Below are 52,626 nucleotides of genomic sequence, written 5' to 3'. Positions count from 1 at the left end.
GCTCCACGGTTTTCGCCGACTTCGTGTCCGCTGGGAACGACGCGACGACATCCATGAAGCCTTCCTCGGCCTCGCCACCTGTCTCATCACCCACCGACACGTCCAACGCCTTTGTTAGGGCCTCTTAGCGCGGACGTGGGCGGAGTCCAGAACGACGCGGGAGACATCGGTGAGGCCGGCATCGTCGAGCCGGTGCACGATCTCCTCGTGCAGCCGGCCCCACACGCCGGCACGCGACCAGATCACGAACCTGCGGTGAGCCGTCGACTTCGATATCCCGAAGCAGGGCGGCAACGCGCGCCAGGCGCATCCACTGACCAGCACGTAGATGATCGCCGCGAACACCGTCTCATCAGGCGTGTCCTGCGTCCCGCCGCCCTGCGGCCGCACCTTCGACGGCGGGATCAACGGCTCCGCGATCTCCCACAGCCCGTCCGGAACAATCCAACTCCACGTACCCCGCCCCATGACCAGCCCAACGTCCGCTCACCACGTAGGACACGGTCTAAGTGGGTCGGCGCACCGCACGGAGTGGCGAAGTACGGACCCATGTAATGGGCGACGAGCGCGTCGAAAACGGCAGTGGGACTGCGGTACCGTCGCTCATGTGTCGGCTCCTCCGGCGCCGCCGTCCGTCGTCTGGAGCGCTGTCGTGGTCGTGCCGATGGCCTCAACGACTGCAGGCACCACCTGATGGGCACGGTCGTGGAGGTAGAAGTGGCCGCCTTCAAACACCCGGCGGTCAAAGCTACGGCTCGTCAGTTCACGCCAGCCATCGGCCTCTTCGAGCGGAAACCAGTCGTCCGCACGGCCGCGGAAGACCGTGATGGGGGTGTCGATCCGGGGCGGTGCGTCGCGCTGGTAGCGCTCGATGAGCCGGTAGTCGGCCCGGATCATCGGAAATAGCAGGGCCATGAGTTCGGGGTCGCCGAGTACGGCCTGGTCGGTGGCGGACATGCTGCGCAGTTCGGCCACGAGCGCCTCGTCGTCCTTGGTGTGCAGGTCGCCCCCCGGATGACGGTGCGGAGCCGCACGTCCGGAGACGATCAGCTGACGCGGGGGGAGCCCGTGCTCCGCGTGGCGCAGGGCCACTTCGTAGGCGACGGCGGCGCCCATGCTGTGGCCGAAGAGCACGATGTCCTGCCGGCCCTGGGGCCGTACGGCAGCCGCGATCTCGTCGGCCATCTCGTCCATCGAGTCCACGCAGGGCTCCGCGATGCGGTCGTGGCGGCCCGGGTACTGGACGACGGACAGCTCGATGTCGTCGGGAAGGTACGGCGACCAGTCCTGGTAGGCACTGGCGGTTCCCCCGGCGTGCGCTAGGCATATCAGGCGGACGGATGCCGAAGGCCTTGGCCGGGGTGTGCGCAGCCACCGGGCAGCGCGCTCGGATAACGGCGTGGTCATATCGCGTTCCTGTCGGGAGGGTGTCCTGGAGGATCAGACGGGCAGCGCGACCGACGGCAACGCGCCATTGCCCTGGATGGTGGTGACACCCGCGCGGCCGGGCGGCAGGTAGCGCACCAGGCACCCACCGGGCTGCCCGTCGAAGAGGAAGGGGCTCAGTACAGGGTGGACGTCCGTCTCGAAGGTGTCCTCGCTGCCCTCCTCACGCAATTCCACGCGGTACGGCACGGGCTCGACGTACTCCTGCGCGATGTACTGGCCGGTGCCCAGCGCAGTGCCCAAGGTCGTGCGCCAGGTGGCTTCGTCGACGTGGCGGCCGAGGACGACACCGTGACTGCCCAGTCCGATGGCAGGCTTCAGGACGAAGTTCTCCCTCTCCGACAGCAGCAGTTCGGGCAGCGGCCGGGTGATACCGCGCCAGCGCACCGGCCGCTCGGCAACGGTCCTGGTCCAGGGCAAGTACTGTTCAACCAGCGCATGGTCCTCTGCGGTCATCCACGGCAGCCCTTCAGAGACCCAGCCCAGCACCTTTTTGTTGGCGACGAGGTAGGCGCTCTGAGAGGCGATCAGGAAGCACTCCGCGTTCAAGGCGGACCGCATCGGTGCGAGATCGATCCCGAGCCGCGTCCAGTCGAAGATGGTGAAGTGCCGCAGGCCGAGCCGGTAGCGAGGAGTCGAGCGGCCTCCGCCTAGGCCGAGCCCTTGGAGCAGCTGCTCGGGCTCGAAGTACTCCGCTTGCAGGCCCTGGTTACGCAACGACTGGACCTGAATGTCGAAGTACCGTGTTGTGCGTACGGCGTTGAACTCGCGCAGTGCCCCGACGATGGCCACGGCGGGAGGGGTGCCTAGATCGCGCACAGCCCGTACGAAGATCTGGTCTCGCACGGAGAGCGGGTCCGGCGTGGCGCGGAAGGGTGCCGCGTCGGCGCCACCGTACGCGGCCTTCCAGACTGCGGACTGCACGGAGGTCTCGACGACGCCGCCGATACCGGAACCGATGTTGAACTCGAGGAACTTGGGACCTGTCGGACCGATGGCGATGTCCGGGCGGGTCATGCACGTCGCGTACGCCTCTTCGAGAGGTCCCTGGACCCACAGCGGATAGTTCTCCTCCACCGCGCCGAGCGCGCGGAGTCTTCCGTGGAAGTCCGGGGCGATTCCGAGAAGCGCGCGACGAAGCAGCCGGAGCAACTGCCGGGTAGCGTCGAAGAGTTCCGTGTAGCGCTCCTGTGGCAGGACCACCGGGTTCATGGAGGTGCTGTTGACCGGGTAGTCCAGGTCGTCCAGCGTACGATCCAGGTGCTCGGTGAGTTCCGGAACCGCCAGTCGCGACTTCTCCGGCAGCTTCGCGGCGCCGAACCAGGTCTCGTCGGCCACGCCGTCAGTTCCCTTCCTCGAATTTACGCTTGATCCAGCCGAAAAAGGCGTCAGCGAGCAGAGTGAGTTGCGGGTCCGGCAGGAGCGTGAATCCGGCGCTGGCCGTACTCCACTCATTTAGAATCGGCCCAGAATCTGTCATAAGCCAGTCGATGCAAAGGAATTCCGCATTCAGACTCTTCGCTATCCTGTTGCACCATTCCTCGACCTGGAGATGATCATCGTTCACTTCCAGCGAGCCGCCCTGACTGATACTGGCGAGATATCCACCGGGCCGAGGCTTTCGGCTGAGCGAAGTGACTACTCGGCCATCGACGACAAACACCCGCATGTCTGCGTGATGAGGAAGGAATGGCTGAACGATGTAGCCCGTTCCGGTCGTCGAGACGATATCGATCGTCGAGGCGAGCTGTTGGTCCGTATCGATCTTGAGGACGCCCACGCCCATGCCGAGTTCGCGCGGCTTGACGATATAGGGTCCGGGGCCGAGCTCCCGCTCCACCTCGGGGATGACCTTCCGGGCGTACTTTTTAGGGGGCACCGCAACGGTCTTGAGGCCCGGCACGCCCAGGTTGGCGGCGTGCTGGAGGAGCGCCAGCTTGTCCCGTTCTAGGTAATCCGGGCCGCTGATGGACCTGTTGAGCAGGACCGAGTTACTGGCGTGGATCGTCCGGTAGATCGCACGCATGTGCTGGAGGCCCTGCGGCTCCATGCTGATGTCCTCGGCGATGTAGCACTGCCGGGTCTCCAGCAAATCCTCGCCGCGATAACGCATCACGGGCTTGCCGACACAGGACAGCATGATCTCGCCAGCCCTGATTAAACGGAAGTCAAAGCCTATCCTATGGGCCAGGGGGAGGTATCGCTTCGAGAGGCTCTCTTCGAATCTTAGAATCTCATCTAATTCGAGATCGTCCTCTTGGTATATCCAATTGATGACGCTAGCCAAGAGGGCCCTCCCCTGGATGAACCTGCGACTACAGCCTTCGCTGACCATAGAACACCATAGACCCACTGGAGGCAAGATCGTCCTTGTGTGTTCCATGCCTCGCACGGTCTGCAATTTCCGTTTTTGACCGGCTAGCGCCATTCGTACCGCCGAGGCTCCGAGGTACTCTGTACGGCCCCTGCGGTGCGTCCATCAGGCGCGCAGGAAATAACCCCTTGCCAAGGATGCCTGCGTCTGCCATTAATAGCGGACGACCCGTGTGTTGAGGCGCTCGCCGAGCCGCCGCGGAGATGAAACTGCTGCTCCAACGCAGTATTGCCCGCCGATGCCCAAAAGGGTTGTCCGTCACTGTCGCCGCGCGTCTGCCCGCACGGCATCGCCCACGCCCGGGTGCTGGGCGGGGCGTCATCCCTGCCAGCGTGCGGGTGGTTGCCGCGCACTCCCGGCACAGACCGCGCGTGCCGGACGGGCGCCTTCCCTGGGCGATAGGTCCGAGTCCGAGAGGCAAGCTCATGAACCATGTCCTCTTCGCCCACGAACTGCTGGAGTCGCAGGTGGCCCGAAACCCCTCGGCGCTCGCGGTGCGGGAGGGCGAACGAACTGTCACCTACGCCGAATTGGACGCACGGGCCAATCGGCTCGCGCGCCACCTGATAGCCCGGGGTGTCGGCCCCGGTGGCATCGTCGCCGTCGCTCTGCCTCGCTCCGCCGAGCTGATCGTCACGCTCTACGCGGTGCTCAAGGCGGGTGCCGCCTACGTTCCCCTGGACGTGGACCACCCGGCGGCGCGTGTCGCCGCTGTCCTGGACGACGCACAGCCCACCGTTCTACTTACCACCGGCTCCTACACCCTGGCGGCAGCGGTCGTTCGGGTGGAAATGGATGCCCCGGAGACACTGCGCGCCCTGGAAGCACTTCCCGGTGATGCGGTGACGGACGACGAACGGGGGCGCGAGGTACGGGCGGTGGACCCGGCGTACGTGATCCACACCTCCGGGTCCACCGGCACGCCCAAGGGCGTCGTCGTGCCCCATCGCGGTCTGGCGGCCTATCTGGGGTGGGCCCTTAAGGCCTACCCCGGCCTCGCCGGCACCGCCCTGCTGCACTCGGCGGTTTCCTTCGACCTCACAGTCACCACGCTCTTCGGACCGCTGTCGGCGGGTGGCTCTGTCCTCGTCGCCGAGCTGCTCGACCCGGACAGCGCCGCTGACGACGCGGGGGCGCACGGTCCTGTCACCTTCCTCAAGGTGACACCCAGTCACCTCTCCCTCTTGGATGGGCTGTCGCCGTCCGCTCTCGCCACCGTTGACCTGGTCGTCGGTGGCGAGCAGCTGCTCGGAGAGCAGCTTGACGCGTGGCGCCGCCGCGCGCCCGGTGTGGCGGTGACCAACGAGTACGGTCCCACCGAGGCAACCGTGGGCTGCGTAACCTACCGTGTCGACCCGAAGGACGAACTGCCCGTCGGGCCCGTCCCGATCGGCAGGCCCGCGCCGGAGGTGCGCGTCCACGTGCTGGACGAACAGCTGCGGCCGGTGGCCGAGGGGGCGACCGGTGAACTCTTCGTCGCCGGCAACCAACTGGCCCTCGGCTACCTGAACCGACCGGACCTGACAGAGGAGCGCTTCGTCTGCGATCCGTTCGACGCGCGAGGTGCGCGGATGTATCGGACGGGCGACCTGGTGCGGATGCGTGCCGACGGCAACCTGGTGTTCGTCGGGCGCAGGGATCAGCAGGTGAAGATCCGTTCGCACCGTGTCGAGCCCGGCGAACTGGAGACCGCGCTGCTGGCGGACCACCGGGTCGCACAGGTCTGCGTCACCCCGGTGTCCGGCCGCGGCGGGCTGCACCTGGTGGCGCACGTCGTACCGAAAGCCGATGGCGCTGGGGAGAGCACGGACCTGGCCGGAGGGCTGCGCGCGTTCGCCGCGAGCCGTCTCCCGTCCTACTTAGTACCGTCCGCCGTGGTGCTCGTCGACCGAATGCCGCTGACCCCCCAGGGCAAGGTGGATCACGCGGCCCTGGTGGCTGCTCTGCCGTCGGAGCCCGGACCGGCCGGGGCAGCTGATGCGGCGGGTACCACGATGACGGCGACCGAGAAGCTGCTCGCCGACCTTTGCGCGGAGCTGCTCGGCGTCGAGAGTGTGGGCCCAGACGACAACTTCTTCTCGCTCGGAGGCAATTCGCTGCTCGGCATCCAGCTGTCGGCACGAGCCCGCAGGAATGGCCTGGCGCTGACGCCCACGGAAGTGTTTCTGTCCGGAAGCGTCAGGGCGATGGCCTCCCGTGTGGAGGGCAGCACCGCGACCACACAGCCTGCCAACCGGAGCTGACCACCACTCACGAGGATAAGGAGGATCACCGTGCCACAGGACACGGCACCGCCGCCCGTGCTCGGGCCGTACATGGGCCGGATCGCGGGATCCGGCGGTACCCGGCTCGTCGTCTACAAGGCCTCCTGCACGCCACCGGGGACGGCGCCGGGACGCACCGAGGACTGGGTGGTCGAGCACGGCGCCGCGCTGACGGGCATGCTCGATACCGTCGGCGCGGTGCTGGTACGCGACTGCGTGCACAGTCCCGAGCAACTGTCCGAGGTGGCACGGCGCTTCGGTGGTGAGCTGCTCAGTTACACGGAGCGCTCGACACCGCGCAGCGCCGTCAGCGGAGGCGTGTACACGTCCACGGAGTACCCGGCGTCCGAGACAATCACCCAGCACAACGAGAGCGCCTACGCCAGCGTCTTCCCGCACCGGCTGTTCTTCGCCTGCCTCCAGCCTGCCGAGACGGGGGGAGAGACCCCGCTCGCCGACGTGCGCGAGGTAACCCGGCGCCTGCCGTCCGATCTGCTGGACCGCTTCCGGAAGCTGGGTATCGCGTACCAGCGGTCCTACCGCGAGGGGATGGGTCTGACCTGGCAGGAGACCTTCCAGACCGAGGACCGCGCGGAGGTCGAGCGGTACTGCGTGGAGCGAAACATTGACCTCACCTGGACCGACTACGGACTGCGCACCTCGCAGCGAGGCCCAGCCCTGGTTACTGACCCGGGCACCGGTGAGGAGTGCTGGTTCAACCAGGCACACCTCTTCCATGTTTCGAACCTGCCCGCCGCCACCCGGGAGGCGCTTGGCGAGCTGTTCCCCGAGGAGGAGATGCCCCGCAATGCCATGTACGGCGACGGCTCGCCGATCTCCGACGAGGAGGTGGACCGGGTCCGTGAGGCCTTCGACGCCTGCACGTACGCCATCCCGTGGCAGCGCGGCGATCTCATGCTCGTCAACAACCTGTTGCAGTCTCACGGCCGGCGCCCCTACACCGGGGAGCGGCGGACCCTCGTCGCGATGACCGGCCAGGTCACCGTGGCGCGGCGCGCGGACGGCGTGGTGGTCTTCGACGGGCCGGTGCCGGTCGACCGGGCCTGATCCGTAATGACAACGGCTCCGCGGGCCGCCCCGCCCGGCCGGCGGGGCGGCGCGGAGCCGTTGGGCCAGCTATGCCTTAGCTGCGGGGCTCAGGAGGCGGCGCAGCTGTACCATCCAGACGACGATCGCGGCCAGGGCGAGAGAGACCACAGCCGTGGCCATGCCAGCGCGGATGCCGACGGACACGGTGATGCTGCTGGCGACCAGGGCACCGAGCGGGACTCCCAGCCCGGAGGAGAGCATGCGGCGGGTGGTGTTGACCCGGCCCTGCAGTTCGGAGGGCGTGACCTCCTGGGAGTAGGTCATCGTGTTCACTAGCACGACCAGGTAGGCAGTTCCCCACACCGCCAGCGCCACCAGCGAGATACGCCAGTCGGTGGTGAGCACGACGACGAGTCCGAGGAGCGTGCCGATCGGCAGCACCCCCAGGAGCAGCGGGAAGGCGTCGAAGCGCCGCCGCAGCCGGGGAAGCAGCAGGGATCCGCCGACTCCGCCGGCGCTCCACGCCATGTAGAGCAGGCCGATGCGCCCGTCGGAGCCCTGGATGCCGAGGACGCGGTCGGCGAAGACGACGAGCTGACCGACGATGGCTCCGCCGGAGAACGACTGGAGCGTGCCGACAACTGTCAGGGTCCGCAGCGTGGGGTGACCGGCCAGGAAGCGGAGGCCCTCGGTCACCGATTCCCGGAAACCAGGTCGTTTGTCTCCCGCACCGGAGGGCCGGGAGGTGACGTTGGTGACCGCCCTGATGAACAGGGCGGAGCAGGCGAAGCTCAGGGCATCGAGGGCGAGCGTGCCCACGGGGTTCGTCAGCGCGATGAGGGCGCCTGCGACGGCGTTGCCGGCGATGCGGACGACGGTCTCCGCGCCGTAGATCGCGCTGTTGGCCTGGGCGAGTTTGTCCTTGCCGACGATGTCGGGGACGAACCCGTACACGCCGGCGTCGAAGAAGAGCGAGAGACTGGAGGAGAGGAACGCCACCACGACGACGTGGGTGACCGTCAGGACGTCCAGGGCCCAGGCGGCCGGTACGGAGGCTAGGCTCAAGGCGCTCAGGCAATCGGTCACGATCATCAGGGCGCGCCGGTCCATGCGGTCCGCGACGGCACCGGCGATCAGTCCGAAGGCGAGGTAGGGCAGCGTTCCGGCAGCCGCGACCAGGGAGACCAGGAGCGGCGAGCCACTTTCCTGGAAGACCAGGACGGGCAGCGCAACGGTGGTGATGGCGGATCCGAGGCCGGAAACAGTACGGGAGAGCCAGAAGTTCCGGAATCCGGTGATCTGCCGGAGGGACGGAGCTTGAGTGGTCGACATGGCGTTATCCGTTGATCTTTCTGCTCGGGACGTTGGGAGAAAGTGCGGGAACATCGGCCCTGGAGACAGGGAAGCGGGTCAGGAAGGCTCCTGCGCCAGGTGGGACAGAACCTCCGGTAGCGGGCCGGGGTGGAGCACCTGCAGGAACCGGCTGGCCCTGGTCAGCGCCACGTAGAGGTCGCTGAGGCCCCGGGCGGAGCTGTCCAGCATCCCCTGGGGGTCAGCCACGATCACCGAGTCGAACTCGAGCCCCTTGGCCTGGCGGACGTCGAGTACGACGACGTCCCTCTCCAGGTCGACGTCCGCGCCCCATGAGACGTCGGGAATCTGCGCCGCAACGGCGGCGGCGAGCCGTTCCAGGTCGGCGGTGGGAACGACGACCGCGGTGCGGCCCCCCGCTACGCGGCGGGCCGCGCAGGCCGCGACCTCGGCCAGCCTGGCGGGGAACTCCTCCGGCGTGGTGCCATCACAGCGCGGCGGTTCTGCGCCGTGGCGTACCGCCCGCGCCGGCAGCAGCTCGGGCGAGATAGCCTTCAGTACCTGGCTGGACGCCTCCATGATCTCGCCTGGAGTGCGGTAGTTGACGGTGAGCTGCGACAGTCGCCAGCGCGTGCCGAAGAAGGGTTCCAGGGCTTCTCGCCAGGACGTCGCGCCGGCCGCGTCGCTCGACTGTGCCGCGTCGCCGACGACGGTGAACGAGCGGGTGGGGCAGCGGCGGACCAGCAGGCGCCAGGTCATCGGGGAGAGCTCCTGCGCCTCGTCCACGATGACATGGCCGAAGACCCAGGTCCGGTCGGCCGCCGCGCGCTCCGCGACCGTGCGCAGGTCCGCCTGCGCGTGCCACCCGGCGAGCTGATCGGCGGTGACCAAATCGGCGGCGTGCAGCTGCTCCTCTGAGGCGCTGTCCGCATCCCGGGATCCGCGCGCGATGTCCAGGACTCCTTGGGCGTAATCGCGTTGGGCGGCTCGGTGGGCCGCTTGCCGCTCAGTCTCGGCGCGGTCGTCGTACCCCAGTAGTTCGGCGGCTTCGTCGAGGAGGGGTACGTCGGATGCGGTCCAGGGCGTGCCCCGTTCCCGCACCAGCAGGGCCCGCTCCTCCTCGTCGAACTGGGGTGCGGCCACAGCGAGGCGTGCGGGGTCGGCGTACAGGTCGTCCAGCAACTGCTCCGGGGAGAGGATCGGCCACAGCGTGTCCAGGAGGCGCCGGGCAGCCGGGTCCCGGGGCAGCGCGTGTAGCCAGTTGGCCTTGCGCTCGGCGAACTCGGCGGGCAGCCGCGCCTTGAAGTCGTGGACTTTCGCGTCCTGCCCGAACACGCTGGCCAGGTCCTCCTGTACAGCGCGATCGAGGGCCTCAACGTCCATCTCGCCGGCCAGGGCCTCCTCGAAGCGGGCCTCGATATCGCCGATGACGCGGGCTAGCCGGTCGGCCAGCTCCTCGAAGAGGATGTCGCGGAACCTCGGCCGGGCCAGATTGTGCCGTCGGCCGTCTTCGGTGGCCCGGGTGGCCGCGTCGGCCAGGAAGTCCTGTGACAGCCGGATATGCTCGCCGCCGATCAGCACGTCGATCGGCGCGGTTACTGCGGCCTGCCGCGCCCGTACGGCACGGTCGAGGACGTCCGCCATGACCAGCAGCCCCTTGATCTCGGCGGAGGCCGCCGGCTCCTCGGTCGACGCCGAGAGACCGGGGTACAGCCCTCCGACGGAGGACAGCAGCACACTGGTCTCACCAAGGCCGGGCAGCACCTGGCTGATGTACTCCAGGAAGACCGAGTTCGGACCTACCACCAGGACGCCGCTGCGCTGCAGCCGCTCGTGGCTGTAGAGCAGGTAGGCGGCGCGGTGCAGGGCGACGACCGTCTTGCCAGTGCCGGGGCTGCCTTGGACCACCATGACGCCCGCGTGCGGCGAGCGGATGATCTTGTCCTGCTCGGCCTGGAGGGTGGCGACGGCGTCGTGCATCCGGCCGGTCTTGTCGTGTTGGAGGGCGGCCAGCAGGGCAGCCTCGCCGGAGAGCTGGACGTCGTCGGGCACGGCCGCGGTGTCGTCGAACAGTTCGTCGTCCACCCGCAGCACGCGGCGGTCCCGCGTGTGCAGATGACGACGCAGGCGCACGCCTTGCGGGGCCGCGGCCGTGGCGGTGTAAAAGGGCCGGGCAGCGGGGGCGCGCCAGTCGATGAGCAGGGGGTCGTCGTCGAGACCGGCGCCCGGCACGCCGATGCGGCCGATGTAGAGGCGCTCGTCGTCGGTCCGGTCCAGTCGGCCGAAGCACAGGCCGTTCTCGGCAGTCTCCAGCGTGAGGAGCTTGCGGGCGAGCCGCTCGGCTGCGGCTCCGCGCTCCACCTGGCCCTGTGGTGTGCCGGAGGACTCGCGCAGCACGGTGCGCACCTCACTGCCGATCTCCTCGCGCAGGACTCCCAACCGGTCCTGGAGCAGGTCCAGGTAGGCCTGTTCGCGGGCGAGTTCGGTCGGCCGAGGAGGTTTCTCGAACGAGGAAGAGGACGAGGTCATAGGGGACTCCATGGCAAAGGGTCGGCGGGTGACGTTGGCCCATCGGCGGGGCATGCCGCAGTGGGGCCGCGGCGGGTGAGGGCAGGACGGCCCCTGGCTGGGCCGGGTGCCGGACGTGGAACAAGAAAATGGTCGACACCTGCCCGGCCGGGTGGCTGGGCAGGTGTCGACCGGAAAGGACCGCGCTCCCGTACGGGAGGTAGCAGGTGATGCTCGGACCGAGAGTGCTGGACGATGACGCCCGCTGAGTGAATCGCCTCGGGAGAAGAAGATCCTGAGAGTCAGGACCGGAGGGATCATAGCAGGGGCGCGAGGAACTCGTCGAGGTCGATGTGGCGGACCCGCTCCACGCCCGGGGCCTTCGCCGAGAAATCGAGCCGCAGCGGCCGCTGTTCGTCGTGGAAGTAGATCGCCTCGAGCAGGCCGTCCGAGGTCTCGGCCAGGGTCGGGTTCGCGACGAGGTAGTCCCGTACGGCCGGCGTGTCCTGGCGGACTTGGAGCCAAAGGCGCTTGTCGGCGAAGTGGTTCGGCGGCATGATCACCCGGGTGCCGAACCGGCGCTTCCACTGGAACGTCCCCTTGCTCAGGAAGGCTTCGGTGCCCTGGAAGTCGAGACGCCGCACGCCGTTCTCGGCGGCCCAGCCGATGAGCAGGTGGTAGATCGCCTTGAACGCGCCGCTCTCGTAATGCCGTTCGGCCCCGTCCTCAATGCCCAGCAGACGCAGCGTGAGCACCTTCTGGCGGGGCTCCCAGTGGCACAGGGCCCCGCCGATCGGCTTGCCGTCCTGCGTCAGCTGGAACAGCCTGCCGGTGCGGAAGAGGCACTCGTAGGCGGCGTTCTTGCCCTCGGTCCGTTCGCGCGTGCCGTGCCGCCGGAACATGGTGGGGCGGTAGTGGTCGTCGTAGAAGGCATTGAACCACTCGGGCTCGCTGTTCACCTCCCAGCCCCACTGGTGCTGGCGCATGTCGCGGTTGAACTGCCACCGCTCGCGCTTGGAGATGGCCCGCCGCGCCGAATCCGGGTCACCGTCGAAGTCGATGACGAAGTGCACGCGCATGGGAATGACCAGCGACGCCTCCTTCGGCATGCGGCGGGCGAGCGAGGCACTGGTACCGACGATGCGGATGTCGGCCTCCGGCAGCGCCGCCGGGTCGCGCAGCCGCGACCCCGACACCAGGCTCGAGGCCCGCACTGCGGGTGAATCCGCGCCCTCTTCCCGGCGCAGCTCGGTGAACTCCAGGGTGTAGGCGAGACCTTCACGCAGGCCGGAGTAGCCCACCGACAGGCCCGCAAGGTCCGAGCGGACGGACGGGAAGGCCGCAGTCCTGCGGGTGTCCCAGTGGTCCCGGAGGCGGGTGACGAGCGGACTGCCGCTGTTGCGCCAGTGGTACCCGGCGTGCATGCGCACCCGTTCCGGGAACGGATCGCGCGAAGCGGGTTTTGCTGTGGACAAGGACAGGTCACCTCGGCGCTGACGGGTGGGTAGGCGGGGAAGCTGGGGAAGGTCGGTCAGGATCACTGCTTGACGGCAGTGAGAGCCAGCTGGTGCAGTGCCGCGACGTCCCCGACGAGGTGCGTGTCATGAATGCTCACGCTGTCGAAGTCGACAGCAGAGTAGCTGCCCGAACCGTGCACCAGGATGTCCTGTTCGCCAATCAGGCCTCGGTCGACGCCGTTGAGGACACCCGTCACGGCCATCACGAGCGACCATTCGCGTAGCGCCCGTGGGTCGGCGGGCAGGTGCACCTTCGCCTTACCCAGGAGGTCGCGCACCTGGGCATAGCGCTGGAGGCACTCGGCGAGCGAGACCACAAGCCCGCCTCCGCCCTGTTGCTGGATCAGCTCGTTCATGCGGGGCGAGGTCGGGGGGTTGCGGGTGTAGAAGGTGGAGTCGAGCGCTTCGTGTAGGTCGTACGTGAAGGCCGGGAAGTGCGGGTCCCGCTCCTGGGTGTAGAGCCCGGTCTCGGGCTGAAGGGAGTACGCAGGCATGTTCCCGGGGTCGGTCGAGCCGTTGTTGTACAGGCTCAACACCATGTCCGGTGCGCCGAGGTGCTGGACGAGGAAGTAGCGGGGGTCGGGCGTGCCGGCACGATCGGCCTCGGGCAGCCGGGTGCGGCCATAGGCGTGTCCGAGGAGGCCGTAGGCACTGGAGACGGCGTGCGCGTGCAGTCTCGGTCGGCTGGCCGCCGCCGGGAAGAACTCGGCTTCCGACAGAGCTCGTACGATGTCGGCGGCGAGGTAGTTTTCCAGCTGGAGGGTGTACCACAGGTGGGTCTTGTGGTCCCTGGCCAGCTCTTCGCTGTGGGCGTCGACGAAGCCCCGGGCGATGTCTTTCACAGCGCCGGGGGTGCGGTCGCGGCCCAGCACAGCGATCGGGTTGCGCGTGCGCAGGTACGGGTCGGTGCCCAGCTCGGTGCGGCGCAGCTTGGCCACGGAGCCCTCCGGGACGAGGACCACGATGTTGAGTTGGTCAGCGCTCACCAGGCCGCAGTTGACGGCCCGCAGTACCGCGTCCCGCAGCGCGATGGCCTTGTTCGCAGACGAGGGGGTGACTATGGTGACTCGCTCACCGGTGTCCTGGATGAAGCGCACGGCCCGGGCGACGATGACCAGCGAGGCGAAGGTCTTCGTCGTCATGGTGGCCGGGTTGCTCATCAGGTCGAGCAGCGCCAGGTTGCGGCCGTCATAGGAGGGCAGCGGCGCGACGGAAACATCGGAGACTGATAAATATTCCTGGACGGCCGGCGTGAGGTGAGGCAGCTCGACGCCGGGTGTGAATGCAGCGGGATCACCGCTCTGCTTGCCGGCGAGCAGGTCGCGGAGTGCCGCTTGAACCTGCCCGTAATACCGGGACAGACTATTGCTTACGAACATTCTGAGCCCCCTCGAATACCTCGTTAACCAAGCGGCGGCACGACCCGCCGGGGATTGTTTCACGGGAGTCGTGCCGCACACATACTTCTCTATCCGTCAGGGCTTGACGCCGACGTGGAACCCATGTTCATAGTCGAGTTCCGCAACGGTGCTGATGTTCTCGAAACCGACCTCGGCGAGCCAGCCCTCAAAGTCCTCGGCCGGGTACGCCATACCGGTTCCACTGGCGAGAACGTTGAAGTAAAGGCCGAGGCGGGCGCCGTAAATTCCCTTGGTCTCGTTTTCTGTGACGTTGTAGTCGTAGATGAAGACACGGCCGCCGGAGGGCAAGACGTTGTACGCCTTCTTCAGCAGGGTGACGATCTGCTCGGCGGAGAAGATGCCGAGGACATGACTGAAAAGCACCGCATCGGCACCCTCAGGGAAGGGGGTGTCAAAGAAGTCACCGGTGACGAGATCGATCCGGTCTAGGAACTTCTGCGCCTCCTTGCCGTGGGCGAGCTCGGACACACTCGGCTGGTCGAAGACGGTCGACCGCATATGGGGGTAGCGCTCGAGCAGCCGAGCGGTAGTGGTGCTGTCACCGCCGCCGATGTCCAGCAGGTGCGTGACCGTGCTGAACTGCTCGCGCTCCACCAGGTCGTTGATCGAAGCCAGCGTGAAAGCGGCCATGGCCTTGTGGAACACGCCCTCGAGCTCGGGGTTCCGGGGCAGCCGCTTGTACAGCGTGGGCTCGTCGCCCGGGTAGCTGTCAAGCGCGGTGTTCGTGCCGGCCTTCAGCGCCTTGGTCATCTGACCGAAGGCGGGGTAATAGATCTCCTTCCACCCGATGAGGGTGTGCGCCCAGCTGCCGGGCTCCTCGGAGGCCAGCAGGTCCTCGGCCACCGCGGAGTTGCGGTACCCACCCTCGGACCGCTCAAGCAGGCTGGCCGCACAGACGCCCTGGAGCAGGACGCGGAGCTGGTGTGACGGTACGCCCGTGAACTGGCGTATCGCCTCGAAATCAGAGCCCGGGTTTTCCGAAAGGAACATGAAAATGCGCAGTTCCGCCGCAGTGGCGGCGGCGTTGAACAGGGCCGGCGCATTCATGAGGAAGTCGAACTGCTGATACTCCGGGCTACTCTTTTGCTGGCTTGGCATTACTTCTCGAGCCTCCGCATCCCTGGAACCTGTGGGTTCCGGTCGATTCGGTACGTATCGGGCTGCCCCGTGAAGGAAATGAGCTGCTACGCAACGGCAGTATTGCCAGCCTCGCAGTGGCCAGTCAACAAGATCACGATGTGGCGCAGGTAACATTTACATGTCCAAAAATGGCTGTCCGAAAATCGATTGCGCCAGCTCGGGTGGCGTGTAAGCATGGCAACCGCATGCCATCTGCAACCAGTTTGTCCATTTTTTCGCAGGTTATATCGAGACATACGTACGGGGATCGGCTATGTCACTCAATAGCTTTGATGAATGGTCGCCGCTCAAAGAAGTAATTGTCGGCTCTGCGGAAAACTACGTTTCGCATGAGCGTGAACTTTCCTTTGAGCTCTTTTTCCACGACAATATCGCCGGTGACAACGACGCCGCCCGGTCAGAGTGGTATTACCCGCGGCTCCGATCGCACGTTGAGGAGCAGGCCGGCAGCGGCACCCGGATCCCGGTCAAGAGGCGTTACGTCGACGAGCTGAACGAGGACCTGCAGGGACTGGCCGACACCCTCACCTCGCTCGGGGTGACGGTGCACCGCCCCACGGACGTCACCCCAGAGACGGCCTCGGTGCGCACTCCGGCATGGTCCGCATCGGTAGTGCCGCCACTCAACATCCGCGACAACACCCTGATCGTCGGCGACGAAATCATCGAGACGTCGCCGATGATCCGGTCCCGGTACTTCGAGACCCAGTTGCTCAAGCCGGTGTTCCAGGAGTACTTCCGGCGCGGCGCCCGCTGGTCGGTGATGCCCCGGCCGCTGATGACCGACGCTTCCTTCGATTTGTCATACGCGCGCTCCAGCACAGCCGGCGGCCCGATGGAGCCGATCGAGGACCCGCAGGCCTCACGCTACGACGTCGGTTACGAGATGCTCTTCGACGCCGCGCAGTGCCTGCGCCTCGGCCGCGACATCGTGGCCAACGTATCGACGCGCAACCACGAGTTGGGCGTCGACTGGCTGGAGCGGCACCTGGAGGGCCGCTTCCGAATCCACCGCGTCCGCAAGCTCAGCGACAGCCACATCGACAGCATGGTACTGGCGCTGCGTCCCGGAACGCTGCTGTGCCGCTCCGAGGCGGTGCTGGACTACCTGCCGAAGCCGCTGAGGAAGTGGGACGTCATCATCCCGCCGGCGCCGGAGAGTTACAACTTCCCGCAGTACGAGGACGACGACCTGATCCTCACCAGTCGGTACATCGATCTCAATGTGCTCTCGGTGAGCCCGGACACTGTGCTGGTAAACGAGGCCTGTCCCGAGCTGATGCGCGAGCTGGAGCGGCACGGCTTCACCGCCGTCCCGGTCCGTCACCGCCACCGCCGGCTGTTCGGCGGCGGCTTCCACTGCTTCACCCTGGACACCGTGCGCGACGGCGGGCTCGAGGACTACCTCGTCTGATCCTTCCGCAGCCCGCTTCCCACCGAAGGAGGTCTCCCCTTGTCCGCGGAACCGGTGCCCGCGCACCCGACCGGCCGTGGCCGACCGTTCGATCCGCCCCAGGAGCTGATGGAGTGGCAGGCCCGCGAGCCGTTGCAGCGCATGCGCTACCCCGACGAACACGTCGGCTGGGTGGTCACCAGTCACGAGCTGGCCCGCGCGATGCTCACCGACGCCCGATTCAGCGCGCGTTCCGAGTTCAAGCGGGCTCCCGTGCACCGACCGGGCACCGAGCCGTTCTTCGGCGTCCCGGCTGCCCCCGGATGGCTCGTCGACATGGATCCGCCGGAGCACACCCGGCTGCGGCAGCAGCTGGCGGGCCAGTTCACCGCGCGCCGGATGCGCGAGCTGCGGCCGCGGCTGACGGGGATCGTGGACGAGTTGCTGTCCGCCATGGAACGCGGCGGGCCGGGCACCGACCTCGTGGAGGCTTTCGCGCTGCCCCTCGCCTCCCAGGTGATCTGCGAACTGCTCGGCGTCCCGTCCGGTGACCGCGCGGAGTTCCAGCGCAACAGCCGGATCCTGTTCAACCTCACCTCGACCGCGGCGGACACCTCCGCGGCCCTGGACCGGCTGTACGCCACCATGCAGGACATCGCCGCCGGCGGCGGTGAACCCGGCGAGACGTCCGGGCTCCTCCAGGCTCTGACCGAGGACGGGACCCTGGACACGGAGGAGATCGCCGGGGTCGGCGTCCTGCTGCTGACCGCGGGACACGACTCGACCACGGGGTCCCTGGGGCTGAGCGTGTTCGCGCTGCTGTCCCACCCCGACGAGCTCGCCCGGCTGACGGCCGATCCGTCCATCGTCGACAACGCCGTGGAAGAGCTGCTCCGATATCTGACGGTCTTTCACTTCGGGGTGCCGCGTACGCCGTTGGAAGACCTCGAGTTCGCGGGCCGGCAGCTCAGGGCCGGTGACTCGATCACCGTCTCGCTGTCCGCGGCCAACCGGGACCCGCGCTGGTTCCAGGACGAGGCAGACCGGCTGGACCTCACACGGCGCACCACCGGGCACGTGGCCTTCGGCTACGGCATCCACCAGTGTCTCGGCCAGAACCTGGTCCGGATGGAGATGCGTACGGCCCTGCCCGCACTCTTCCAGCGGTTCCCCACACTCTCCCTGGCCGTCCCGGCCGAGAACGTCCCGCTCTCCACCGACATGAGTGTGTACGGGGTGCACCGCCTGCCCGTCGTCTGGTGACCCACTACCCACAACGGAGGACCGAAGTGCACGTGTCCGTGGACACGACCCTCTGTATCGGGTCGGGCCAGTGCGCGCTGGCCCTGCCCGAGGTCTTCGACCAGGACGAGACCGACGGCCTGGTCGTCCTGCTCGACGCGAAACCGCCCCGCGAGTTGCACGACGACGTGGACGAAGCTGTCAACCGCTGTCCGGTGCAGGCGATTGCAACAACCGCCACCTGACGTCCACCGCCCAGAAAGAAGCCTTCTGACATGCGACTGAACAGCTTTGACGACTTCACTCCACTCAAGGAGATCATCGTCGGATCCGCAGACGGATACGTCGACCGGATCCTGGACCTCTCGTTCGACATGTTCATCAGCGACAACCTCTCGGGCACCCGTGGGTACTTCCCGAGCCTGTCGACGTGGCGCGAGAGCGAGGCTCGGTCCCGGCGCAACGACCCCGACCGCCTGGCCCTCAAGAAGCGTCTGCTCGACGAGCTCGTCGAGGACGTGGAGGGGGTGGTCCAGCAGCTCGAGGCCCTCTCGGTGAAGGTCCACCGCCCGGTCGAGCCGGCCCCCGACCTCACCAAGGTCACCACGCCGGCCTGGGACGCTGCGGTGGTTCCGCCGCTCAACGTCCGCGACAGCACGCTCATCATGGGCGACGAGATCATCGAGACGCCGCCCACGCTGCGCGACCGGTACTTCGAGAACCAGTTCCTGAAGCCGGTGTTCATGGAGTACTTCAACCAGGGCGCGCGCTGGACGTCCATGCCCCGACCGGTGATGACGGACGCCTCGTTCGATCCGCACAACGAGAACGCCGCGCCCAACATCGAGGTGCCGCAGAACCCGCAGCCGTCCCCGTATGACGCGGGCGTGGAACTGATGATCGACGCCGCGAACTGCCTGCGGCTCGGCCGGGACCTGATCGTCAACATCTCCAACGCCAACCACGCCTTGGCCTGTGACTGGCTGGAGCGGCACCTCCAGGGCCGCTTCCGGGTGCACCGGATGCACAAGCTGACCCAGAGCCACATCGACAGCGTCGTGGTCCCCCTGCGCCCAGGCACCCTGCTGGTGCGCTCGGCGGACGTGGCGGACTTCCTGCCCGAACCGCTGCGCAAGTGGGACCTGATCGTGCCACCGTCCCCGCAGATCAGCGACTACCCGCAGTACCCGAACGGCGACCCCATCCCGCCGAGCCCGTACATCGACCTCAACGTCCTCTCCGTCGACGAGAACACCGTCATGGTCAATGACGCCTGCAAGACCCTCATCCGCACGCTCGAGGAGCACCGCTTCACGGTGGTCCCGGTGCAGCACCGCCACCGTCGACTCTTCGGCGGCGGCTTCCACTGCTTCACGCTCGACACTGTCCGCGCCGGCGGCGCCGAAGACTACATCTGAGCCACTCCGCACGTCGTGAAGGTGCGTCTACTCGTGGCAAAGGGAGGCTGACGCATGCGCATAACCTCTGACGGTCCGGCCGCGGAGAACAGTCCCGAACCAGATCTGTCCGACCCGCAGTTCTACGGCACCGGTGACCCGCACCCGGTATGGACGCGGCTGCGCGCCGAGGATCCCGTGCACCGGCAGTGTCCCGTCGGCGCGCAGCCGGGATTCTGGGCCGTCACGCGACACGCGGACGTGTCACGGGTGCTGGCCAGGCACACCGAGTTCACGACGTCGCGGGGCAACATCCTGACGACGCTCGGGCAGACCGACATCGCCGGCGGGAAAATGCTCGCGGTCACCGACCCGCCGGGGCACAAACGGCTCAAGGGCCCGCTAGCCCCGCACATGACCCGGCAGGCGGTCCGCGACCACGAGCCCGCGCTGCGGCAGTTCTCCCGGCGGCTGCTCTCCGTCGGTGCCCGCGAGGAGACCTGGGACTTCGCGGCCCAGGCCGCGTACTACCCGATCGCCATCGCGGGTCTGCTGCTCGGGATCCCGGAGTCCTCCTGGTACCGGCTGAAGCACTTCACGTACGCGGCGGTGGCGGAGTCCGACCCGGATTACGCCCCAGAGGGTTCCTCGCGTTCCCAGGTGCTGAGCCGGGCGCACTCCGAGATCTTCCTCTACTTCGCCACCGAGGTGTCCCGACCGGGACGGGCCGAGGCGGACGACCTGATCGGGGCACTCCTGCGAGCCACGCCGGACGGTGAGCCGCTGAGCCGCGAGGAGGTCATCCTCAACGCCTACAGCCTCCTGATCGGTGCGACCGTCACTACGTCGCACGCAGCCAGCGGCGGCCTCCTGGCGTTGCTGGAGAACCCCAGCGAGTACGCCAGGTGGCGGGCCTCGGGGGACACAGCTTCCCTGGTTGAAGAGATCCTGCGCTGGACCTCGCCCGCAAACCACGCGCTGCGCCACACCACCGACGAGGTGCGTCTGGGTGACGCCTGCATCGGTGCCGGACAGCCCGTCACCGCGTGGCTGGGATCGGCCAACCGTGACGAGAGCGTGTTCCCCGAGCCGTTCCGCTTCGTGGTGACCCGGAAGACGAACCGGCACATCGCGTTCGGTGTCGGGGCGCACCGCTGCATCGGCGCGCACGTGGCGAGGCTCGCCCTGACCGTGCTCTTCGAGGAGATCGCCGGGAACTTCGAGCTGATCGAACTCGCCGACGAGCCCCGCCACCTCCACTCCACGTTCATCGCGGGCATCAAGAGCCTGCCCGTTCGCACCGTCCTGCGGCCCGACGGGGTCGGCCTGCGAGACCTACAGCCACTCGGCAAGACCACTGAGGAAGCACTGTGACAACCCCGGCACACCCGATGACCGCGCCGAACGAGCCCGAATCCGACCTCGGTTCGCACCCGTCCCACCACGTGGTCCGGTGCCTGCAGATCGACGGTCAGTTCGACGGCAAAGCCGCACGCGACGCCCTTCGCCCGGTCACGGTCCGTCTTGCGGCGTCGCACAACGTGCACGTCACGGCGGACGACAGTCCCACGTCGCCGCCGGACGCGACGCCCGTCGACTTCGCCGAGTTGCGGGTGTCGGCCGACGAGGCGATCGAAGTGGCCGTAAGGGAAGCCGGCGCGCCGTTTGCGCTCCCGCACGGCCCCCTCCTGAGGATCCGCGTTCTGCGCGTCGCCGACCGTGAGTGCCTCCTGGTCGCTGTCGCCCACCGCTCGCTGCTGGACGCCGTCGGGCTGGACGCCTTCCTCGTCGAGCACGCGCACGCCTACAGCGCGGCCCGGCGAGGCGAGCCCCTCGCCCATGCCGAGCCGCCGCAGCCGACACGGCCCTCCGCCGAACAGGCCGCCGCCGACCTCGCGTACTGGCATGCGCAGTCGGCGCTCCCGGTGCTGGACCTGCCGACGGACCGACCTCGCCAGCCCCGGTCCGTCCGCGCCGGCGCGGTGGAGCGTTTCGCCCTGCCGGTCGGCCTGATGGGGAACCTGAGCGAGCTGTCCGGGACCCCGGACGCCACCGCCGCCGTATACGCGGCCGCCGCTGTGCTCCTCGCCCGCCACACCGCGCAGTCGGCGGTCCCGCTCCTGGTGCCCGTGTGCCCGTCCCTGACCGACCCGGACACGCGCGTCGGCAGGCCCGAGACCGATGTCGTGCTGACCCTGCGGCTGGACGGCGGCCCGACGTTCCGTGAGTTGGTCGCTCAGACCGGTGCCGAGCTGACCCGGGCACGAGCGCACTCCTCCGCCCTCCCGCCCGGCGCGCTCGCCGCACTGGCCGGGGGGTGCGGGGACCCAGACCGCCAAGCGGCGCCCGCCAAGTTCGCCGTCCGGAGATGGTCCGCCGGGCTGCCGGACTACGCGGAAGCCTCGTGCAACCCGGTCGACCTGCACCTCGGCACGGCCGCCCGCGACCTGTCCTTCGCCCTCGACCTGCGCGACGACGAACTCCACGGGACGCTGGAGTACGACACTGATCTGTTCGCCCCAGTCACGGCGAAGCGGCTGGTGCGCCGCCTGGAGCACCTTCTCACCGCGGCCGCTCGGCAGCCCGACACCCGCGTCACCGACCTGCCCGTGCTTCCGCCCGAGGAGCGCGAGCTGGTGGTCTCGGTGTGGAACCGGACCGCGCGCGACTTCCCGCACGACCGCACCACCGCCTCCTTCTTCGAGGAGCAGGTGCGACGGGACCCCTCGGCGATCGCCGTCGAGCACGAGGACGTGACGCTCACCTACGGGGAGCTCAACACACGGGCGAACCGTCTGGCCCACCAGCTGATCGGCCTGGGCGTGGTTCCCGACCAGCCCGTCGGCCTGTGTCTGCCACGGTCGGTCGACATGATCGTCTGCCTGCTCGGCATCCTCAAAGCAGGGGGCGCCTATCTCCCGCTCGATCCCAGTTACCCTGCCGAGCGGCTCGCCTACATGGCCGATGACGCCGGGGCTTGCATCGTGCTCACGGACAAGGAGCACGCGGCCGCGTTCACCGGGACCGCCGCCCGGGTGCTCCTCCGCAACGAGCCGGAGTCCACGGGCGGGACGATAGAACTGCCCGAGACCGACCCGGAGGTTCCGGCCACGGCGGAACACCTCGCCTACGTCATCTACACCTCGGGCTCCACGGGCGCCCCCAAGGGCGTCGCCGTCACGCACCGGGCTCTCGCCCGGCTCGTCAAGGGCGCGGATTACGTCGAGCTCGGTCCGGGAGAGGCCCATCTGCAGTTCTCGCCGCTCTCCTTCGACGCGTCGCTGATCGAGCTGTGGGGATCGCTGCTCAACGGTGGCAGGCTGGTGCTGCCGCCCTCCGGACTTCCGTTTCCCGACCAGCTCAAGGCCGCACTGCAGCGCCACCGCATCACGACTCTCCTCCTCGTATCACCCCAACTACACGTGGCAGCCGAACAGTTCCCCGAGGAATTGGCGCGCGTCCGGCAGCTGCTCGTGGGCGGCGACGTGCTCTCGCCCGCCAGCGCGGCGCACCTCCTGCCCTATCTGGACGACACCCGCTTCCTCCATGTCTACGGGCCGACGGAGTGCACGCTCTTTGCGACCTGGAAGCCCATCGAGGCGGTTGACACCAGCCGTCCCACCATTCCCATTGGCCGGCCGATCGCCAACACCCAGGCATACGTCCTGGACGAGGACCTGAACCCGCTGCCCGCCGGAGTCCCCGGGCATCTGTGGCTCAGCGGCGAAGGCCTAGCCCGCGAGTATCTGGGCCGCCCCGAGCTGACCCGGGAGCGCTTCCTGCCCGATCCGTTCGGCCCCCCGGGAAGCCGTATCTACCGCACCGGTGACCTGGCACGCTGGCTCCCGGACGGCGACCTGGAGTTCCTCGGACGCAGCGACGACCAGGTAAAGATCCGCGGCTACCGCATCGAACTGGGTGAGATCGACGTCGCCCTCTCCGCGCACCCGGACATCCGGTCCGTGGCCACCGTCGTCCGTGACGACGCCCCCGGCGGACAGGCGCTAGCCGCCTACCTGGTGGGCGACCGGCACCCCGACGACGCCGAGCTGAGGGAACACGTCGGGTCCCGCGTGCCCGCCTTCATGGTCCCGGCAGCCTTCGTCTGGCTCGACGCGATCCCCCTGACCTCGAACGGCAAGGTGGACCGCAAGGCCCTGCCCACACCCGAGTTCGGCGGCGGAGGGGGCCCGGAGGACGGGCCGCGCACCTCGTTGGAGAAGCAGATCCTCGGCACGATCGCCGAGACCCTCGGGTTGCGCGCCGTGGGCGCCGAGGAGGACTTCTTCGATCTGGGCGGCAACTCTCTGCTGCTGGTCGACCTATTCACCCACCTGGAAAAGCTGCTTCCGGACAGCGGGTTGAGGCTGCTAGACCTCCTGGAGAACCGCACGGGTGCGGGGATCGCCGCCCTCATCGAGCGATCGCGAGAACGCGCGTGACCCACGGCACGACACCCTGGCTCCTCGGGCGCGTCGATCCCGGCACCGAAGGCAAGCGCCTGTTCTGCTTTCCACACGCGGGAGGCGGCGCGAGCGCCTTCCGCCTCTGGCCGTCGCGGTTGCCCACCTCGGTCCAGTGCTGCCCGGTGCAGCTCCCGGGCCGGGAGAACCGGGTCGCGGACCCTATGCCGGACACGATGGACGAACTGGCGGAGCGGACGGTCGAGGCACTGCTGCCGATGCTGCGCCCGCCATACGTCCTCTTCGGGCACAGCTTCGGCGGCCTGCTGGCGTACGCGGTGGCCCTGCACCTTCACGAGCGGGGGCACCCGCTGCCGCGGGCGCTGCTGATCTCGGGCGCCCGCCCGCCGCACGTCGCGGCCGAGGAGTCGTACCACACACTCCCGCACGACGAGCTCCTCAGCCATGTGCGCGCGACCAACGGCATCGCCGAACCCCTGTTGAAACACGAAGAGTTCGTCCGCCGCCTCCTCGACGTGCTGCGCAATGACCTGCGGATCGCCTCCGAGTACCGTCCCGCTGCCGACGCGCCACTGCGCTGCCCGATCCAGGTCTTCGCGGCGGACGACGACCCGGTGGTGGTGCCCTCGCTCATGGAGGGCTGGCGCGCTTACGCGGGCGGGGAGTTCGGCATCCGGCGGGGCCCTGGCGATCACTACGCGGTCTACGACGTGTCCGGCGGCCTTTTCGCCGAGATCGCCCGCCACGGGCTGGCCGACCGCTGAGCGTGCGTGACAGGCGTGAGGAACATCTCGCCGCGACGACAACGATGAGGAGACAACCCGGTATGGACACAGCCGTGTCAACCCGATCGCCTGAGGCGCCGCAGCTGTCCGGCGCGGTGGACAGCCGACTGCCCGCGTCCCCGCTGTTCCGCGGTGGCGCCGCGGCGGACACGCGCCTGCTGAGCACCTACATTGAAGGCTGCGCCGAATTGATTGCGGCTATGCCGCCCCGTGCCGATCGCTCTGCCACCGAGCACGGCGACGTCGACCGGGTCGGGCAGGCCGCACGGCGCGCCCGACACCAGTTCCTCAAGGTGCACGCCGGACACCTCTACGACGAGCTCACCGAAGGCCGCAACCGCCAGGTCCGCCTAAACGAACTGGCGTTCACCGCGGCGGAGAACTACCCGGGCCTGGTCCCCACCCGCGCGCAGGTGTCCGCCGACCGCCGACTGCCGCAGGCCGAGAAGTCGGACGGGGAAGTCGACCAGGGAATCCTCTTCGCGCACCTTCTCAACCGACGGGAGACGGGCGAGCACCTCCTGCGGTCGATGCTGGCGCCGACCCCGCGCGCGCTCGACCTGCTCCCGGAATTCCACAGGACCGGCCACGTGGACCTTGGCCAGGCGGTGATTCACCGCGACGGATTCGTGGCCGAGGTGACCATCTGCAACCAGGACGTCCTCAACGCCGAGGACGACGCGGTGGTAGAGGCCCTGGAGACGGCCGTCGACCTCGCCCTCCTCGACGACGCGGTGTCGGTGGGCGTACTGCGCGGCAGCGTCCTGTCCCATCCCCGGTACAGCGGCCAGCGCGCCTTCGGCGCCGGCATCAACCTCACCCACCTCTACACCGGGCAGATATCGTTCATCGACTTCATGCTCCGCCGTGAGTTGGGGTACATCCGCAAGCTGATCCACGGCCTGCACCACGGCCCGGCGGACGACCCGCTTCACCTCCCGGGCGGCAAGCCGTGGGTGGGCGCCATCGACACCTTCGCCATCGGAGGCGCCACCCAGGTGGCACTGGTCCTCGACCGGGTGATCGCCGGGACCGACGCCTACTTCTCGCTTCCCGCACTTGCGGAGGGCATCATCCCCGGCGCGGCCAACCTGCGCCTCGGACGCGTGGTTGGGCGACGCATGGCGGAGCGGCTGATCTTCTTCGGCGAGAAGGTTGCGGCCACCAGCCCCGAGGCCCGGGAGCTGTGCGACGAGGTCGTCGCGCCGGAGGCGGTCGACGGGGCCGTAGCAGCGTCGGCCGAGCGCCTGGCCGACCCCGCGGTCCCCGCCAACCGCCGCATGCTGCACCTAGCCGAGGAGTCCGACGCCCTCTTCCGCACGTACATGAGCCGGTATGCGCTGGAGCAGTCGGCCCGGATGCACAGCCCCGACGTGGTGGCCAAGTTGGAGCGCACCTGGATCAACAGGAGGCCAGGCGGCGCGTCAGACAGGGCGCGGCCCGAACGAGCCGGGGAAGCACCCGAACCCGGTGCGGTCCGCCCGTAGGACAGTGCCCGACCGCCCCTGAACCGTAGAGAAAGCGAGCATCCCCATGTCGATCACAGCCGACGCGTACCTCAAAGGTCCGCGACCGGCACCGGACGAACTGCTGCCCTCGGCCGTGCCGGTGCGGTTCGTCACCGAGGCGGGCACCGCGGCCGACGCGCCCTCGGGGTATGCCGCCCCCTCCGATGAAAGGCTGGGAGAGGCCTACCGCCGGATGGTCCTGGCACGGCGGTTCGACCAGCAGGCGAGCGCTCTGACCCGGCAGGGGCGGCTCGCCGTCTACCCGTCAAGCCGGGGGCAGGAGGCCTGTCAGGTCGCCGGGGTCCTGGCGCTGCGGCAGCAGGACTGGCTCTTCCCCACCTACCGCGACACGGCGGCCGTGGTGGCGCGCGGCGTGGACCCGGTGGACGTCCTGACCCTGCTGCGCGGCGACTGGCACTGCGGCTACGACCCCATGGCGACCCGGGTGGCGCCCCTGTGCACACCGCTGGCCACGCAGCTGCTGCACGCGGTCGGGATGGCGGACGCCCTGCGGCGCAAGGGCGAGGACGGCGTGGTGATGGCCTTCGTTGGGGACGGGGGAACGAGCGAGGGCGACTTCCACGAGGCGCTGAACTTCGCCGCGGTCTTCGGCACCCCCGTGGTCTTCCTCATCCAGAACAACCAGTACGCGATCTCCGTGCCGCTCGCGGAGCAGACCGCGGCACCGGCCCTTGCGTACAAGGGAGTCGGATACGGGGTGCGCTCCGAGCAGGTCGACGGCAACGACCTGGTGGCCGTACTGGCAGTGCTGGACGAGGCAGTGAAACATGCGCGCTCCGGGCACGGCCCCTTCCTCGTCGAAGCCCAAACCTATCGCCTGGACGGCCACACCAATGCCGACGACCCGGGCCGCTACCGGGACGAGGAGGAGGTACGCCGGTGGGCCGCCGCCGACCCACTGCCCCGGCTCCAGACGTGGCTGCGGGCCCACGGGGCGCTGACCGAGCAGGACATCGACGTGGCGCAGGCGGAGGCCGAGGCGCTGGCGGCGGACCTGCGGGCCGGGATCGAGCTGGACGGCCCGTCGAACGTGCTTGAGATGTTCGACCACGTCTACGCCGACCCGACACCCCAGCTGAAGGAGCAGCGGCGCTCGCTTGAGACCGAAGTAAAGGGCATGGAGGCCTGACGTGGGTACGGTGACGATGGCGCAGGCCCTCAACTCGGCACTGCGGGATGCACTGAGCGAGGACGACCGCGTGCTGACCTTCGGGGAGGACGTGGGCCGCCTCGGCGGCGTCTTCCGCATCACCGACGGACTACGGGACGAGTTCGGTGAGCAGCGCTGCTTCGACACGCCGCTGGCCGAGTCAGGGCTCGTGGGATTCGCGGTCGGCCTGGCCATGGGAGGGTTCCGGCCGGTGGTGGAGCTCCAGTTCGACGCGTTCGCGTATCCGGCATTCGAGCAGATCACCTCGCACGTGGCGAAGATGCGCAACCGCACCCGGGGGCGTGTGTCGCTGCCGATGGTGATCCGCGTCCCCTATGGCGGAGGGATCGGCGGCGTCGAGCACCACAGCGACTCCAGCGAGGCGTACTACGCCCACACCCCCGGCCTGAAGGTAGTCACGCCAGCCACGGTCGAGGATGCCTACTGGCTCTTGCGGGACGCGGTGTGCGACCCGGACCCGGTGGTGTTCCTGGAACCGAAGAAGCTGTACTGGTCCAAGGAGGACGCCGACCTGGCACGGCGAGGCGCTGCGCCGACCGCGAGGGCGGTGATCCGGCGCCCGGGTTTGGACGCCACCCTGCTCGCGTACGGCCCCTCCGTTCCGGTCGCGATCGACGCCGCGGTCGAGGCGGCACGGGACGGCATCGACGTCGAGGTGGTGGACCTGCGCACGCTCGTTCCCTTCGACGACGAGACGGTTACGGCGTCGGTACGGCGAACCGGGCGCTGTGTGGTGGTCCAGGAGGCGCAGGGCTTCGCGGGCGTGGGTGCCGAGATCGTGGCGCGGGTGCAGGAGCGTTGCTTCCACTCGCTGGCGGCACCGGTGGTACGGGTCGCCGGCTTTGACGTCCCGTACCCGCCGCCGAAGCTGGAGCACGCGTACCTGCCGAGCGTAGACCGGGTGCTGGACGCGATCGAGCGACTGCAGTTCGACGACCAGCCCGACGTTCGGCACCTCGCGCCGGAGGCCTCATGACAACCCAACGCGAGGCCATGGTGTTCCGGCTGCCGGACCTCGGTGAAGGGCTGACCGAGGCGGAGATCGTCGCGTGGCGGGTGGCTCCGGGCGAACGCGTCGGAGTCGACCAGGTGGTTGTCGAGGTCGAGACGGCCAAGGCCATTGTCGAGGTGCCCGTGCCGTACGCCGGGACCGTGCTGGAACTACACGCAGACGTCGGTGCCGTGCTCCCTGTGGGAGTCCCGCTGATCTCCGTGAGCCGCGCTGCAGTCGCTGCGCCGGCCGCGGAACGGCGTGTCGAAGAAGCCCCTGCCGGGAGCGGCAACGTCCTCGTCGGATACGGGACGAGTCCGGCTGGTACCGGGCGCGGCCGCCGGGCCACGGTGCTGGCCGCACCGGCGGCAACAGCGCCCTCTCGGGCCGGGGACCGCCGCACCGACCCGGCGGCCGCGCCGTTGGTGATCTCCCCGCTGGTCCGTGCACTGGCACGGCGACACGGCGTGGACCTCACCGCGGTCGCACCGAGCGGGACGCACGGAGTGATCCTGCGCCGTGACGTCGAGCAGGCCATAGCGGCGAACGCACGGCGCGCGACGGAGGCGGGAGGGGCCGCTGCCGACGAGCGCGTACCGCTGCGGGGCCTACGCAGGACCGTGACGGAGAAGCTGGCCCGCAGCAGCGCGATCCCGCACGCCACCACCTGGGTCGACGTGGACGCCACCGTTCTGGTGAAGGCCAGAGAGGTCCTTCGGGTCGCCGATCCGGCGCGGCAGATCGGCTTGCTGGCGTTGCTGGCCCGTTTCTGTGTCGCGGGGCTCAGCAAGTACCCCGAGCTCAACTCGACGGTGGACGTCGAACGCGGCGAGATCGTCCGCCTCTCCGACATTCACCTGGGCTTCGCCGCGCAGACCGAACGCGGCCTGATGGTGCCTGTCGTGCGTGAAGCCCACCGGAAGACGACGGCCGAACTGGCCGACGAACTCGCCACGCTGACCAGACTCGCACGCTCCGGCGGGCTACCGCCGAAGGCTCTTACCGGCGGCACGTTCACGCTCAACAACTACGGCGTGTTCGGCGTCGACGGCTCGACGCCGCTCATCAACCACCCCGAGGCCGCGATCCTCGGCGTCGGCCGCATCGTCGACAAGCCTTGGGTGGTCGACGGCGCACTCGCCGTGCGCAAGGTCACCCAGCTCTCCCTCACCTTCGATCACCGGGTCTGCGACGGAGGCGTCGCCGGCGGCTTCCTGCGCTACGTCGCGGACTGTGTGGAACGTCCCGCGGTGCTCCTGGCCGACGTCTGACCCTCCCCACCGCCGCCGCTTCCCACCGTCCCCGGACAGGTCCCGGCAGCCTGCCGACAAGAGGATTCGATCATGGTTTCACCGTTCCCACTGATGCGCACAGCCAGTCCGCTGCCTGATGACCAGCGTGCCGCCATCCTTGACGCCCCCGGATTCGGCCTGCACTTTACCGATCACATGGCCTTCGCCAGCTGGACGGCGGAGGCAGACTGGCACGATCGCAGAGTCCAGGCGCTCCAGCCGTTCTCCGTCCACCCCAGCGCGGCGGTGCTGCACTATGCCCAGGAAATCTTCGAGGGGCTGAAAGCGTACCGACACGCTGACGGGAGCGTCTGGCTGTTCCGACCCGAAAGCAACGCACGTCGCTTCAGGCGGTCCGCAGAGCGGATGAGGCTGCCGCAGCTTCCGGAGCAGGACTTCTTCGCGAGCATCGAAGCACTCGTCCGAGCCGACGAGCCGTGGGTACCGGTGGCCACGGGAGAGAAGAGTCTCTACCTCAGGCCGTTCATGTTCGCCGCAGAGGCCTTCCTCGGCGTGCGACCGTCCAGGCGGGTCGTCTACTCGGTCATCGCCTGTCCATCGCAGCCGTACTTTGCCCCCGGTGGTGTGAGCCTGTGGGTGAGCACCTCCTACACCCGCGCGGCCGCCGGCGGCACTGGTGCCGCAAAGTGCGGGGGCAACTACGGTGCGAGCCTGGCGGCCCAGGCCGAGGCGGAGCGACACGGCTGCGATCAGGTCCTCTACCTGGACAGCGCGGGTGAGGAGGCCTGCATCGAGGAGTCCGGCGCCATGAACCTCTTCCTAGTCACCGCCAGAGGCGAGTTGGTGACGCCGGCGCTCGGCACGATCCTCGCAGGGGTCACCCGCGACACCATCCTGACGCTGGCCCCCGAGTTGGGCCTGACGCCGGTCGAGCGGGCCGTTCCCCTCGCGGAACTGCGCGCCGGGCTCGCCGACGGAACCGTGACGGAGGTGTTCGCCGCGGGTACCGCCGCGGTCATAACGCCAGTCACGGGCATCAAGGCCGAAGGCTACGCATTCACGATCGGCGGAGGGGAGCCGGGCAAGGTGACGTCGGCGCTTCGTGAGCTGATACTGAACATCCAGTACGGGCGGGTTGCCGACACGCACGGCTGGCTGCGAAATGTCGTCTGACGGTCGGGATCCGATGGCAGCGTTGGTGCTCATCGCGTTCGGGCTTCTTGCCCTGAACTTCGGAGTCTTGTGGGCCATGGACTACCGGGGGATGGTGACCCGCCTGCACCACCTCCTGTCGGCGGAACGCGATCAGCTGCCGCAGCGGCTACGCCGGATAACACTGCCCCCGGCGCAGCCTGCCGTTCAACGCGTCGCAGGAGCGATGCTCGCCGTCGTCGGGTTGGTCTTCGCAGTCACCGGAGTGCGGGCCCTCATACCGTAGCCGCGGACTCCACGGAACCGGGGGCAGCCCACCGAGTTGGAGAACGCCTTGTGGGCGGCTGCCCAGGATGCCCGCGTGCGTGGAAACACGGTGCCGGCCGAGCTCGTTGAGGAGGCCAGAAAACCGCAGCAGGTCAGATACTGAGGTTCTCAGGGTGGGGTCGGCGGCTTGATGGTCAGGCTTGTGGCGGTGAGGCAGCCGTCGATCAGGCGGGGCCGGAGCTGGATCCTGCGTAACTCACGGCGGAGTGTGCGGTCGAGGTCGTCGGGTGTGGTGAAAGCGGTGTTGGCCATCGCTCTGCGCACGAGTGACCAGACGGCCTCGACGGGATTCAGGTCGGGCGCATACGGCGGAAGCCGGACGGTGGTGAGCCAGTCGTGCTCGGGCCTCGTACTGCTTCAGCCCCGCGGCCAGGTGGGTATTGATCCCAGACCACCACGATCGGGCCGTCGAGCTGGATGTGTGCCCGCACCAGGAGATCGCGATAGTCCTTCCAGGAGAAACTCTTGCGTGCGCCCTTGAGGAGAAGGTGTGTGCGGGGCCGGTGGATGAGACGGCTCTTCTCACCGGGTTTGTAGCAGCACAGCGCGGCGACCGAGGTCCGGCGGCGAGACCTGCCGCGCACGCGGATGACGGGGGTGTGCCCGCGTCGGCCCCAGGTGCGGGCCCGGGGCGGCGTCATCGAGAAGCCGGCTTCGTCCTCGAAGACGATCCAGGCCCCACATGCCGCCGCGAGCCTTTTACCCGAGGCCACACCTCCTTCTTCCACAGCTCCACCGCGTGCTCGTCACGCTCCAGTGCTCTGCGGGCGGGCGCCTGCCAGGACCAGCCATGCCGTTTCAGCAGCCGCCACACCGTCGCCACCGACAGGCTCACCCGCAGCCGCCGGCGGATCACCGTCTGAACCCGGACCAGGGTCCAGCGCTGATCGTCGAAGCCGTGCGCTGCCGGGCCCTTGCCGAGTTCCTCCTCCAGCACGGCGAACTGGGCGTCGGTGATGATCGGCGAGTTCGCCGGACCCGCGGAACGCAGGCCCTCCATCCCGCCCTCGCGCCAGGCACGGCGCCAGCGTTCCACCGACCGCACGCTCACGCGGAGTTCATGCTGCACATCCATGACGACGGCTCCGCCAGCTGGCGCTGACACGACGAGCCCTTCCACGCGGTGAACCCGTGACGCGCTGGCTTCGCTGCTTCTGGGCCGATGAAGCCGTCTGGTTCTACTTCGAGCTGGACACCGATGGGTGCGTGATCCGGCCAGTCGAATTGCAGGAGCCCGGAAACAAGGCATTGACCGCTGCTTCGCTGGCCGAATGGCAAGAAGCCCAAAGCGACGGTCGGCTGGCCGATTACGAGTGCGTCTACGGTCTGACCGCCGAGCTGCCCATCTCTGAGTGGGAGGGGCACGACCCGCAGTGGTTGTCGGCCAATGAGTTTGAGGTCGTTTGGTCGACCGCCCGTCGGCAGCTCCAGGATCGTCAGCGGCGACATCCCTCCTAAACGCATCACTGCTGCGGCCTCTGATCAGGAAACTGCCATCCTCAGTGCGAAACCGAGCGTCAAGCGTCTCGTCATCCTGACAAGGCCCTGATCAGACGGCATCACCCTCGCCATGATCCATGAGACGCGGCGGACATTGGGCCACGCTGCTGAATCCAGCATCTCGCCAAGCCCCCTCGTCAAGTCTGCCCGGCGCTGTTCGGAGAACAGCGAGCGCTCCAGTGCTAGGCCTAGGATCGAGACAGTGGGGGACGCGAAAGCGCGCTTCCGTTCATCAAGAACCTCGGCCAGCCGGCCCAGGGCGCTCTTGTCCAAGCCCAAATCAAGCGGCGCGGCCTTCACCAGCGCGGCCGTCCTGTCCTGGAAGGTGGCCAGCCCTTGGTGCGTGGTGCCAATGTCGATCAGTGGCCTGAGGGCATCTCCTATTTATGTCTGTCCTACTGGCTCATCTTCCTGTCCTGACCGGTTCGTTCACCTCGCGCATGCGTACACAATGGCGCACGGCTATGACAGTCGGCTCGGACTTTCCCACCTGTGCGGCCTCGGTGGGGCACTCACATGCCTTGCGGACAGACTGGGTCCGTACAAGCGCGCGTTCTGGCTGACATGCGATGGGCGGCGACGAGCCTTCTGTCGCGCCTGGTCTGGATCTGATGGCCGCACTGGAGCAGAGCGTAAACGTGGCGGAGTCTCAGTGCCGCACCAAGCCAGCCCATGCCCTCCGCTGCCGGTGCTGGCCCCCCTCCCCGCACCAGTGGCTGGGCCCAGTACACGCTGCGCATGACCGCTACACCGAGTCTGTCCCCCTGCCACTATCGCTTTGTTGCTGACAGCCCACGCACCCCATCGAGTGTCGCCCCCTCGAACGTCACCCCAGTGAGGTGCGCGTCAGTGAGGTTGGCCTTCGTAAGGTCTGCCCCGGTCAGATCAGCGTCGGTCAAGTCCGCGCCCGTGAGGTCCGCACCGCTCAGGTCCGCATTCGCCAAGGATGAACCGGCGAGTTTCACGTGAGCCAGGATCGCGTTGGCCAGGATCGCCTCGTCCAGCACCACACCTGTCAGATCCGGGCACAAGGAGTCCGTTTGCCCAGTCTCGGGGTCTACCAGGGTCTCCCCGCTACACAGAGCCGCGTCTGTCAAGATCGCCTTGGGCAAGTACGCGCCACGCAGGTTGGCATCCGACAAGGTCGCCTCAGTCAGGTTCGCTCCGTCCATAGACGCCTCGCGCAGGTCTGCAGAGGACAGGTCCGCGTCACGAAGGTCTGATCCCGTGAACAGCGCTCCGCGGAGGTTGATGTTGTCGTCGCTGTACATGGCCTTAAGCCCGCGAAGATCGGTGCGACTCAGATCGACCACCGTCCCCCTGTCGCGGCCAGGCGGCCGGTGGGCCAAGACGCTCACCACCGCCTGGATATCGGTCAATGGCAACTGCTCTGTCGACGTCGCCTTGGTGCCGCTTGACGGAAGGCGGGCGTGCTCTCGTGCGTAGGCGGACAGAACCGAGACGACCGTGGGGTGGTCGCGGAAGGAGTCCTGCATGATGCGCTCCAGGGCGTAGATTCCCCCCAGGCGCACGTCCAGTGATGCCGACCCCAGATTTGTGATCGCGTCGGTGAACCGGTTCGTGATCTGCCCCTGCTCGCTGATCTGTAGCTCTTTGCTGGCCTGACCCACCTGCATCCAGGTGAAGAGCAACGCGGTCAGCGCAGCCAGCCCCGGCAGGCTGACCGCCGCCAGACCAACCCACTGCATCCGGTTGCCGCCCGTGGGGCTACCCGCCGCGGCACGCCGATTCCGTTGCCGTCGGCGTCGTCGCCCGGCGGCACTGCGATCGGCGACCCGGCGGAGCCGGTCAATGCCAAGATTCCTGGTCACCTTCTCCATGGCACGGCACAGGGGCGAAGCATTCGAGGTGCCGCGCCGCCAAGGCACACGAACGGGTCCCGACCTGGAGTGCCAAGACCGCCCGAGTCCGCTTGATCTTCAACCGGTACGTCCACTCACACCGCCCCAGCGTCCGTGACTGATAGCCCGATTCGAGACGCGTGCGGGCAAGCGGGTGAGGTCGGTCCAATACCGGTCGAGCCAGGCGCGCAGCTCGTCGTGGAACTCCGCGATCGTGAGCCGTTCCGGGACGCCGGGCCGGGCCAGCGTTCGTCAGGCCGGATACACAACGGCAGCCCTCCCGGCCCGGAGTTTGAGGCTTGAGATGGCCCCCACGAACTGGGCGGTCCAACGGGGGGCGCCCCGAACCGACCTGTGAACTGCTAACCGCAGGGCTGCGTTCAGGCGGACTGTCACACGCTCACTGCCGGGGTCACGCCTTCGTGCAGCCAGTCGCCATCGAAGAGCAAGGAGAGGAGCTGCGTGTGCTCGGTGGGGAGCTGCCCGGCACGTTGCTTCGTGCGGGTTTTCGCGAGCCATGCGCCGATGCGGACCTTCTCGCCGTCGAGGTGATCTCCTCGCGGGCGGCGGGTGCGCGCTGTTCGCGGTGGAGGAAGAGCTCGAGGAGCTGGATCATGTCCTCGAAGCCGGAACCCGGATTTCAGGCTCGTGCCCCTGCAGGCTCAGCGGCTTGGGCGGATCGGTGGTCTTTGCTTCGGAGTGCAGTAGGTACAGGCTGGTTGTGGTCTTCACGAGTGCGTTTCCACGGGGCGGTGTAGAGGGCGCCGCATAAGGCGCAGTGGGCGAGGTAGAGCGCGGAGGCGGGGCTGTGTTCGGCGGTTGGTGTGACGGTGTACTCGCACTGTTCGATGACGGCGGTCAGGCGGGGCCAGGGGGTGGAGCAGGAGCAGGTGTCCGGTTCAATGGTCATGGGCCTGCTCAGTAGGTGCGGTGGTGGTGCGGCGGTTGGGTCCGCGGTGGACGGCGTGCACCACTTGCTGGATTTCGTTCGGGCCGTAGGCGGTGCGGATGCCGGAGATGGTCAGACCGCTGGCCTGTGACAGGGGCTCTAGGCGGTAGGGCCGGGTGCCGTGGAACTCCCGTCCATAGGCAAGGAGGAGGCGGATCTCGGCATCCGCCGCAGCCTTACGGGTCCTGGCGTCTTCAAGGGCTAGGAGCAGCGGGTCGGCTTCCAGACTGTCGCTCGCGGCTTGGAGGTTCTGCGCCTCGTCTGCGCGGAGGCGTTCTGCCTGCTCACAGGCGTCGAAGTACAGATCGGCCGGGGTTACCGAGCCCGGCGCAGGCGTGGGGAATCGGATTGCCACAATGTCGTTCACCAAGTCCATACTGCGATCATCGTAAAAAATGCGTTGATCGCAATACGTAACCGGCTCGGGGTCGACCGACGCCACTGTCGGACACGCTCCGTATGCTGCCGCCCATGAGCATGAACGGGGAGTACCTGCGCGTCACGCCTGCCGAACTGGACCGCGCCCTGAAGGAACCGGAGTGGGCGTGGAATCTCGCCGAGGAGATTCTGGACGCGCAGGCGGAGGGTGAGCCTGCACCGGCCGAGGCGCGGCACTTCACCACACACCAGACATGGCACCTGCTCGGATTCCTCCTGCAACGCTTGGCCTTCCCCGTCGACGTCGTCCACGGCGAGGAACCCCTCACCACCGATCACTGGGGTTACGGACCGCCGCAGTACCTGACCCCAGAACAAGTACAGCTGGCCGCTGACACCCTGCACCGGACGAGGTATGACCAGCTCATCCAGGGTGTCGACCCCTCCGAACTCACCAAGGCCGAGATCTACCCCCAGATCTGGGACTCGCCAGCCTCACTGGAGTGGGCCAGCGACCTCTTCACTCCCCTGACAGAGTTCTTCCGCGGCGCCGCATCCGCCGGTCACGCAATGCTGATCTGGATCGACTGATCCACCCACGGCAGCCTGAGGGTTGAACGACAAGCTGAGTCTTCGTCCGGGTTCTCCCAGGCCAGCAGACCGCCGCCGAAGGCGCTGAGGCACCACCCGCTCCAGGGCAATCCGCACGGCTCTCCTCCCCGGTCCCTACAGACAGGTCAGGAGGGCAATCGCCTGCGGTTGAGCTTGCGGGTCAGGCGAAGGCGGGGGCCGGGTCTTCGTCGGTCCAGTCGCCGTCGAAGAGAGCGGCCACGAGGCGTTCGTGCCCGGTGTCGAGCTGGCCGCTGCGGTGCTTGTGCGGGCCTTGGCGAACCAGGGGCCGATCTTGACAGTGTCACCGTCCACGGTGATCTCCTCACGGGCGGTGGGGGCGCGGCCCTCACGGTGAAGGAAGAGTTCCAGGAGCTGGACGGTCTCCTCGAAGGTGCGGCGAGTACGACGGGTGGGGGCGAAGGGGTTGGCCTGGGGGGTCACCCGAGCGTGGTGAGCAGGTGCTGTTAGCCGGTCTTGAGGCGGGTTCATCCGGTGAGCTGTCGGTGCAGCCAGGAGCCGATCTTTACCGGGCCCAGGAGGGTGTCGCGGGTCAGTGCGGCCGCGTCGCGGCCGGCGGCGAGGTGGGCGCGCAGGAGGTGGTACTTGCGGTGCCAGTCGGCGCCGTGCGGCAGCTGCCAGTGGGGGTCGATCGCCGCCAGGTCGGCGGCGCGGACGGGGTCGAGCTGGTTCTTCGTGGCGAGGTGGCGTTGTTCGGCGAGCCATGCGCCGATCGGGGTGGTGGCGGGGGCGGCGAGGTGGCCGTGGGCCTGGTGGTAGTCGGCGGCGGCAGTGAGACGGGCTCGCCAGGCGGCGTAGTGCTTGTCCCAGATCATGCCCAGGGAGTCGTAGGTGCAGATCACCGTGAGGAACGGAGGCTCCCCTGGCCCCTTCCCCACCACTGACAGCAGGGCGGCCAGTGCCTCGGGGCTGCCCGTGGAGGCGACCTGCGCGGCCGCGAACGCCTGGTGGCCGGCGGTGTCCATCGAGGAAACGATGATCATTTGACGCAGGTAGCTGTCCCGCCGCCACGCCAAAGCAGTCTGCGCCGCCAGATTTAGGGTCGGCACCACCAGCGGCAACCTCGCCCGGAGCGCGAGAGCGACCCGGATCGCCACCAGAGTCTTGCCCGTGACTGTGGCCGAGATGTACTGCGCCCGGGTACAGGGCGGCGCAGATGACGCACCACCGCATCCCTCCCCCGCCCCTGATCAGGAACCAAAGACCACGCGGGCACATGGGACACAGAGACATCGGCAGCGGCGGTACTCGCCGGCCCATCATCACCCAGCGCCTAGGACCGCTGCGGCCATATGCGGTAGGGCCACCCCCGCCCACGGCGCCGGGGCGTTCCCGGCGCTGCCGGATGAGCTGCAGGCCGCGGTGGAGAAGACCTGGCAGCCCAAGGTGAAGGACGCCGCCCGCCTGGGGCAACCTCGCCATTGGCGCCCGGCACATCGCCAGCATCCGCAACATACCGGGTGCACTCCGCGCCAAGTGCCGGACGCGAACTCCCGCCTCGCTCCATTGGGGCTCACGTGATCACGTACCGAACGCCACGCGACTACGCCGAAGCTCTGGTGCCGCGCTTCAGTCTTCGTCGGCCTTCAGTAGCCCCTGAGCCATGGCCAGCGCATATGCGGACAGGGTGTATGCGTCGGAGATCTGCTGACCCGCAACCATGGAGCGGAGTTCGCCCTGCGATACAGCCAGGTACCTGTCGATTCCCTCCTCCCTGGCACCCCTTGTAGGGCTGTCCGTCAACTGCGCTGTGTCGATTCGCGCAAGGTACAAATGGTCCGTTCCCGCACGTAGACCGGTGTCGGGAGAAACAGCACCGAGATACGTGAGGTTCACGACATGGAGGCCCAGCTCTTCCTGGAGTTCCCGGGCCGCCGTGCCGGCCCCGTTCTCCCCCGGGTCACCGAATCCGCGGGGGATTTCCCAGTGCCAGCCTCGGTCGGCATGGCGGAAGTGGCGCAGCAGGACGACGCGTCCGTCAGTGAGCAGGGGCAGGACTGCGGCTCCTCCCGACACGGATGCGGGCACGAGGCGGATGTACGTGCCCAGTCTGTTGTTCGGGAACTGTACGGCGTCACGAACCAGAGAGAAGTAGGCGTCGCGGTAGACGACGCCGATGTCTCCCGCGCTTTCGGGCAGCCCGGCCGCGACTGCCGCCCGTGACACCTCGTCAGACGCCTGTTTCTGCCCAGCACGATCGAGGAGAATCTTGAACGCCGCGCCAGACGGGTTCACGAAGAGCTCCGGGCGACGCTCACGCAGCGCCTCGTAGTCCGCGAGTGCGGCCTGCCTCCTGGCGGCTCGGTCGTGAGCGCTCATAGATCCCCTACATCTGCGCGCCAGGTCGGGACCGCTGAGGCGGAGTCCGACGCAAGCTGGTCATAGGTACAAAGCGATAGGGAGACGATCGACTCGCGCCTCCACTGACGTGAACGTCTCAATGCTCTCCCGGTAATGGTCGTGCAATGCCTGCACCACGTCGAAGACCCCGGTGGACGACGACCCCAGAGCCGCCCGGCTCCCGCGCAGCAACGCACGCACCGTCGACACCATCGCCGAGTTGTGCACGGACCACAAGGGCACGCCGATGGCACCAGCACCGCTGATGATCAGGGAACGCATGAACCCAAGGACGTCACCGCCGTCGGACCGCATCCCCTGTCCGGCCAGACAGGCGCCCAGCACGGTGAGTTTGTTCCTCGGCAGGCTGACACGCAGAGCAAGGTCGAACTGGGACAGCATGTCCGTCTTTCCCAGGTAGATCAGCGGGCCCGACACATCAGGCTCGTCGACGTACAGACCGTGGCCGGCGTACACAAAGAATTCCGGTTTCAACGCTACGAGTTGTTCAAGTCCGTCCCAGTCTGCGGTGAAGGCTCCCTCGACCTTGCCCACGAGGGCGTCGGGAACCTGACCGGCCACATGGACATGTGTCGCGCGCCAGCCGACGTCAACGATCTCATCGCCCGTCGCTTCGTTGTCGGTCGACAGTAGTGCCGCAAGGTCATCGTCGTCCTCCATGAGCTGCTTCTTGAGCAGATGCCGGCCACGGGTGACAAAGGCGGCAACGCTCACCGAATGCGAGAGGGGGACCCGTGCGGCAAGCGGCCGGTTGTCGTCCGGCTCGGTGGCGACGTGCAGGGGGATCGCGAAAACGTCGTCGGTCGGGATCAGAGTGAGATGAGTCGGCGAGCCGCCCCAGTTGACGCTCTCCCACATCGGGCCGATCAGAAGGTTCCAAATACGACGACACGTCTCTTTCCTAGGCACCGGATTTTCCGGATCGCCAATGTCCTCGAAGACCTGCCGCGCGAGCTCGGCCACGTCCGCGTAGGAGATGGAAGGGAGCAGCGTCAGCACCCCGTTCCGGCAGACCATGATGCCGAGAGAGTCGGGCGCCGACGTCTCCTCGCCGTCCAGCGCCGCATCCGATGTACCGAAACGGAAGTACCGCACGACGCAGGAACCCTGATGGTTGAGGGTGTACTGCACCAACTGGTGAGCGATGTCCTCGTCGTGTGTCGCCGATTTCAGCGGGTGGTGGAGGAAGTGGTCCTCGTACTGCTGCGCCCGCTCGACGAGCATCTCCCTCATCTCCCTCATCGTCGCCGGGTCGGGGGTTTGTGCCCGCATGGCCGGCAGCCGGTTGCTCTGAGGGGCCTCTTCAGTTTCGTCACGGGTGGGCAGCGGATGGGCGGGGCGATTGAGTACCGGCGGACGGGATGAGGCGAGCAGATCCAGGAGTTCCCGGCCTGAGGACTCCTCCACCAGGGACACGATCTTTTCCAGGTCCTCCTGCCGGTGGCCGCCCCGAGACATCTGCGCACCGACGGCACGCAGATACGCGGGCCTCACGTGCTTGGCGTAGGCGCGCTTGTACACGGGGAGGGCGATCGCTTCCCGCACCGACTCCGCCATCTTTAGGCGGCGGTCCAGGACATCGCGCGGACGATCGGACACAGGAAGGGCGGCGGCCGTTTCCCGGTAGGAGCGCACGGTGTAGGCATAGAAGTCAACGTCGAGCCCGGCGCGGCGGCCTATGCCGGCTGCGTCGTCCTCCAGTTCGTCCAGAAGCCGTCCCAGTTCGGCCAGTCCCTCGGGACCGCCGCCGAGCCGTGCAAGGTTTTGGCGGGCGATCCGTCGGCCGCGCTCCCACCCCGGTCCCACCTTCTCTCTACCGTGCCCCACATCACGTAGAGTTTCAAAGCGCTCCTTGGGGCGGTCACCACAGAGGGCCTCGTTCAAAAGCGATTGTGATACCCGGTACGTGTCGTTAAGGCACTCGGAGATGGCCTTGGAGCGTGCGGTGACACCCAACGACTGCGTGATCTCCCCGGCCTGCCGCAGCGCGGTGGCGAGGTTGTGCAGAGCGTTGGAGTAGCCGCGCAGAAACTCCCGGTGCCTGAGGGGAGTCGCCTCGCTGGGAACGGTCTCAGTGTCGACACCGTGCTCGTTCGCCTGCCCAAGGATCTTGTCGTGCATCTCCTGCATCGGGGGGACGAACGCGTTGACCTCTGCGTTTCCTGCCCCCTCGCGGGCAGCCTGGCTACGTTCCTCGAATTCAGCGCGGGTGTAGTTGCTGAGCAAGTCGGGCAGTGCCCACCACAGCCGGGCCCTCTCGGCCACCTGCACCGCGGTCGCGAAGACACGGCGGGAGGCGGTGAAGCTGCCCAGGCGGAATCGGATCCGGCCGACTCCGTCATACCAGCGGGCGAGGGCGTAGTTGGGGAAGATGTCAGCGGGGTCAGGGGCACGGTCGGAGTGCCATGCCATCAGTCGTTCTGCGTCCCGTTGGGACGCCTCGATCAGTTGCAGCGCCGAGAGTAACTCGTATCTGACGTCCGCCTGGATGATTTCGCACCAGTGGGCACCGACCCGACGGGCGATGCCTCGCGCACCCGCCGCCGGGTCCTTGGTGTGCGCCCGAGCCAGTCGCAGCATGCCGGTGGCGTCCGTCTGGCGCATCGGGGCGTCGAAGTCGACGTCGAACCTCATGATCAGATCCTCGATGTCCAGTGCCTCGACGAAGGCCCTGATCGCGGAGCTGAGGTCCTGTGGGTGATGTTCGTTGGCCTGGGGCATACGGACAACTCCTCGGTGAGTCCGTCGGGTTCATGGCTCCACCGTTGCGGTTGCAAAGGAACGGTGCGCGGGCGGGAGGGGAAGGCCAGAGGGCTATCTTCGCCGAGTCAAGAGGTGCGTCCCGAGGAACGTGATCAGACCGGCCACGAAGGCGGCAGAGATCGTCCATGGAGCGGCCGGCGGCTCCCTTCCCCAGCTGACTGTCCAGCCGGTGACGGCCAGCCACCCCAGGGCGGCGCCGAACAGCCCCGCAGCGCCCGAGTCGAGCCACCTGTACCGCCGCGTCGTCGGAGACACGCCCGCCAGGCGCAGCACCGCCAGGGGCAGGGCTAGAGCGAGAGCGGCTACTGCGGCGATGACCGGGGACTGAAGTGCGTCGCGTATCGGAACCTCGTAGCGCATCGCCTGCACTGCGGTCAGCGCCGTGAGGACCGAACCCAGGATGGACGTCTGAATGAGCGATAGCCATCCACGATGGCTGGCAAGTTCACGCTCGACGAGCGCCGAGACCGCCGCACGTACACCTTCCGCGCGCTCGCGCACGGCTTCAAGATGCAGCCGGTCGTCCTCCACCTGTCTGATCAGCCATTCTGCGTCGGCGAGGTCGGTCACAGTCCAGGAGACTCCCTTGCCGCACCTTCGTACATCGGGGGTGTGCAGGCGCATGTTGGCTACGGCGATCGAGAGGCTGCGGCTCAGCTGGCGCTGCCGGGTGATCGTCCACAGTAGTCCCTGGGGGCCGAATTGTGCCTCGTCCACAAGAGCCGACGCCTTCAGGACGCGTTCCAAGGGCACAGGGCGCCGCGTTGACTGGTTTAGCTCCCGTAGGAGTTTTGTCGTCCGCTCGTCGCTCTCGACGATCTGCGCGTTTGACGCTTCGGAAGCCGCGTACAGCAGGTTCTGATGGCGGATCTTCGAAAGCTGGAGCAGATAGCGTGGGAGCGGTCGAAGCCCGTGTCGGCCCTCGACAGCCCAGGCCCACTCGTCGAGGGCGACTTCCTGGCGGGCCGGTGCGAGGACGTAGAGGTCGGTGACAGCTTCCGGTCCGCCGGCGCCGTCAGCCCGCCACACGGCGAATCCGTGTTCTGTGCGGTCGAAGCTGCTAGACCATGATTCGCTCCCTCTCCGGGGCGCATTCCGGCGGATGAGATCGCACATCGCGCGGTCCCCGAGTCCGAATCCTCGGTCGTAGAGAGCCTCGAACACACGGAACTCGCCGAGCATCCCCCAGGGCGGTGGCGGCCGGTCCGCAGCCGCCACCGCTGCATTCCACTCGGCGTCGAGGTCGCTCCACTGGGTGAGATCCCTCGTCGTGTCATTGGGCGCGAGCAGGGCAACGACGCCTACGACGTCATGCTCCGCGAAGGCGAAGGCGGAGTAGAGGGAGTCGCCTGCCGTTCGATCGGCGGCCGCCAACAGTGTGAATTCTGAGGTGGTCGAGTGAGCCAAGCTGAAATCGATGCGATCCGCAGGCACCGAAGTACCTGGAATCGGATCGGTTACGCCCAACGAACGACATGCCCGCCAAATAGATTGAAGATACTCGCGCGAATTGTTATGGACTTCCGAATCAGCTGGTGCGAATGCCATGACGAGCAAAGCCGACTTAGTTACTCTGCTCATGCTGCGTTGCCTACTTCCCAGAATTCTGAAGGAGCGGGTCAAGGGAGCGAGGAGGTTCTTCGAGGGGGCTTTCAACATGCCAACGCCGCCCACCAGCGGCTCGGATACGGCTTGTCATTCGGCCGTCCCTCGATCCCCACACCCGCCCTGGGAGCGATCTTCCGGACTGCGCAGGTCAACGGTCAGCCGTTCGATCAGGTGATTGCGCTGCTCCCGCTGCTGCGGCGGGATCGGTGTACGCCCCGCACCCAACCGGGCCAGTGCCCGGCGGGCCGCTCCTGCTCGCTCCAACGGTTCAAGCCGGGCGAGGACGAGGATGGCCTTGGCGTCGTCCCCTTCAGCAAGCACAGCCCCGAGACTGTCCAGTACATCACCAACGGCGATCCACTCCTGCGCGGTGAGCCGCCAGTCCTTGATCCCCTCGAGACGCTCGATAAGCTGCTGTGGCGTCATGAAGTCCTCCCCCGAACTTGATTAGCCGCACGCCCGTTCGACAACTCCTCCGCATGCGCGGGTGGGTACGAAGCCTAGCGTCAAGGGACCTTTCAACGTAGAGGACTGTGAAAAACGTGCTGATCAGGTTCGCTTCCGCGGCCGCCGATTGCAGTGTTGCGTCCGTGAGGGCGTCACCGGCCACCAGTTCCTGGGCGGCGAACTATTCGGCGGGTGGCAAAGACGTGCACCGGACCTCGTCTCCGCGCGCAATCGTCGCCTGACTGACGTTCAACGGCGCAATCATCCAGACCTCGCCCCACTCGGGCACGAGCTGAGGAAACCGCGAGGGCTGGCTGACCGCCCGAGAAGCGACCCGACGCCCCCGCCCCAGACAGGTCGCGGGACACAAGCAAGGTCGGTCGGGACTCGCCGCCACCCTGACCGGCGGCAACCCCAACGACGTCACCCAGCTCATCCCCCTGGTCCAGGCGGTGCCTCCCGTGCGGCGCAAGCGCGGCCGACCCCGGTGCCGCCCCGACGCCGTGCTCGGTGGCCGCGGCTACGACCACGACCCGCCTACGCCACAGATCTGCCGGCCGGACCGCGCACGTCCGCCACCGACCCACCAGGGACGGCTCGACCCGCGCAGCATCCCCGAAATACTCCCGGACGCATGGGCCTGGCCGCTGGTTGGCCTGGGTGGCCCGCACGGCTACTGCGGCGGGACGCCGCGACCCGCCTCGTCCAGATTGGCCCGGGGCGGATCCCGCGCATCTGCGGACCCGGGCAGCTCGAGTTGTCTACGGTCCGCGCCATCGTAGGCCAGGCCGTCGACGACGTCCGCCGCGCTCCACTCCCTACGGCCGGTGACACCGCCCAGGACGACTCTCTGAAACGGGCGCTCGCTGACGCCGAGCGGCATCCCACTGACGTGAAGGCGGTACGGCGTCTGGCCGACGAAGTAGCCGCTGCCGGCGGGCGCCTGGGGCAGATCGCGCTCGAGCTCGCCCCGCCGTACTGGTCCGAGCAGAAAGCCCTCGACAACATCCTGGCCGTACGCCGCTATGCGCTCACCGGCGACCGCCGCGCCCTCGAGGGCACCTGGCTCTGACCACCAGCAGCCTGCTCGGGAACAGGACTCGGGGCCGGCCGCTGCAGCCCGCTGCGGCCGGCCCCTGGAGGGGGTGCACCATGTCCTTAACCACTCACTCATCAGTCGAGTGCCCACGCGAGACGACCCTTAACGCCCTGCTGCACATCCGACCCGTGTCCCTGAGTCTGCCGACGCCGTTGTGCCGGACGACACGTGTATGGATCCCCCATGCCATGCGCGCGCCGCAGCGGGGGCCCTGGTAACCGCGCCTGGTACAGGGCCCCGCTCCACCCGTCGCCCGCCGTTACCTTTTCGTGGCTCCGCAATGGGGCCTCCGGCCTTCGGGTCCGGCATGACTTCCCCCCCTTGTTGTTCATGATCCGGGGGGGTGTCACCGGGTCCGGAGGCACCGACGGACCGCTGATGAGGGGCTTGAGCACCGGCTTCACCCAGGCCGGATGAGCTCTCCGTAACGTGGATGTGGCAGCTCGGTGCCGAGGCAAGGCCGGACGAAGGCGTGATGGAGGGGCCTGCACGCGATCGACACCGGCGACATCGAAGTCTTCCTCGGCCTGGACGTCGGCAAGGGCGAACACCACGCCACCGCCGTCACCCCGGCCGGCAAGAAAGCGTTCGACAAGCGCCTTCCCAACACCGAACCCAAGCTCCGCGAACTGTTCGCGAAACTCCAGGCCAAGCGCGGAACGGTGCTGGTCGTGGTCGATCAGCCGGCCTCGATCGGGGCCCTGCCGCTGGCGGTCGCAAGGGACATGGGCTGCCCGGTGGCCTACCTGCCTGGGCTGACGATGCGGCGGATGCCGGCCTCTACCCGGGCGAGGCCAAGACGGACGCGAGGGACGCGTTCATCATCGCGGACGCGGCCCGGGCGATACCGCACACTCTGCGGGCGATCGACGGCGAAGACGAGACGATCGCCGAGCTGGAAATGATCGTCGGGTTCGACGACGACCTGGCCGGCGAGGCTACCCGGGTGGCGAACCGGTTGCACGGCCTGCTCACTCAGATCCACCCGTCCTTAAAACGTGTTTTGGGGCCGCGGTTGCAGCATCCGGCCGCCCTGACCCTGCTGGAACGGTTTGGGTCTCCGGCCCAGATACGCAAGGCAGGACGTCGGCGGCTGGGCACGCTGCTGCGGCCGAAGGCGCCGAGGATGGCCGAGCGGCTGGTCGAGGAGATCTTCGCCGCGCTGGACGAGCAGACCGTCACCGTTCCGGGGACCGAGGCGGCCGCGTTGATCGTCCCGAGCCTGGCCGCCTCGCTGACGTCCGTGCTTGACCAGCGGAAGCTGCTGGCGGGGCGGATCGAGGAACTGCTGGAGGCCCACCTTCTTGCGAAGGTCCTGACGTCGATGCCGGGAATCGGCGTCAGGACCGGAGCCAGGATCTGATCGAGGTCGGCGACGGCAGCACCTTCCCGACCGCCGGCCACCTCGCCGCCTACGCCGGACTCGCCCCCGCGACCCGGAGCTCAGGCTCATCGATCCGCGGCGAACAGCCTTCCCGGAGAGGGAACAAGCAGCTCAAACGAGCCTTCTTCCTCTCCGCCTTCGCCGCCCTGGGTGACCCGGCATCCCGGGCTTACTACGACAAGAAGATCGGCCAGGGCAAACACCACACCCAGGCTCTTCTTTGCCTCGCCCGCCGCCGAGCCGATGTCCTCTTCGCCATGCTCCGCGACGGAACCTTCTACGAACCCCAGCCGTCGGCCGCAGTCACCTGACCTGCGGGTCTGCGAGGCGAACGACTCGATCAGCCTCGACATCGAAGCCGAGCACCGGATGGCCTTCGTCGCCCTCCGGGTCCATCAGCACCGGCTTGCCCAGCCGCCGTCCGATTTCCCGGAGGAAGCCGAAGAACACATCAAGTCGCTCCTGGCCCTGCAACTTACGCAGATCGACGTCGAAGTCGACTTCATCGACGGCATGGAACCGGAAGATCGCCAACACATCCACAGTCGGCCACACCCGCAGGTCAGGGCACTCGGCATCCCCCGCGGGAAAGCACGGCCTTCGCCTGAGGCACTGGAAGCACTGTCTCCCCCTCGGAGTACTGGCACTTCCAGCCCTTGTCCGTGACCAGATCGAGGACCGCCTGCCAGTCCTCCACCGAGGCATCCGGGACACGCACGTCCGGCAGCGACCCCATCAAGTCCGGCTCGAGGAAGCACTTCACGTCATCCCACAGCAGATCAGCCACCCCGCCATGCTGCCCGGCTCACCGACCCAACGCACCCCGGTTTCCCTTGACCAGAGGCATAGGGGCACCCCCCCGGTCCCCAACCCCCGCTCGTGCAGGTAGTCGTACTTAAGTCCCGGACCCCAGGAACCTCAGGAGCCTCGCCGTACGTCGTACCGGGCATGATCGTCATACCTGATGCCCGCGCGGCCGAGCTGTACGCGCAGTGGTCCCGGACCGACGCCAGCACCGATCCGGCGGAGGCCGAGCCACTCGTGCTCGACTGCGTGCGCCGACTTGCCGCCGATCCCGGCGATGAGTCGGCGCATGTGTGGGTGGCCGGGCTTGCGAAGATGGTCCGCTATCTCGTCTGGCGGCCGCGGCCGGAGACGGCGCGGGCCGCTGTCGCCGCGCTCGTGGCCGCCGCGTCGGCGCTGGACGCGGCGGACTGCGGACACGAGGCGCATCCGTACGAGGAGGAGCTGCAGCACCTCTCCGAGGACTCCTGGGGATCGGTGGGGGTCGCCGCCGACTACCTGATCGGGGAGTACCCCGAGAACCCCCGGGTCGACGGCGAGTCGTGCCCGCGAAATGTCGCGGGCATCGCCCGCGTCACGGCCGATGTCATCGCGCCGTTCTCTGTATCCGGGATTCCCGAGGCGGTGCCGGAGGAACATGCGCAATCGGTGCGGGATCTGAAGGAGATCCTCAACGACCACCCCGTCATCGATCCCGCTCCCGAGATCGAGTCCAACGCGGACTACCTGCCAGACCGTCCCACCCCGGGCGCGCTCGCGGGGTACGTCCTCACGCAGCATGTGACGGTTCCGTACGCCGTCCACCGGATCACCCTGCGTCCGGTCTTCGACGCGATGATCCAGGGTCTGGAGCAGGCGCTCGGGCTGCTCGGCGATGCGGGCGGCTGTGCGCACGCGGACGGCGAGCACCCCGACGAGGACGACCTGTACTACGAGTCGCTGGCTGAGATCGCCTTCCATGTGCGCAGCCCCGGCGGGCGGGCCGAACTCGCCGGATGGCTGGACGAGCCGGCCGACGTCTGGGTGTGCCCTGACTATCTGCGGAGCCTCGCCGAGGAGTCGCTCGGTGAACTGCGCTCCGCGCACGAGGAATTGTTCGGCGTACGCGAAACCAGCGGCCTGGACGCCACGTTCGTCCGGACCGACGGGCGCCTCGACATCGGTGCGCTGACGCAGACGGTCGTCGACGCCGACGACCTCGACGACTCCGGTGTCGCGGGCCAGAACGCCGGCCTGTGGGCGGCACGCCGGCACGCGGAGGCCACCGACCCGCACGAGCGGCTCGTTCTGCTTCACCTCGCCCTGTGGGCCGCCTCGGTCTTCGACCTGCCGTACGGCGTGGGGCGTGAGGTGCGCGCTCTGCTGCGGGGTGTCGACCCCGAGCCGCTCGACCATGACTGCCCGCACGGCGACGGCCATCCGGACGCGGATCTGCGGGAGTCCGGGCACCGGCGCAAGGAGTTCAAGGCGCACCTCGATCACCTCTACGCCCCGGCGGAGTCCGGGGCCCCGGAAGGCGCGTACCCCGTCGACGTATGGGCCTGTGCAAGCCTGCTCGCCGACTGGGCGCGGGACCCGATCGCCGCAATGGACGAGCGGTACGAGGAGATGGACGAGGAGGATGACCATGACGGATCGAACCACCGCTGAGCGGGCGCACGAACTGGCCGACGCCTGGGACGAGATGAGGGAGTACGTCGACCACGAACCGCAGACGTACGAGCGGCTCGTCGTCGAGTGCGCCCGTGAACTGGCCGCCGATCCGCGCGGGCCGCTCGCGTACAGCTGGACGCTGGGTCTGGTCCTCGCGCTTCCGTACCTGGCTACAAAGAAACCGGAGGACTGTGACGCCGGGGCGGCGTTCGACGCGGCACAGGCCGTCGACCGGGCGCTGCGGGACGCGCCCTGCACGCACCAGGGCCACCCCTTCCAGGGCGACTTGGAGGAGGATCTCGGGACCATGGCGGACGTCCTGCGGGACCTCGCCGACGACGCGAGGCCCTGGACGGACCTCAGGCCGCGCGACGCATGGCTGTGCCCGCGCAACGTCGCCGGGCACGCGCGCGTGGTGATGGAATCGCTGCGGCCCGGCTCGGCCGGCGACGTACCGCCATTCCTGCCGTTCGAGGACCGGTACGAACTGGAGGGGCTCACCGCGATCATGGAGGGCTACCCGCTCGCCAGGACTTTCGACGTGGCCTGGGACCTCTCCTTCGCGGCCTCCGCGCTGCAGGAGGCCGCGGACGACGAGCTGGCCGGCCGGGTCATCGTGACCACCGCCGTCGCGTGGTACGTCGAGGCAGAGGCGGACGACGCCGACGCGCAGGAGCTCGTCGACGAGCTGGCGGACGCCTTCGAGCACGCGATCGGCCTCCTCGACGACGGGCCCTGCCCCCATGGCGCGCACCCGGACCTTCCGAGCGACACCACCGAGACCCTGTGGGTGGGCATGCACCTGGCGAGCGCCCGCGGCCGCGCGGCGTACGAGAAGTGGCCCGAGCCCTGGGCCCCACCCCTCGACACCGCCCTGTGCCCGGCGTTCGTCGCCGCCACGGCCCGAGACTCCCTGACACGGCTGAGGAACGACTGATGACGTACGAACAACTGGTCCACTCCTGGAGCGAGACCGGAGAGGACCGCTACGGTCCCTACGAGGTCCAGGACCAGGTCGTCCTGGAGTGCGCACGGGCACTGGCGGACGATCCCGGCGGAGAGCTCGCGTATCAGCGGGTGTTCGGGCTTGTCCTGATGCTGCCGTACACCGAACTGGCCGGCGGGGACGTGCCGCGCGTGGTGGCCGATGCGGCGCGGGCCGTACGCCGGGAACGCGCGGGGCAGAGCTGCGGTCATGCGGAGCACCCGTTCGACGAGCAGTGGGAGGACCTCGTCGACACGCTCCCGGACGTGCTGCGGATGCTGGCCGACGACAGCGTTGAGTGGTGGGAGAACCACTCGCGGGAGCAGTGGCTCTGCCCGCGTACCGTCGACGGGTTCGCGGCCTTGGTCCTGGAGGCACTCGAACCCGGATCGGCCCCCGAAGCCCCGCCCCTGCTGCCGTTCGCCGCGCAGCGAGACCTCGACTCGCTCACGGCCGTCCTGGAGGGCTACCCGCAGCCCGGTACGGACGTGGGCAAGGAGGTTGCCGGTGTAGGGAGGGCCTTGGGCCACGCCGAGGGGGCGGACCGGGCGGGCCATGTGATCACGGCCGCGGCGCTGACCTGGTGGGAGGGGACCGCCCAAAGCTCCGACGAGGCGTACGACGCCTTGGTGCGGGGATTCGAGGCGGTGCTCGCCGGGCCCACGGACCCCGTGTGCACCCACGACGAACACCTTGACCTGCCCCGTTGGGCGACCCGCGCCGTATGTGTGGGGATTCACCTGAGCAGCGCCAGCGGACGCGGGGTCTACGAGCGGCACGGGCCGTGCCTGAAGAACCCACCGCCGCTGGAGCCGCTGCTATGCCCGGCGTTCACGGCTTCGGTCGCCCGGGACTCCTTGGCCAGACTGCGCGCGATGCGAGCCGAGCCGAAGCGAGAAGGGCCGGAGGAAGGGTCCTAGTGCTGCATCAGCCAACGTTTGCCCTGCATGTACGGTCGGGACATGGATGCCAGCGGCCAGCCGACGCTTGACGAGATGGTGTTCGCCGTGATGGCCCAGTCGAGAATCCGGAGGTCGGCAGCGTGGGCCGAACTCGATTTCGTCGAGCAGCATGTCCCAAAGTACGGCTGGCCGCCGGAGACGATCGAGGAGTACCGGGCGCAGCAGCTTCAGGAGTAGGCGTCAGAGGCTTGACCAGCCGAGGAAGAACAGAACCCCGTGGACGCGATGCCCACGGGGTTCTGCGCTGCTCGGCCGGGCGAGTGGGAGGTCTACGTCACTTCCCGCACTTGGCCTTGAAGCCGTCCAGCAGAGCCTTGCCGGCATCGGAGCTGTCACGTACGTACACGCTACCGCTGATGCTGATCGAGGTGTCACTGGTCGAGATGGGCTCGCTGCCGGTCCGCTTGTTGCGGGTGTCCTCTCCGGCGACCGTCCAGATGATCTGGGACTGATCCTTGTTGAACTCGCCGGTGCTGGTCACGTCCGGCTTCTCGTAGACACCATCGCAGTCGTACTCATGATGCGAGACGCTGTTGCCCTTGACAACCAACTGGCCGAGGTCGGACGTGCCGTTGACGTCCTTGATGTAGTAGGTACCGTCACGCTTGCTGCCGCTGCTTCCGCTGCAGGCGGTGAGTATGAGTGAGCCCGCGGCCAGGGCCCCGATGGACACGGCGATCTTGGCCCGCGTTCTACGAGTGGTCCTGGTGATGCTCATGGCGTTCCCCCGTCGTTCGTTCTGGATAGTCGGTTTGAGATAGAAGGTGAGTCAAAATATCCTATGGATAGGTGACTTTGACTGACCGGGACCGCCTGTCAGTCACCTTCTCGAAGGTGTCGAGCCGATGCTCAGTCAGCGCCGGCGCGACCTCGGCCTGTGCGGCGAGGTCAGCGGGCTTGCGGATGCCTGTGGCGACTGGTGCTGCATCGGCCAACGTTTGCCCTGCATGTACGGTCGGGACATGGATGGCAGCGGCCAGCCGACGCTTGATGAGATCGAAGAGCACTTCGTTGCGCTTGTCGAGGGTCATCTGACCCGAGACGAGGCCGACCGCTGGGCCGCGCGGTGGGTGGTCGACGACGGGCTTGATTGGGACGACATCTCCTGGTGGCGCTGAGCCTCCTTCACGGAATCGACCTACCCGCGGACAAGGGCGGGGCCTACCTGCACGACGACGAGCAGGTGCGTGCATGGCTCGCGGAGCTGAGGAAACGCCGGACGACGTGACGAGGCCAGAGCTGCCATCCCGGCGCCGATCACTGCCAGGCTGATGCGCATGGCCGAACGGGTGCGGGTGCGGGAGATCGATGACGAGGAGGGGCGACGGCTGCTGCGGATCATCCGCAGAGGCACTGGCTCGGTCGTAACGTGGCGGCGCGCGCAGATGGTACTGCTGTCCGTGCAGGGCATGGCCGTGGCGAAGATTGCCGAGGTGACGTTCACGAGCCCGGACCGGGTTCGTGACGTGATCCATGACTTCAACGCCGACGGTTTCGAGGCGCTTTACCCGAAGTACAAGGGTGGACGCCCCAAGACCTTTGCCCTGCCTGAGCGACGCGAGATCAAGAAAATCGCCAAGTCAAAGCCAGCTGAGCATGGCCTGCCGTTTTCAACCTGGAGCCTGGCCAAGTTGGCCGACTTTCTGGTCGCCGAGGGGATGGTCGACGACATCAGCCACGAGGGCCTGCGGGTCCTGCTCCGCGAGGAGGGCGTCTCCTTTCAACGCGTGAAGACCTGGAAGGCCTCCCGCGATCCCGACTACGAGGCCAAGAAGGCCCGGGTCGAGCACCTCTACGCGATCGCCGACGGCGAGGTCATACCGGAGCCCGGCGAGCCTGAAGTCATTTTATGTATGGACGAGTTCGGGCCGCTCAACCTCCAACCACACCCCGGTCGGCAGTGGGCCGAACGCGGCGGCAAGCACAAGGCCCCCGAGCGTGAACCCAGGCCGAGGCGGCGGGCGACCTACACCCGACCGCACGGGGTGAGGCACCTGCTCGCCGCCTACGACCTGGGCAGGGACAAGCTCTACGGTCACATCAAGGAGACCAAGACCCGCTCGAAATTCATAGAGTTCTGCCGCTACCTGCGCAGCCTCTACCCGGCCGGCGTGCGCATCGCCGTCGTCTGCGACAACTTCTCCCCGCATCTGACCACCAAGCGCTGCCGGCGGGTCGCAGACTGGGCCGAGGCCAACAACGTCGAGATCGCCTACACCCCGACCAACTCTTCCTGGCTCAACCGCATCGAGGCCCAGTTCACGGCCCTTCGCGACTTCGCCCTCGACGGCACGGACCACGCGAGCCACAAGGAGCAGGGCAGCATGATCCGCCGCTACATCATCTGGAGGAACAAGAACGCTGCCGACGAACGGCTACGCGATCTCGTCAACAGGGCGAACGTTGCCTGATTTGGCACTAGGAGCCGTACTTGCGTGAGGCGTGCAGCAGCATCACGCCTTCGTTTCTGGCCGTGCCGCGCTGTGCGCCCAGGCTCGAGTGAACCGCTCGTGCGCGGGTGCCGGGACCGCAGCGGGGGCTTCCGC

General features: G+C 67.9%; 41 protein-coding genes and 6 pseudogenes. 28 read left to right on the top strand and 19 right to left on the bottom strand.

The features are described 5' to 3' along the window. Window positions 1-118 (top strand): annotated as a pseudogene (locus tag E2E34_RS02400) (IS5/IS1182 family transposase); the annotation flags it as partial. 2 nt (window positions 119-120) lie between these two features. Here the strand turns inward: E2E34_RS02400 and E2E34_RS02395 are convergent. The 4 genes and pseudogenes from E2E34_RS02395 to E2E34_RS02380 form a co-directional block, all read right to left on the bottom strand. Then, window positions 121-468: pseudogene (locus E2E34_RS02395) on the bottom strand (transposase); the annotation flags it as partial. A 135-nt stretch (window positions 469-603) separates the two neighbouring features. After that, window positions 604-1,407, bottom strand: a complete 804-nt coding sequence (locus E2E34_RS02390) for a thioesterase II family protein (protein ID WP_138900218.1) — start codon at window positions 1,405-1,407, stop codon at window positions 604-606. Window positions 1,408-1,440: 33 nt separating this feature from the next. After that, complete coding sequence (locus tag E2E34_RS02385; RefSeq protein ID WP_138900217.1) at window positions 1,441-2,784, bottom strand: hypothetical protein; 1,344 nt, start codon at window positions 2,782-2,784, stop codon at window positions 1,441-1,443. A gap of 4 nt (window positions 2,785-2,788) precedes the next feature. Next, window positions 2,789-3,733, bottom strand: a complete 945-nt coding sequence (locus tag E2E34_RS02380; RefSeq protein ID WP_167518188.1) for an ATP-grasp domain-containing protein — start codon at window positions 3,731-3,733, stop codon at window positions 2,789-2,791. Window positions 3,734-4,245: 512 nt separating this feature from the next. On the opposite strand from E2E34_RS02380, the gene E2E34_RS02375 reads away from it, so the two are divergent. Continuing rightward, window positions 4,246-6,063 carry a non-ribosomal peptide synthetase gene (locus tag E2E34_RS02375; RefSeq protein WP_167518187.1) on the top strand — a complete coding sequence of 606 codons (1,818 nt, stop codon included), beginning with the start codon at window positions 4,246-4,248 and terminating at the stop codon, window positions 6,061-6,063. Between the two features lie 30 nt (window positions 6,064-6,093). Beyond that, a complete protein-coding gene (locus E2E34_RS02370; RefSeq protein ID WP_244315469.1) occupies window positions 6,094-7,152 on the top strand; it encodes a TauD/TfdA family dioxygenase in 1,059 nt (352 codons plus the stop codon). Between the two features lie 69 nt (window positions 7,153-7,221). Here the strand turns inward: E2E34_RS02370 and E2E34_RS02365 are convergent, their stop codons facing one another. From E2E34_RS02365 to E2E34_RS02345, 5 genes are all read right to left on the bottom strand, one after another. Continuing rightward, complete coding sequence (locus E2E34_RS02365; RefSeq protein ID WP_138900214.1) at window positions 7,222-8,466, bottom strand: MFS transporter; 1,245 nt, start codon at window positions 8,464-8,466, stop codon at window positions 7,222-7,224. 78 nt (window positions 8,467-8,544) lie between these two features. Further along, window positions 8,545-10,974 (bottom strand): HelD family protein, encoded by a 2,430-nt coding sequence (locus E2E34_RS02360; protein ID WP_138900213.1) that lies wholly within the window; start codon window positions 10,972-10,974, stop codon window positions 8,545-8,547. Window positions 10,975-11,270: 296 nt separating this feature from the next. Further along, window positions 11,271-12,428, bottom strand: a complete 1,158-nt coding sequence (locus E2E34_RS02355) for a GNAT family protein (RefSeq protein WP_138900212.1) — start codon at window positions 12,426-12,428, stop codon at window positions 11,271-11,273. A 62-nt stretch (window positions 12,429-12,490) separates the two neighbouring features. Continuing rightward, window positions 12,491-13,849 (bottom strand): DUF6002 family protein, encoded by a 1,359-nt coding sequence (locus E2E34_RS02350; RefSeq protein ID WP_138900211.1) that lies wholly within the window; start codon window positions 13,847-13,849, stop codon window positions 12,491-12,493. Window positions 13,850-13,945: 96 nt separating this feature from the next. Beyond that, window positions 13,946-14,989 (bottom strand): methyltransferase, encoded by a 1,044-nt coding sequence (locus E2E34_RS02345; RefSeq protein WP_138900210.1) that lies wholly within the window; start codon window positions 14,987-14,989, stop codon window positions 13,946-13,948. 295 nt (window positions 14,990-15,284) lie between these two features. On the opposite strand from E2E34_RS02345, the gene E2E34_RS02340 reads away from it, so the two are divergent. From E2E34_RS02340 to E2E34_RS02280, 13 genes are all read left to right on the top strand, one after another. Continuing rightward, on the top strand, window positions 15,285-16,445 hold the full coding sequence (locus E2E34_RS02340; RefSeq protein WP_138900209.1) for a glycine amidinotransferase: 1,161 nt from the start codon (window positions 15,285-15,287) through the stop codon (window positions 16,443-16,445). Window positions 16,446-16,484: 39 nt separating this feature from the next. Further along, a complete protein-coding gene (locus tag E2E34_RS02335) occupies window positions 16,485-17,687 on the top strand; it encodes a cytochrome P450 (protein ID WP_138900208.1) in 1,203 nt (400 codons plus the stop codon). Continuing rightward, window positions 17,684-17,911 carry a ferredoxin gene (locus tag E2E34_RS02330; RefSeq protein WP_439333672.1) on the top strand — a complete coding sequence of 76 codons (228 nt, stop codon included), beginning with the start codon at window positions 17,684-17,686 and terminating at the stop codon, window positions 17,909-17,911. Before E2E34_RS02335 ends, E2E34_RS02330 begins: the two co-directional genes overlap by 4 nt. Before the next feature lie 30 nt (window positions 17,912-17,941). Continuing rightward, the gene (locus E2E34_RS02325) at window positions 17,942-19,084 is read left to right on the top strand and encodes a glycine amidinotransferase (protein ID WP_138900206.1); all 1,143 of its coding nucleotides are present in this window, start codon (window positions 17,942-17,944) and stop codon (window positions 19,082-19,084) included. A gap of 54 nt (window positions 19,085-19,138) precedes the next feature. Continuing rightward, window positions 19,139-20,437: a cytochrome P450 gene (locus tag E2E34_RS02320; protein ID WP_138900205.1), complete on the top strand. Its 1,299-nt coding sequence runs from the start codon at window positions 19,139-19,141 to the stop codon at window positions 20,435-20,437. Further along, complete coding sequence (locus E2E34_RS02315; protein WP_138900204.1) at window positions 20,434-23,505, top strand: non-ribosomal peptide synthetase; 3,072 nt, start codon at window positions 20,434-20,436, stop codon at window positions 23,503-23,505. Before E2E34_RS02320 ends, E2E34_RS02315 begins: the two co-directional genes overlap by 4 nt. After that, complete coding sequence (locus tag E2E34_RS02310; RefSeq protein WP_167518186.1) at window positions 23,502-24,251, top strand: thioesterase II family protein; 750 nt, start codon at window positions 23,502-23,504, stop codon at window positions 24,249-24,251. The genes E2E34_RS02315 and E2E34_RS02310 overlap by 4 nt, the downstream gene beginning before the upstream one ends. Window positions 24,252-24,472: 221 nt before the next feature. Beyond that, window positions 24,473-25,759 carry an enoyl-CoA hydratase/isomerase family protein gene (locus E2E34_RS02305; RefSeq protein ID WP_138900202.1) on the top strand — a complete coding sequence of 429 codons (1,287 nt, stop codon included), beginning with the start codon at window positions 24,473-24,475 and terminating at the stop codon, window positions 25,757-25,759. Between the two features lie 46 nt (window positions 25,760-25,805). After that, on the top strand, window positions 25,806-26,930 hold the full coding sequence (gene pdhA / locus E2E34_RS02300; RefSeq protein WP_138900201.1) for a pyruvate dehydrogenase (acetyl-transferring) E1 component subunit alpha: 1,125 nt from the start codon (window positions 25,806-25,808) through the stop codon (window positions 26,928-26,930). A gap of 1 nt (window position 26,931) precedes the next feature. Continuing rightward, window positions 26,932-27,948, top strand: coding sequence for an alpha-ketoacid dehydrogenase subunit beta (locus E2E34_RS02295; protein WP_138900200.1), 1,017 nt, complete (start codon window positions 26,932-26,934; stop codon window positions 27,946-27,948). Further along, complete coding sequence (locus E2E34_RS02290; protein ID WP_138900199.1) at window positions 27,945-29,234, top strand: dihydrolipoamide acetyltransferase family protein; 1,290 nt, start codon at window positions 27,945-27,947, stop codon at window positions 29,232-29,234. The genes E2E34_RS02295 and E2E34_RS02290 overlap by 4 nt, the downstream gene beginning before the upstream one ends. Before the next feature lie 72 nt (window positions 29,235-29,306). Next, entirely contained in the window at window positions 29,307-30,389 is a 1,083-nt protein-coding gene (locus E2E34_RS02285; RefSeq protein ID WP_138900198.1) for a branched-chain amino acid aminotransferase, read from the top strand. A 13-nt stretch (window positions 30,390-30,402) separates the two neighbouring features. After that, on the top strand, window positions 30,403-30,654 hold the full coding sequence (locus E2E34_RS02280) for a hypothetical protein (RefSeq protein WP_138900197.1): 252 nt from the start codon (window positions 30,403-30,405) through the stop codon (window positions 30,652-30,654). Between the two features lie 149 nt (window positions 30,655-30,803). Here the strand turns inward: E2E34_RS02280 and E2E34_RS37400 are convergent. Further along, window positions 30,804-31,815: pseudogene (locus E2E34_RS37400) on the bottom strand (IS630 family transposase). Window positions 31,816-31,826: 11 nt separating this feature from the next. Between E2E34_RS37400 and E2E34_RS02265 the strand changes: the two are divergent. Next, a complete protein-coding gene (locus tag E2E34_RS02265; protein WP_138900195.1) occupies window positions 31,827-32,153 on the top strand; it encodes a hypothetical protein in 327 nt (108 codons plus the stop codon). 812 nt (window positions 32,154-32,965) lie between these two features. On the opposite strand, the gene E2E34_RS02260 is transcribed toward E2E34_RS02265, so the two are convergent. Together E2E34_RS02260 and E2E34_RS02250 are read right to left on the bottom strand one after the other, a co-directional pair. Beyond that, the gene (locus tag E2E34_RS02260; RefSeq protein ID WP_138900194.1) at window positions 32,966-34,036 is read right to left on the bottom strand and encodes a pentapeptide repeat-containing protein; all 1,071 of its coding nucleotides are present in this window, start codon (window positions 34,034-34,036) and stop codon (window positions 32,966-32,968) included. Between the two features lie 920 nt (window positions 34,037-34,956). Beyond that, window positions 34,957-35,448: a hypothetical protein gene (locus E2E34_RS02250; RefSeq protein ID WP_138900193.1), complete on the bottom strand. Its 492-nt coding sequence runs from the start codon at window positions 35,446-35,448 to the stop codon at window positions 34,957-34,959. Between the two features lie 29 nt (window positions 35,449-35,477). On the opposite strand from E2E34_RS02250, the gene E2E34_RS02245 reads away from it, so the two are divergent. Then, a complete protein-coding gene (locus tag E2E34_RS02245) occupies window positions 35,478-35,975 on the top strand; it encodes a YfbM family protein (protein ID WP_208765121.1) in 498 nt (165 codons plus the stop codon). 506 nt (window positions 35,976-36,481) lie between these two features. Here E2E34_RS02245 and E2E34_RS36185 read toward each other — a convergent pair. The 5 genes from E2E34_RS36185 to E2E34_RS02220 form a co-directional block, all read right to left on the bottom strand. Next, complete coding sequence (locus E2E34_RS36185; protein WP_244315468.1) at window positions 36,482-36,997, bottom strand: helicase associated domain-containing protein; 516 nt, start codon at window positions 36,995-36,997, stop codon at window positions 36,482-36,484. Between the two features lie 586 nt (window positions 36,998-37,583). Next, complete coding sequence (locus E2E34_RS02235; RefSeq protein ID WP_138900192.1) at window positions 37,584-38,333, bottom strand: NUDIX hydrolase; 750 nt, start codon at window positions 38,331-38,333, stop codon at window positions 37,584-37,586. Window positions 38,334-38,393: 60 nt separating this feature from the next. Continuing rightward, a complete protein-coding gene (locus tag E2E34_RS02230; protein ID WP_138900191.1) occupies window positions 38,394-41,096 on the bottom strand; it encodes a CHAT domain-containing protein in 2,703 nt (900 codons plus the stop codon). Between the two features lie 93 nt (window positions 41,097-41,189). Further along, window positions 41,190-42,686, bottom strand: a complete 1,497-nt coding sequence (locus E2E34_RS02225; RefSeq protein WP_244315470.1) for a CATRA conflict system CASPASE/TPR repeat-associated protein — start codon at window positions 42,684-42,686, stop codon at window positions 41,190-41,192. A 147-nt stretch (window positions 42,687-42,833) separates the two neighbouring features. Next, window positions 42,834-43,172 (bottom strand): CATRA system-associated protein, encoded by a 339-nt coding sequence (locus E2E34_RS02220; protein ID WP_138900189.1) that lies wholly within the window; start codon window positions 43,170-43,172, stop codon window positions 42,834-42,836. Window positions 43,173-43,579: 407 nt separating this feature from the next. Between E2E34_RS02220 and E2E34_RS36180 the strand changes: the two are divergent. The 4 genes and pseudogenes from E2E34_RS36180 to E2E34_RS37215 form a co-directional block, all read left to right on the top strand. Then, window positions 43,580-43,726: pseudogene (locus E2E34_RS36180) on the top strand (IS5/IS1182 family transposase); the annotation flags it as partial. Between the two features lie 359 nt (window positions 43,727-44,085). Beyond that, on the top strand, window positions 44,086-44,265 hold the full coding sequence (locus tag E2E34_RS02210) for a hypothetical protein (RefSeq protein WP_138900188.1): 180 nt from the start codon (window positions 44,086-44,088) through the stop codon (window positions 44,263-44,265). A 512-nt stretch (window positions 44,266-44,777) separates the two neighbouring features. Further along, a pseudogene (locus E2E34_RS02205) lies at window positions 44,778-45,655 on the top strand (IS110 family transposase). Next, window positions 45,652-45,987 (top strand): transposase, encoded by a 336-nt coding sequence (locus E2E34_RS37215; RefSeq protein WP_369334618.1) that lies wholly within the window; start codon window positions 45,652-45,654, stop codon window positions 45,985-45,987. The pseudogene E2E34_RS02205 and the gene E2E34_RS37215 overlap by 4 nt, the downstream one beginning before the upstream one ends. Here the strand turns inward: E2E34_RS37215 and E2E34_RS02200 are convergent. After that, a pseudogene (locus tag E2E34_RS02200) lies at window positions 45,980-46,463 on the bottom strand (hypothetical protein). The gene E2E34_RS37215 and the pseudogene E2E34_RS02200 overlap by 8 nt on opposite strands. A gap of 161 nt (window positions 46,464-46,624) precedes the next feature. On the opposite strand from E2E34_RS02200, the gene E2E34_RS02195 reads away from it, so the two are divergent. The 4 genes from E2E34_RS02195 to E2E34_RS35240 are packed head-to-tail and all read left to right on the top strand — an operon-like array spanning window position 46,625 to window position 50,257. Beyond that, a complete protein-coding gene (locus E2E34_RS02195; protein WP_138900187.1) occupies window positions 46,625-48,130 on the top strand; it encodes a hypothetical protein in 1,506 nt (501 codons plus the stop codon). Then, on the top strand, window positions 48,108-49,070 hold the full coding sequence (locus E2E34_RS02190) for a hypothetical protein (RefSeq protein WP_138900186.1): 963 nt from the start codon (window positions 48,108-48,110) through the stop codon (window positions 49,068-49,070). Before E2E34_RS02195 ends, E2E34_RS02190 begins: the two co-directional genes overlap by 23 nt. After that, complete coding sequence (locus tag E2E34_RS02185; protein WP_138900185.1) at window positions 49,070-50,038, top strand: hypothetical protein; 969 nt, start codon at window positions 49,070-49,072, stop codon at window positions 50,036-50,038. The genes E2E34_RS02190 and E2E34_RS02185 overlap by 1 nt, the downstream gene beginning before the upstream one ends. Window positions 50,039-50,080: 42 nt before the next feature. Further along, window positions 50,081-50,257, top strand: a complete 177-nt coding sequence (locus tag E2E34_RS35240; protein ID WP_167518185.1) for a hypothetical protein — start codon at window positions 50,081-50,083, stop codon at window positions 50,255-50,257. Window positions 50,258-50,354: 97 nt separating this feature from the next. On the opposite strand, the gene E2E34_RS02180 is transcribed toward E2E34_RS35240, so the two are convergent. Then, window positions 50,355-50,798, bottom strand: coding sequence for a hypothetical protein (locus E2E34_RS02180; RefSeq protein ID WP_138900184.1), 444 nt, complete (start codon window positions 50,796-50,798; stop codon window positions 50,355-50,357). A 127-nt stretch (window positions 50,799-50,925) separates the two neighbouring features. Between E2E34_RS02180 and E2E34_RS35875 the strand changes: the two genes are divergently transcribed. Together E2E34_RS35875 and E2E34_RS02170 are read left to right on the top strand one after the other, a co-directional pair. After that, complete coding sequence (locus E2E34_RS35875; RefSeq protein ID WP_208765120.1) at window positions 50,926-51,198, top strand: hypothetical protein; 273 nt, start codon at window positions 50,926-50,928, stop codon at window positions 51,196-51,198. A gap of 159 nt (window positions 51,199-51,357) precedes the next feature. Further along, the gene (locus E2E34_RS02170; RefSeq protein ID WP_244315467.1) at window positions 51,358-52,491 is read left to right on the top strand and encodes an IS630 family transposase; all 1,134 of its coding nucleotides are present in this window, start codon (window positions 51,358-51,360) and stop codon (window positions 52,489-52,491) included. Window positions 52,492-52,626: the final 135 nt, after the last annotated feature.

It is taken from the genome of Streptomyces albidochromogenes (assembly GCF_005981925.1).
GTDB classification, from domain to species: Bacteria; Actinomycetota; Actinomycetes; order Streptomycetales; family Streptomycetaceae; genus Streptomyces; species Streptomyces albidochromogenes.
This window is presented reverse-complemented; position numbering and strand designations above follow the sequence as displayed.

What these genes read in the sequence shown, in the direction of transcription:
- E2E34_RS02290 (WP_138900199.1), top strand. Translation starts at nt 27,945, where the DNA reads ATGACAACCCAACGCGAGGCCATGGTGTTCCGGCTGCCGGACCTCGGT.
- E2E34_RS02350 (WP_138900211.1), bottom strand. Translation starts at nt 13,849, where the DNA reads ATGTTCGTAAGCAATAGTCTGTCCCGGTATTACGGGCAGGTTCAAGCG.
- E2E34_RS02390 (WP_138900218.1), bottom strand. Translation starts at nt 1,407, where the DNA reads ATGACCACGCCGTTATCCGAGCGCGCTGCCCGGTGGCTGCGCACACCC.
- E2E34_RS02340 (WP_138900209.1), top strand. Translation starts at nt 15,285, where the DNA reads ATGTCACTCAATAGCTTTGATGAATGGTCGCCGCTCAAAGAAGTAATT.
- E2E34_RS02375 (WP_167518187.1), top strand. Translation starts at nt 4,246, where the DNA reads ATGAACCATGTCCTCTTCGCCCACGAACTGCTGGAGTCGCAGGTGGCC.
- E2E34_RS02245 (WP_208765121.1), top strand. Translation starts at nt 35,478, where the DNA reads ATGAGCATGAACGGGGAGTACCTGCGCGTCACGCCTGCCGAACTGGAC.
- E2E34_RS02225 (WP_244315470.1), bottom strand. Translation starts at nt 42,686, where the DNA reads ATGGCATTCGCACCAGCTGATTCGGAAGTCCATAACAATTCGCGCGAG.
- E2E34_RS35240 (WP_167518185.1), top strand. Translation starts at nt 50,081, where the DNA reads ATGGATGCCAGCGGCCAGCCGACGCTTGACGAGATGGTGTTCGCCGTG.
- E2E34_RS02180 (WP_138900184.1), bottom strand. Translation starts at nt 50,798, where the DNA reads ATGAGCATCACCAGGACCACTCGTAGAACGCGGGCCAAGATCGCCGTG.
- E2E34_RS02280 (WP_138900197.1), top strand. Translation starts at nt 30,403, where the DNA reads ATGGCAGCGTTGGTGCTCATCGCGTTCGGGCTTCTTGCCCTGAACTTC.
- E2E34_RS02230 (WP_138900191.1), bottom strand. Translation starts at nt 41,096, where the DNA reads ATGCCCCAGGCCAACGAACATCACCCACAGGACCTCAGCTCCGCGATC.
- E2E34_RS02345 (WP_138900210.1), bottom strand. Translation starts at nt 14,989, where the DNA reads ATGCCAAGCCAGCAAAAGAGTAGCCCGGAGTATCAGCAGTTCGACTTC.
- E2E34_RS02365 (WP_138900214.1), bottom strand. Translation starts at nt 8,466, where the DNA reads ATGTCGACCACTCAAGCTCCGTCCCTCCGGCAGATCACCGGATTCCGG.
- E2E34_RS02235 (WP_138900192.1), bottom strand. Translation starts at nt 38,333, where the DNA reads ATGAGCGCTCACGACCGAGCCGCCAGGAGGCAGGCCGCACTCGCGGAC.
- E2E34_RS02320 (WP_138900205.1), top strand. Translation starts at nt 19,139, where the DNA reads ATGCGCATAACCTCTGACGGTCCGGCCGCGGAGAACAGTCCCGAACCA.
- E2E34_RS02185 (WP_138900185.1), top strand. Translation starts at nt 49,070, where the DNA reads ATGACGTACGAACAACTGGTCCACTCCTGGAGCGAGACCGGAGAGGAC.
- E2E34_RS35875 (WP_208765120.1), top strand. Translation starts at nt 50,926, where the DNA reads ATGCTCAGTCAGCGCCGGCGCGACCTCGGCCTGTGCGGCGAGGTCAGC.
- E2E34_RS02360 (WP_138900213.1), bottom strand. Translation starts at nt 10,974, where the DNA reads ATGACCTCGTCCTCTTCCTCGTTCGAGAAACCTCCTCGGCCGACCGAA.
- E2E34_RS02325 (WP_138900206.1), top strand. Translation starts at nt 17,942, where the DNA reads ATGCGACTGAACAGCTTTGACGACTTCACTCCACTCAAGGAGATCATC.
- E2E34_RS02170 (WP_244315467.1), top strand. Translation starts at nt 51,358, where the DNA reads ATGGCCGAACGGGTGCGGGTGCGGGAGATCGATGACGAGGAGGGGCGA.
- pdhA (WP_138900201.1), top strand. Translation starts at nt 25,806, where the DNA reads ATGTCGATCACAGCCGACGCGTACCTCAAAGGTCCGCGACCGGCACCG.
- E2E34_RS02220 (WP_138900189.1), bottom strand. Translation starts at nt 43,172, where the DNA reads ATGACGCCACAGCAGCTTATCGAGCGTCTCGAGGGGATCAAGGACTGG.
- E2E34_RS02285 (WP_138900198.1), top strand. Translation starts at nt 29,307, where the DNA reads ATGGTTTCACCGTTCCCACTGATGCGCACAGCCAGTCCGCTGCCTGAT.
- E2E34_RS02260 (WP_138900194.1), bottom strand. Translation starts at nt 34,036, where the DNA reads ATGGAGAAGGTGACCAGGAATCTTGGCATTGACCGGCTCCGCCGGGTC.
- E2E34_RS02190 (WP_138900186.1), top strand. Translation starts at nt 48,108, where the DNA reads ATGACGGATCGAACCACCGCTGAGCGGGCGCACGAACTGGCCGACGCC.
- E2E34_RS36185 (WP_244315468.1), bottom strand. Translation starts at nt 36,997, where the DNA reads ATGATCATCGTTTCCTCGATGGACACCGCCGGCCACCAGGCGTTCGCG.
- E2E34_RS02305 (WP_138900202.1), top strand. Translation starts at nt 24,473, where the DNA reads ATGCCGCCCCGTGCCGATCGCTCTGCCACCGAGCACGGCGACGTCGAC.
- E2E34_RS02195 (WP_138900187.1), top strand. Translation starts at nt 46,625, where the DNA reads ATGATCGTCATACCTGATGCCCGCGCGGCCGAGCTGTACGCGCAGTGG.